This window comes from Arenicella xantha (assembly GCF_003315245.1).
GTDB lineage: Bacteria > Pseudomonadota > Gammaproteobacteria > Arenicellales > Arenicellaceae > Arenicella > Arenicella xantha.
In genome coordinates, this window is the sequence record NZ_QNRT01000003.1 from 55,704 (window position 1) to 113,374 (window position 57,671).

The 57,671-nt window shown below is 48.6% G+C and carries 53 protein-coding genes (1 of these 53 only partly in view); 24 read left to right on the plus strand and 29 right to left on the minus strand.

The window, feature by feature from the left end:
- The 4 genes in view from DFR28_RS12180 to lnt are tightly spaced (at most 27 nt apart) and all read left to right on the plus strand, a layout consistent with a single transcriptional unit that may run on beyond the window.
- Positions 1-332, plus strand: partial view of a carbohydrate kinase family protein gene (locus tag DFR28_RS12180; RefSeq protein ID WP_113954646.1) — the 3' portion only. It extends 601 nt beyond the left edge of the window; the window shows 332 of its 933 coding nt (coding positions 602-933); its start codon lies beyond the left edge, outside the window; its stop codon occupies positions 330-332.
- An 18-nt stretch (positions 333-350) separates the two neighbouring features.
- The gene (lgt, locus tag DFR28_RS12185) at positions 351-1,136 is read left to right on the plus strand and encodes a prolipoprotein diacylglyceryl transferase (protein ID WP_113954647.1); all 786 of its coding nucleotides are present in this window, start codon (positions 351-353) and stop codon (positions 1,134-1,136) included.
- Positions 1,137-1,156: 20 nt separating this feature from the next.
- The gene (locus DFR28_RS12190; RefSeq protein WP_113954648.1) at positions 1,157-1,807 is read left to right on the plus strand and encodes a DUF4124 domain-containing protein; all 651 of its coding nucleotides are present in this window, start codon (positions 1,157-1,159) and stop codon (positions 1,805-1,807) included.
- A gap of 27 nt (positions 1,808-1,834) precedes the next feature.
- The gene (gene lnt, locus DFR28_RS12195; protein ID WP_113954649.1) at positions 1,835-3,358 is read left to right on the plus strand and encodes an apolipoprotein N-acyltransferase; all 1,524 of its coding nucleotides are present in this window, start codon (positions 1,835-1,837) and stop codon (positions 3,356-3,358) included.
- 19 nt (positions 3,359-3,377) lie between these two features.
- Here lnt and DFR28_RS12200 read toward each other — a convergent pair whose 3' ends face one another.
- Positions 3,378-4,076 carry a type II secretion system protein N gene (locus DFR28_RS12200; protein WP_113954650.1) on the minus strand — a complete coding sequence of 233 codons (699 nt, stop codon included), beginning with the start codon at positions 4,074-4,076 and terminating at the stop codon, positions 3,378-3,380.
- A 104-nt stretch (positions 4,077-4,180) separates the two neighbouring features.
- Here DFR28_RS12200 and DFR28_RS12205 point away from each other — a divergent pair, with 104 nt between their 5' ends.
- Positions 4,181-4,603: a lasso peptide biosynthesis B2 protein gene (locus DFR28_RS12205; RefSeq protein WP_113954651.1), complete on the plus strand. Its 423-nt coding sequence runs from the start codon at positions 4,181-4,183 to the stop codon at positions 4,601-4,603.
- 36 nt (positions 4,604-4,639) lie between these two features.
- Here the strand turns inward: DFR28_RS12205 and mgtE are convergent, their stop codons facing one another.
- From mgtE to DFR28_RS12270, 13 genes are all read right to left on the minus strand, one after another.
- The gene (gene mgtE / locus DFR28_RS12210) at positions 4,640-5,998 is read right to left on the minus strand and encodes a magnesium transporter (RefSeq protein ID WP_113954652.1); all 1,359 of its coding nucleotides are present in this window, start codon (positions 5,996-5,998) and stop codon (positions 4,640-4,642) included.
- A 106-nt stretch (positions 5,999-6,104) separates the two neighbouring features.
- Complete coding sequence (gene ptsP, locus DFR28_RS12215; RefSeq protein WP_113954653.1) at positions 6,105-7,838, minus strand: phosphoenolpyruvate--protein phosphotransferase; 1,734 nt, start codon at positions 7,836-7,838, stop codon at positions 6,105-6,107.
- Between the two features lie 3 nt (positions 7,839-7,841).
- A complete protein-coding gene (locus DFR28_RS12220) occupies positions 7,842-8,111 on the minus strand; it encodes an HPr family phosphocarrier protein (protein WP_113954654.1) in 270 nt (89 codons plus the stop codon).
- A 5-nt stretch (positions 8,112-8,116) separates the two neighbouring features.
- Positions 8,117-8,983: an RNase adapter RapZ gene (rapZ, locus tag DFR28_RS12225; RefSeq protein ID WP_113954655.1), complete on the minus strand. Its 867-nt coding sequence runs from the start codon at positions 8,981-8,983 to the stop codon at positions 8,117-8,119.
- A gap of 5 nt (positions 8,984-8,988) precedes the next feature.
- Positions 8,989-9,483: a PTS sugar transporter subunit IIA gene (locus DFR28_RS12230; RefSeq protein ID WP_113954656.1), complete on the minus strand. Its 495-nt coding sequence runs from the start codon at positions 9,481-9,483 to the stop codon at positions 8,989-8,991.
- 190 nt (positions 9,484-9,673) lie between these two features.
- Entirely contained in the window at positions 9,674-10,015 is a 342-nt protein-coding gene (gene hpf, locus DFR28_RS12235) for a ribosome hibernation-promoting factor, HPF/YfiA family (RefSeq protein WP_113954657.1), read from the minus strand.
- Positions 10,016-10,153: 138 nt separating this feature from the next.
- Positions 10,154-11,632 carry an RNA polymerase factor sigma-54 gene (locus DFR28_RS12240; RefSeq protein ID WP_113954658.1) on the minus strand — a complete coding sequence of 493 codons (1,479 nt, stop codon included), beginning with the start codon at positions 11,630-11,632 and terminating at the stop codon, positions 10,154-10,156.
- Between the two features lie 263 nt (positions 11,633-11,895).
- Entirely contained in the window at positions 11,896-12,621 is a 726-nt protein-coding gene (gene lptB / locus DFR28_RS12245; protein WP_113954659.1) for an LPS export ABC transporter ATP-binding protein, read from the minus strand.
- Between the two features lie 3 nt (positions 12,622-12,624).
- A complete protein-coding gene (gene lptA, locus DFR28_RS12250) occupies positions 12,625-13,323 on the minus strand; it encodes a lipopolysaccharide transport periplasmic protein LptA (RefSeq protein ID WP_113954660.1) in 699 nt (232 codons plus the stop codon).
- 165 nt (positions 13,324-13,488) lie between these two features.
- Positions 13,489-13,947 (minus strand): LPS export ABC transporter periplasmic protein LptC, encoded by a 459-nt coding sequence (gene lptC / locus DFR28_RS12255; protein WP_113954661.1) that lies wholly within the window; start codon positions 13,945-13,947, stop codon positions 13,489-13,491.
- A 27-nt stretch (positions 13,948-13,974) separates the two neighbouring features.
- On the minus strand, positions 13,975-14,529 hold the full coding sequence (locus DFR28_RS12260; protein ID WP_113954662.1) for a KdsC family phosphatase: 555 nt from the start codon (positions 14,527-14,529) through the stop codon (positions 13,975-13,977).
- Positions 14,526-15,491 (minus strand): KpsF/GutQ family sugar-phosphate isomerase, encoded by a 966-nt coding sequence (locus DFR28_RS12265; protein WP_113954663.1) that lies wholly within the window; start codon positions 15,489-15,491, stop codon positions 14,526-14,528. The genes DFR28_RS12260 and DFR28_RS12265 overlap by 4 nt, the downstream gene beginning before the upstream one ends.
- Positions 15,492-15,522: 31 nt before the next feature.
- Positions 15,523-16,509, minus strand: a complete 987-nt coding sequence (locus DFR28_RS12270) for a calcium/sodium antiporter (RefSeq protein ID WP_113954664.1) — start codon at positions 16,507-16,509, stop codon at positions 15,523-15,525.
- A gap of 203 nt (positions 16,510-16,712) precedes the next feature.
- Between DFR28_RS12270 and DFR28_RS12275 the strand changes: the two genes are divergently transcribed.
- The 9 genes from DFR28_RS12275 to hisD all read left to right on the plus strand — a co-directional run bounded on the left by DFR28_RS12275 (position 16,713) and on the right by hisD (position 23,734).
- The gene (locus DFR28_RS12275; protein ID WP_170132083.1) at positions 16,713-17,087 is read left to right on the plus strand and encodes a DUF4282 domain-containing protein; all 375 of its coding nucleotides are present in this window, start codon (positions 16,713-16,715) and stop codon (positions 17,085-17,087) included.
- Positions 17,088-17,332: 245 nt separating this feature from the next.
- Positions 17,333-17,953: an MlaC/ttg2D family ABC transporter substrate-binding protein gene (locus DFR28_RS12280; protein ID WP_113954666.1), complete on the plus strand. Its 621-nt coding sequence runs from the start codon at positions 17,333-17,335 to the stop codon at positions 17,951-17,953.
- A gap of 91 nt (positions 17,954-18,044) precedes the next feature.
- Positions 18,045-18,968, plus strand: a complete 924-nt coding sequence (locus DFR28_RS12285; RefSeq protein WP_113954667.1) for an ABC transporter ATP-binding protein — start codon at positions 18,045-18,047, stop codon at positions 18,966-18,968.
- A 1-nt stretch (position 18,969) separates the two neighbouring features.
- On the plus strand, positions 18,970-19,734 hold the full coding sequence (locus DFR28_RS12290) for an ABC transporter permease (RefSeq protein WP_113954668.1): 765 nt from the start codon (positions 18,970-18,972) through the stop codon (positions 19,732-19,734).
- A gap of 87 nt (positions 19,735-19,821) precedes the next feature.
- On the plus strand, positions 19,822-20,049 hold the full coding sequence (locus tag DFR28_RS12295; RefSeq protein ID WP_113954669.1) for a BolA family protein: 228 nt from the start codon (positions 19,822-19,824) through the stop codon (positions 20,047-20,049).
- 16 nt (positions 20,050-20,065) lie between these two features.
- Entirely contained in the window at positions 20,066-20,383 is a 318-nt protein-coding gene (grxD, locus tag DFR28_RS12300; protein WP_113954670.1) for a Grx4 family monothiol glutaredoxin, read from the plus strand.
- 18 nt (positions 20,384-20,401) lie between these two features.
- Positions 20,402-21,703, plus strand: a complete 1,302-nt coding sequence (gene murA, locus DFR28_RS12305; protein WP_113954671.1) for a UDP-N-acetylglucosamine 1-carboxyvinyltransferase — start codon at positions 20,402-20,404, stop codon at positions 21,701-21,703.
- A gap of 44 nt (positions 21,704-21,747) precedes the next feature.
- Positions 21,748-22,374 carry an ATP phosphoribosyltransferase gene (gene hisG / locus DFR28_RS12310; RefSeq protein WP_113954672.1) on the plus strand — a complete coding sequence of 209 codons (627 nt, stop codon included), beginning with the start codon at positions 21,748-21,750 and terminating at the stop codon, positions 22,372-22,374.
- Positions 22,375-22,393: 19 nt separating this feature from the next.
- A complete protein-coding gene (hisD, locus tag DFR28_RS12315) occupies positions 22,394-23,734 on the plus strand; it encodes a histidinol dehydrogenase (RefSeq protein WP_113954673.1) in 1,341 nt (446 codons plus the stop codon).
- Positions 23,735-23,813: 79 nt separating this feature from the next.
- On the opposite strand, the gene DFR28_RS12320 is transcribed toward hisD, so the two are convergent.
- Complete coding sequence (locus DFR28_RS12320; RefSeq protein WP_113954674.1) at positions 23,814-24,779, minus strand: aspartyl/asparaginyl beta-hydroxylase domain-containing protein; 966 nt, start codon at positions 24,777-24,779, stop codon at positions 23,814-23,816.
- Between the two features lie 170 nt (positions 24,780-24,949).
- On the opposite strand from DFR28_RS12320, the gene DFR28_RS12325 reads away from it, so the two are divergent.
- A complete protein-coding gene (locus tag DFR28_RS12325; protein WP_113954675.1) occupies positions 24,950-26,005 on the plus strand; it encodes a TauD/TfdA family dioxygenase in 1,056 nt (351 codons plus the stop codon).
- 58 nt (positions 26,006-26,063) lie between these two features.
- Positions 26,064-26,717, plus strand: a complete 654-nt coding sequence (locus tag DFR28_RS12330) for a nitroreductase family protein (RefSeq protein ID WP_113954676.1) — start codon at positions 26,064-26,066, stop codon at positions 26,715-26,717.
- On the opposite strand, the gene DFR28_RS12335 is transcribed toward DFR28_RS12330, so the two are convergent.
- The 6 genes from DFR28_RS12335 to DFR28_RS12360 form a co-directional block, all read right to left on the minus strand.
- Positions 26,714-28,480: a carboxyl transferase domain-containing protein gene (locus DFR28_RS12335; protein WP_113954677.1), complete on the minus strand. Its 1,767-nt coding sequence runs from the start codon at positions 28,478-28,480 to the stop codon at positions 26,714-26,716. The genes DFR28_RS12330 and DFR28_RS12335 overlap by 4 nt on opposite strands.
- 7 nt (positions 28,481-28,487) lie before the next feature.
- Positions 28,488-29,606 (minus strand): PQQ-dependent sugar dehydrogenase, encoded by a 1,119-nt coding sequence (locus tag DFR28_RS12340; RefSeq protein ID WP_113954678.1) that lies wholly within the window; start codon positions 29,604-29,606, stop codon positions 28,488-28,490.
- A 7-nt stretch (positions 29,607-29,613) separates the two neighbouring features.
- Entirely contained in the window at positions 29,614-30,057 is a 444-nt protein-coding gene (locus DFR28_RS12345; protein WP_113954679.1) for a hypothetical protein, read from the minus strand.
- Between the two features lie 3 nt (positions 30,058-30,060).
- On the minus strand, positions 30,061-30,915 hold the full coding sequence (locus DFR28_RS12350) for a class I SAM-dependent methyltransferase (RefSeq protein ID WP_113954680.1): 855 nt from the start codon (positions 30,913-30,915) through the stop codon (positions 30,061-30,063).
- A gap of 189 nt (positions 30,916-31,104) precedes the next feature.
- Entirely contained in the window at positions 31,105-32,088 is a 984-nt protein-coding gene (locus tag DFR28_RS12355) for a hypothetical protein (RefSeq protein WP_113954681.1), read from the minus strand.
- The gene (locus DFR28_RS12360; protein ID WP_113954682.1) at positions 32,085-33,137 is read right to left on the minus strand and encodes a hypothetical protein; all 1,053 of its coding nucleotides are present in this window, start codon (positions 33,135-33,137) and stop codon (positions 32,085-32,087) included. Before DFR28_RS12360 ends, DFR28_RS12355 begins: the two co-directional genes overlap by 4 nt.
- Before the next feature lie 298 nt (positions 33,138-33,435).
- On the opposite strand from DFR28_RS12360, the gene DFR28_RS12365 reads away from it, so the two are divergent.
- The 3 genes from DFR28_RS12365 to DFR28_RS12375 are packed head-to-tail and all read left to right on the plus strand — an operon-like array spanning position 33,436 to position 36,286.
- Complete coding sequence (locus DFR28_RS12365; protein ID WP_113954683.1) at positions 33,436-34,698, plus strand: spinster family MFS transporter; 1,263 nt, start codon at positions 33,436-33,438, stop codon at positions 34,696-34,698.
- Between the two features lie 49 nt (positions 34,699-34,747).
- Positions 34,748-35,368 carry a glutathione S-transferase family protein gene (locus tag DFR28_RS12370; RefSeq protein WP_113954684.1) on the plus strand — a complete coding sequence of 207 codons (621 nt, stop codon included), beginning with the start codon at positions 34,748-34,750 and terminating at the stop codon, positions 35,366-35,368.
- A gap of 51 nt (positions 35,369-35,419) precedes the next feature.
- Complete coding sequence (locus DFR28_RS12375) at positions 35,420-36,286, plus strand: dienelactone hydrolase family protein (protein ID WP_113954685.1); 867 nt, start codon at positions 35,420-35,422, stop codon at positions 36,284-36,286.
- Here DFR28_RS12375 and DFR28_RS12380 read toward each other — a convergent pair whose 3' ends face one another.
- The 4 genes from DFR28_RS12380 to DFR28_RS12395 are packed head-to-tail and all read right to left on the minus strand — an operon-like array spanning position 36,287 to position 41,121.
- Positions 36,287-36,784 (minus strand): MOSC domain-containing protein, encoded by a 498-nt coding sequence (locus tag DFR28_RS12380; protein WP_113954686.1) that lies wholly within the window; start codon positions 36,782-36,784, stop codon positions 36,287-36,289.
- Positions 36,781-37,704: an alpha/beta fold hydrolase gene (locus DFR28_RS12385; protein WP_113954687.1), complete on the minus strand. Its 924-nt coding sequence runs from the start codon at positions 37,702-37,704 to the stop codon at positions 36,781-36,783. The genes DFR28_RS12380 and DFR28_RS12385 overlap by 4 nt, the downstream gene beginning before the upstream one ends.
- Before the next feature lie 19 nt (positions 37,705-37,723).
- Positions 37,724-39,505, minus strand: coding sequence for a M28 family metallopeptidase (locus DFR28_RS12390; protein WP_211316986.1), 1,782 nt, complete (start codon positions 39,503-39,505; stop codon positions 37,724-37,726).
- A 17-nt stretch (positions 39,506-39,522) separates the two neighbouring features.
- Positions 39,523-41,121, minus strand: a complete 1,599-nt coding sequence (locus DFR28_RS12395; RefSeq protein WP_113954689.1) for a WS/DGAT/MGAT family O-acyltransferase — start codon at positions 41,119-41,121, stop codon at positions 39,523-39,525.
- A gap of 192 nt (positions 41,122-41,313) precedes the next feature.
- On the opposite strand from DFR28_RS12395, the gene DFR28_RS12400 reads away from it, so the two are divergent.
- The 5 genes from DFR28_RS12400 to DFR28_RS12420 all read left to right on the plus strand — a co-directional run bounded on the left by DFR28_RS12400 (position 41,314) and on the right by DFR28_RS12420 (position 47,776).
- Positions 41,314-43,152 carry an HAD-IB family hydrolase gene (locus tag DFR28_RS12400; protein ID WP_113954690.1) on the plus strand — a complete coding sequence of 613 codons (1,839 nt, stop codon included), beginning with the start codon at positions 41,314-41,316 and terminating at the stop codon, positions 43,150-43,152.
- A 10-nt stretch (positions 43,153-43,162) separates the two neighbouring features.
- Positions 43,163-45,469: a glycerol-3-phosphate 1-O-acyltransferase gene (locus tag DFR28_RS12405; protein ID WP_113954691.1), complete on the plus strand. Its 2,307-nt coding sequence runs from the start codon at positions 43,163-43,165 to the stop codon at positions 45,467-45,469.
- 11 nt (positions 45,470-45,480) lie between these two features.
- Positions 45,481-46,485 (plus strand): NAD(P)H-dependent glycerol-3-phosphate dehydrogenase, encoded by a 1,005-nt coding sequence (locus DFR28_RS12410; RefSeq protein ID WP_113954692.1) that lies wholly within the window; start codon positions 45,481-45,483, stop codon positions 46,483-46,485.
- 194 nt (positions 46,486-46,679) lie between these two features.
- On the plus strand, positions 46,680-47,207 hold the full coding sequence (locus DFR28_RS12415) for a hypothetical protein (protein WP_113954693.1): 528 nt from the start codon (positions 46,680-46,682) through the stop codon (positions 47,205-47,207).
- A gap of 119 nt (positions 47,208-47,326) precedes the next feature.
- The gene (locus tag DFR28_RS12420) at positions 47,327-47,776 is read left to right on the plus strand and encodes an ABA4-like family protein (RefSeq protein WP_113954694.1); all 450 of its coding nucleotides are present in this window, start codon (positions 47,327-47,329) and stop codon (positions 47,774-47,776) included.
- Positions 47,777-47,862: 86 nt separating this feature from the next.
- Here DFR28_RS12420 and DFR28_RS12425 read toward each other — a convergent pair whose 3' ends face one another.
- From DFR28_RS12425 to DFR28_RS12440, 4 genes are all read right to left on the minus strand, one after another.
- Positions 47,863-51,009 (minus strand): efflux RND transporter permease subunit, encoded by a 3,147-nt coding sequence (locus DFR28_RS12425; RefSeq protein WP_113954695.1) that lies wholly within the window; start codon positions 51,007-51,009, stop codon positions 47,863-47,865.
- A complete protein-coding gene (locus DFR28_RS12430) occupies positions 51,006-54,182 on the minus strand; it encodes an efflux RND transporter permease subunit (protein ID WP_113954696.1) in 3,177 nt (1,058 codons plus the stop codon). Before DFR28_RS12430 ends, DFR28_RS12425 begins: the two co-directional genes overlap by 4 nt.
- 50 nt (positions 54,183-54,232) lie before the next feature.
- On the minus strand, positions 54,233-55,792 hold the full coding sequence (locus tag DFR28_RS12435) for an efflux RND transporter periplasmic adaptor subunit (protein WP_113954697.1): 1,560 nt from the start codon (positions 55,790-55,792) through the stop codon (positions 54,233-54,235).
- Between the two features lie 64 nt (positions 55,793-55,856).
- Positions 55,857-57,458 (minus strand): TolC family protein, encoded by a 1,602-nt coding sequence (locus tag DFR28_RS12440; RefSeq protein WP_170132084.1) that lies wholly within the window; start codon positions 57,456-57,458, stop codon positions 55,857-55,859.
- Between the last annotated feature and the right edge of the window lie 213 nt (positions 57,459-57,671).

A 57,671-nucleotide genomic window follows, 5' to 3' on the forward strand; every position in this document is an offset into this window, starting at 1 on the left:
AGACCGGACTTACGCTCGAACAATTAGCCGAAAAAGTCGACGCATTGATAGTTACGCGCGGGGGCTCAGGCTCTGAAATATACGCCAATGGCGAAAAAATAGTGATTCCGTCGGCGCCGATTAGCTCGGTAGTTGATCCAACTGGTTGTGGTGATGCGTATCGCGCCGGTGTGTTGTTCGGTCTCGCCAAAGGTTACTCTTGGCAAGTTTGTGGTCAAATTGGCGCGCTGTGTGGCGCGATAAAAATCGAACATTCAGGTACTCAAAACCATGCGTTTACGATGTCGGAATTCGCTGAGCGATACCGCTCGGCCTTCGGTCAAGACTTGTAGTAACTTTCAGGGTCGATAATGTTAACTCATCCCAATTTTGATCCGGTAGCATTTCAGCTCGGACCTCTGGCTGTGCATTGGTATGGCTTGATGTATGTTTGCGGATTTGTCAGTGCTTATTTGCTTTGGCTTTATCGTATTCGGACCTACCCGCGCTATGCAGATGCAAATTGGAATGCCGATCGTATTTCTGATCTGATTTTCTATGGTGCGCTTGGTGCGGTGATCGGCGGTCGATTAGGGTATGTGTTGTTTTACAAGCCAGCGTATTATCTGAATAATTTAACCGAAGTTGTGTTTATTCAGGAAGGCGGGATGTCATTTCACGGCGGCCTTCTCGGTGTTATTTGCGCACTCTATTTGTTTAGTCGAAAAATCAATTTGCCGTTCTTGCAGGTGGCTGATTTTGTCGCACCAGTTGCTCCAATCGGCTTGTTCTTTGGCCGGATGGGTAACTTTATAAACCAGGAGCTGTGGGGTAAAACTACCGATTTGCCGTGGGGCATGATATTTTCTAACGGCGGACCGCTGCCGAGACATCCTTCTATGGTCTACGAGGCTATCCTTGAAGGGTTGTTGTTGCTAGCGATTATTTGGTTGGTCGCTCGTAAAGAAAGAGCCTTTGGCACACTTTCGGGTTTGTTTCTGATCGGCTACTCTTTGTCCAGAATGCTGGTAGAGCTTGTTCGTGTGCCAGATCAACACTTAAATTATCTATTATTTGACTGGGTAACCATGGGGCAGGTGTTAAGCTTGCCTATGTTACTGTTAGGTTTGTTTTTAGTTTTCAAGACAAATCGTTAATTACTGTCTAGGAATATTGTATGAACTTTTCGTTTCTGTATCTAAATATGCCATTTTCGAAGCTTGTCGGCATTGTCCGTGGTTCCATGTTATTGGCGTTCTTGTTGGCCTCACCGTCGGCCTTCGCTATTAAAAAATGTCAGGATGAAGAGGGCCAATGGCATTATGGAGATACTGCGGTGCATGAATGCGAAAAGTCGAAGGTCACAACCCTCGATAATCGTGGTTTTATTCGAGATCAAAACGAAGCCCCAAAAACTGAAGAAGAGTTGGCTGCCGAGCAATCAACCAGAGCCAAAATCGAAGCTGAGGAAAAAAAGCTGTCAGATGAAAAGGAGGAGCGCAACCGTTTACTCAGTATTTATCAAACGGAGGCGGATATTGACCGACAGTTGGACAACCAGATTTACTCAGTTGAAAGTAGTATCGCGGTACACAATGTTTACCTAAAGGGGATGGCGCGAAAAATAGAACGCCTGGAGGCTAAAAAGCCTGAGCAAAACGCTAAGCGTGCTGAGCGAACTCAAGCGGAAATTGATGCCTCATTGGCTAAAATAAAGGAGTCGGAGGAAGAGCTCAAAAACCTTGAGATGCAAAAAACTCAGATTCAAGAGCGGTTCGCTCGCGAGAAAGAGCTTTTTAAGGCATTCAACGAGGAAGGTAATCGTTAGTCCTGTTGCTTGGCTGCTAGACTTTTGATGAAAAACAGCGGTTGGAGAGGCTTAGGTGCGAGCTTTGTTAGTGGCGCGCTGTTAGTGCTCGCCTTTGCGCCATTTGGATTTTGGTTGCTTGCGCCCTTATGCATGGTTGCATTTTTTTCGCAGTTAATTAATTCATCGCCTAAAGTTGCCATGCTGCGAGGTTTGGCTTTTGGTCTGGGGCTATACGGATTTGGTGTGTCTTGGGTTTATGTTTCCTTATCGACATATGGAGGCATGCCATTCTGGATGGGTAGTATTGCTGTGCTTGGGTTCGCGGGAATATTGGCATCTTTAATCGCAATTATGGCTTGGTTGGTTGCGCGTTCGACTCCAGCTGGTAGTACGCTCCGCTTGTTTATGCTGCCGTTCGCATGGTGTGTGTTCGAGTGGCTTAAAAGTTGGGTGTTAACTGGGTTCCCTTGGCTAGATCTAGGCTATACACAAACCGATACTTGGCTTTCAGGTTGGGCACCAATCGGCGGAGTCTATTTAGTTAGCTTTATGGTCTGTTTGATTTCGGTCCTGACCAGTGCGATCTTCAAGACGCGTGAATACCGCATGATTCCGTTGATTGCCGCATTGATTGGACTCTCCTGGTCTGCTAACTATATTAATTGGACCAAGGACGACGGCACTGCGTTACGGGTGGCTATAGTTCAGGCCGATGTTCCAATTAACCAAAAATGGCAGTCAGATAGCCGGGCTAGAGTAATTGAGAACTACCGTACGCAGAGTCGAGCTCTAGCCGCTGGCTCTCAATTGGATTTAGTTGTTTGGCCTGAAACGGCGCTGCCTATACATTTGCAGCATTTGACTCCTGAATTTTGGCAGACCAGCGTACCTGTCGGAACAGCTTTGTTGACGGGGCTCATAGACACACCGAGTTTGCTAGACCACGCTCCGTCGTATGATCGTAGTTACAATGCCGCGGCGTTAGTCTGTAATGTGGAGGATGGTGTTCCTCAGGTGTACCGAAAACGGCATTTAGTGCCATTTGGCGAGTACTTGCCCTTAAGATTCTTATTTCAGTGGGTTTTAGATTATCTAGAGCTTCCAATGTCTGACTTTTATGCCGGGTCAGGCATGCAACCATTGAGCTGTGGGAGCAGAATCAAGATTGGTTTATCAATTTGTTATGAGGATGCGTTTGCTGATGAATATCGTCGGTATTTAGGGGATGCGGGTATATTGGTAAATATTGGAGAAGACGCTTGGTTTGGCGACTCATTTGCACCTCACCAAAGATTGCAGATGGCGCAAATGCGGGCGCGCGAATTGTCGCGGCCTATGGTTCGCAGCGCTAACTCAGGGCCGTCAGCCTTTATTGATCATCGTGGGGTTATCACCGCTCAAAGCCTTCAATTTACCCAAGCTAACCTGGTAGAGCGTGTTTACCCACAAATAGGAACAACTTGGTACTACCGATTCGGAAGCTGGATTGTGCTTTTCTCAGGAATTATCTGGTTATTAGCCGGTTTGTTGTCGATAGTGACCGCCAGCCGAAGCAACACGGGCCGATAAGGTAGACGATTAGTCGCTCTTAGATTTCGCCCATTTTACGCAGTGCTTTGTCGAGTCCAGAGAAGTTGGGTCGTCTTACCTTGCTAGGCTCTCCGTTTGCGGATCTTGGCCTAGCGCGTTGTTTCTGAGTTCGCTGGTTTGTTGGTGATTGGAATTGGCCTGCTTGTTGGGCGGTTCCGGCTGGCTCATAGTTAGCAAGGCTGCCAACAAAGGGCGCCAACTCCTCGGCTGTTTTGATATTTAGAGGTAGGCTTTCGGTCGCACCGTTGCGATTCAATAAAACTTCAGTGCCGCGAATCTCCTTAATTGATGCGCCGGCGCCTTTGATTTCTTGGCCAACAGCGTACAGTTCAGCTGGTTTTTTTCCGGACGTTATAATTGCGCGGGCCATTCCTTCTCGACTATCCCAAAGGATACCCTGCAACTTAAGATTTAGCGTTGTTTTCACAACAGGGCGCTCTACTTTTTTGGGAGGAATCTTGCCGAACAAATTAGCTTTAACGATGTTGTTGACCTGATACCCCGCGTCCCGCTTAGTTTGGATCGGTGGAATGTTTTGTGGAGCATAATTAAGGGCTCGCACTTGTTGCTGGCGATAAACATCCCATGTGACACTCGCGAGTATTAAGCACAGAAATAACGCCGCCGCCACTTTTAGTATCAGCGGTCCGTGGCGTACCCATATGCGGTTGTTAGAAATAGTATTAAGTAGCTCCATGCTCTATAGTTTACCTTATTCTATTTGAAACCTATATCTCTTCGATTGTGGGCTAGTTTGTATAGGTGGCCTGGATATACCAAATTTTGTCTTGTTGATAAACTATGAAAGTTAAATCATTTCAAATGCTTACGCTCGATCAATGGGGTTGGATGATGGTTGCCTATTGGCGTCTTTGGATGGTTTGGCTTAGGATTAAATTCAAGCAAGGTAACTGGTTGAGGCAAAAAGTGTTGGCTCCCCAGCCATCATCTTCAGCTGAAACCTCTGCGTTTGATCCTAGGTGGCTTGCTATGCATGAGTCGGTGCGCTTAGCTGCTCGACTTCACATTGTGTCGATGGCCTGTTTGCCGCGGTCAATCGTGCTGGCGGATATGCTACGCCGTCAAGGTGATAGAGCGATTGTAAGAATTGGCGTGAACAAGGCTGGCGTGCAGTTTGTTAGCCATGCGTGGGTCGAAGTAGATGGTTGCATGGTCGGTGAGCCGGAACACGTGAGTGAGCAGTTTGCTTTATTGAAACTGTAGCGGTGCTGTTCTTTGTTGTGGCGATTTGAAGGTTTATTAAAGCAAAATAACGGTGGCAAGTCCGAGCACTGAAAAGTATCCCACCACGTCGGTTACCGTAGTCAGAGCCACGCCGCCAGCTAAGGCTGGGTCGATGTTTACTTTTTCTAGTAATATTGGAATGAATACGCCGGCTACAGCGCCCATAAATAGATTGGCCGTCATGGCTGCGGCGATCACTAAACCCAGTTGCAGATCTTGGTACCAAAGCGATGCAATAAGGGCGATCACGGTTGCCCAAATAACGCCGTTTAACATGCCGACTAAGGTTTCTTTTTGTAATACGTTATAAAAGTTTTCACTCGAAATTGTGCCAACACTCATGCCGCGTATGACGACGGTAAGAGTTTGTGTGCCGGCATTTCCGCCCATACTGGCGACAATCGGCATCAGGACGGCGAGCGCTACTAGTTGTTGAATCGATCCTTCAAATAAGCCGATTACCCATGAGCCAAGCAGCGCTGTTACTAGGTTAACGGCTAGCCAGATAGTGCGGCGCCGCGAGGTGCGAGCCACTGGTGCAAAGATGTCTTCTTCTTCACGTAGGCCAGCCGCGGCCATGATGTCGTGTTCAGCTTGCTCGCGGATTACATCGACAACGTCGTCAATGGTTATTCGACCTAGTAAGCGGCCAGATTCGTCCACTACCGGCGCTGTAATTAGGTTGTAATCGGCAAACGCCTTGGCAACATCTTGTTCGCTGTCTAAGCATCGAAAACTCACCGGTGATTCTATCGCGTGATCAATCGCTAAGTGATGACCAGGTTGCGTTAGTAGGGTATTGATCGGCAAAATTCCCTTGAGGCGCTTTTCGCGATCAACCAAATAGATTGTGTCGGTATTGTCTGGTAGTTCAGTTTTAAGCCTGAGGTAGTGGAGTACAACATCTAATGACACATTATCTCGCACCACGGTGGCGTCAAAGTTCATCAGGCCGCCTGCACTATCTTCAGGATAAGAGAGTACCTCACCAAGATTGTTACGCGTTTCAACATCAACGGCAAACAACACGTCCGCTAGTAATGCCTCTGGCATATCCGGTATTAAGTCGGCGATGTCATCTATGTCCAGAACCTTGATGGCATCGATTAGCTCTTGCTTATCTAGTTCATGCGCTAGATTCTTAAACACGCCTTCGGTGAGTTCTGCTAGAACTTCACCTTTAACTGTTTCCGGTATGTAGTTCCAAGCTAAGGGCCGTTTTGCAAGGGTTAGCCGTTCCAGTATGTCTGCTATGTCCGCCGGATGAGCATCAGCGAATTGTGCACGCACAGCACTGGTGTCTCCAGCCGTTAAGAGCTCGTCAATAGTTGGGGATGTTGGCGTTGCTTGTTGCACGATAGTAGTGTCCCGCATAACGTAAATTTCGTTAGCGGCGTAGTCTCCAAAGTCGGGTGGTTGAGTCTATTATAACGAGCCATGTGTATCTGCGCATTACACATCGACTAAGTTGCAGCAGAGTCTAAACAGCGTTTAGCTTACTAAGAAACTCGCGGGCTTCAGTCGTGTTATCGGCATTGATTACTTTGCCAACAAGATACCTTAATTTACTGGTGTCCGCCGACAAGACTTGTTCTTTGACGTTCAATAGATAGGTTGCATCCATACTAAAATTCTTTAGGCCAAGCCCCAATAACAGCCGCGTATATCGATCATTACCGGCCATTTCTCCGCATAATGAGACTGGAATATTGGCTTTCTCGCCAGCTCTTATCACGGTTCTAATTAGTTGTAGCACGGCTGGATGGGTTGGGTCATACAAATAGTTGACTGCGTCATCAACCCGATCGATAGCTAGCGTGTATTGAATCAAATCGTTGGTGCCAATGGATAAAAAATCGAGCTTTTGAGCGAAGATATCCGCCATAATCGCGGCCGCTGGAACTTCTATCATGCCGCCGATTTTCACGCGTGGATCAAACGCTATATTGGCACTCTTCAATTCCCGCTTGGTTTGTTTGATTATAGTAAGTACTTGATTTATCTCATCAAAATTACTCACCATGGGGATGAGAATTGACAGCTTTCCAAACGCCGACGCACGTAAAATCGCCCTCAGCTGTGGCCGAAATAATTCCACGTGATTTAAGCATAATCGCACCGCTCGCAGACCTAGTGGAGATTCACTAGATCGTTTGTTTGGGTAATTAAATGCGAGTTGTTTGTCGCCACCGATATCGAGTGTGCGAATGACGACTGGACGATCGATCTGAGTCACGATCTTTTTATAATCGCGAAATTGCTCGTTTTCGGTTGGCGCCGTAGCTCGATTCATAAACAGGTATTCGGTTCTATACAAACCGACGCCTTCGGCATTGACACGTTTAACTTCACGTAGCTCCTTGGCTGATTCAATATTGGCTAGTAGGTGAATGCGCTCCCCGTCTAGCGTTTTGGTTTTTCGTCGAATGAGATTGCCGAGTTCTTTTTCTCGCGCACGCAGGCGGCGAGCCTTAGCGCGGTATTCTTTTAATACTTGTTCGCTCGGATTGACCAGAATAATGCCGCGCAATCCGTCGACAATGAGCAAATCGTCTTCGTTTATGTATTTAGTGCTGCCATGCAAGCCGACCACTGCTGGGAGCTTTAGTCCGCGCGCGACAATGGCGGTGTGTGATATTTGGCTACCCAAATCGGTGACGAAGGCGACAATACGTCGGTCGCGAATATACATTGTCTCGGCTGGCGTTAGATCTTTGCCAACAATGATTTTGCCGCGTAAGTCTTCTTCGTTATATTCGTCTAGTGTGTGAGAAACGATACCCATTAGATGTCGCAGCAATCGGTCGGTAATATGCTTTACGTCTGATTTTTTTTCACGCAGATAGGGGTCTTCCATCTGTTTGAAAACGTTAATCAGGTTGTCCGACTGCTGTTGCAAGGCGTATTCCGCATTGACTAAGTCTTGGCGAATAATTTTGATAGACTCGTTGATCAGTAGAGGGTCCCGCAGCATCAACATGTGGGCATTGATAAACGCGGCACTTTCCTTTGGCGCATCTTTGTCTAAGCCCTTTAATAGGTCTTTGTATTGTTGTTCAGCCGCGGCTACTGAGGCACGAAATCGGCGTACTTCCTGAGTGACCTTGTTGGGCTCGATATTGATTTGCGTGGGTTCAATATCAGCTGTCTTTAACACATAGGCTTGGCCTATCGCTATCCCGCGCCCAATACCCGATCCAAACAGGCTCAACATATATTATTCATCCTCGTCGAAATAATTATTAATTAGCCCGGTCATGGCCTCCATAGCGGCATCTTCGTCCTTGCCGGTGGTACGCAATAAAATGTGACTGCCTTTTGACGCAGCCAACATCATTACCGCCATTATGCTTTTTGCATCCGCGGTTTGGCCACCGAATACAATCTCGATTCGACTCGAAAATTGTCCAGCTGTGCTCACTAGTTTTGCAGAAGCGCGAGCGTGCAGTCCAAGTTTATTAATGATGTCGATCTGTTGTTCACGCATACGGTTTAATGTCTCAGTTCTCGGTGTCGAGCCAGTGTGTGGATGTTTTTGTTTTGGTAGAAGTGTGCGTGTAATTGGCTAACAAGATATACCGAACGGTGCTGACCGCCGGTACAACCAATTCCTACGGTAATGTAGTTGCGATTGTCTTTTATAAAGTGCGGCAGCCAATGTTCGACAAAGTTTTGAATGTGCGTAAGCATCTCTTGGGTTAAGGCTTGGGATTGCAAAAACTGGATGACCGGGTCGTCGAGGCCGGTTAGTGGGCGTAATTCGGGCTGCCAGTGGGGATTGGGCAGGCAACGCACGTCAAACATAAAGTCGACATCGGTTGGGTTGCCGTATTTAAATCCGAAAGACTCGAACAATAGTGTGACGGCTCGGCCATTGTCCTGCACGCTTTCATCGCGAATGATGGTGCGTAACTCGTGTGGTGTGGTGGTCGATGTATTGATCCGTCTATCGGCAATGCTGTCTAGATACTTGAGTAACTCGCGCTCTTTATGAATTGCTTCAATCAGCGACGTATCTTCGTCTGACAATGGATGCTTTCGGCGTGTCTCGCTGTACCGCTTTAACAAGGTCGTGTCATTGGCATCTAGGAAGATGACGCGGGTTTCGACATTGAATGCGTCCAGGCTGTCGAAGTTGCTCTTTAAATCGCCAATAAAGTCTTGGTTTCGTGAATCGATACTGATGGCGCAGTTGTGATGAGTTGTATCGTTGCCTAAAACACGCGCGGCCATTTCCGGAACTAAAGATGCCGGCAGATTGTCGATGCAGTAAAACCCTAGGTCTTCGAGAACTTGTAAAGCAATGGATTTCCCTGATCCAGATGTACCGCTAATAATGAAAAATTTTGGTGCGCCCATGCTTCTTATTTAGACCATTTTTCTATTAGTTGAATAATTTTTTCAGCAGAAGTGGCTTTGGCGATGGCAGACTTATTGGCATCGTTGGACATCATGCGTGCAATGTCGGCGAGTAAATTAAGGTGATCCTGTGTGGCTTCCATAGGGACCAGTAAGCCAAATGCAACATCCACAGGTTGCCGGTCTAAGCTATCGTAATCAATCGGTTGCTCTAGCGTGATGATCGCAATGATAGCTTTGTGGGCTTGCTGAGATCGTGAGTGGGGCAGTGCAACGCCATTGCCGATTCCCGTGTTACCAAGTTTTTCGCGTTCCCAAAGCTGATGGTAAATGTCTTTTTCTTTTACGTCGTCTAGCTCGTCTTCAAGCGCTTTTTGTATAAGCGGAATAGCTAGTAAGCGAGCCATTTCTTCTAGTAACCGTTTACGACTGCTCACATCGGCATGTACCGAAATGAGTTCGGCGTTTAGATTCTCGAACAGAAAATTAGATGTGGTCATGATTTACCGGTTCACGCATGGTGTTAAGCAACAGTTGTCATTCATTAGGAGGTCGTGTGGTTCACCTCGAGAGCGCAAGTGTAAAAGGTTTCTTGCACGGATGGAATGGTTAAAAAAACCGCCGGCGTTGGTTTCTGACCTGAGTCAGGTTGCCGTGCCGACGGTCTTGAGTCGCTATATGCGGATTTTGTTACTCAGGCGTCGAAGGGACGAATTCCTGGTCTTTCAACGCGCCACCGCTGCGATGGTGGTTGGTTATTTTTTCTTTGTGTTTACGAACTTGTGAATCGAGTTTGTCAGTCAGGTCATCGATGGTGGCGTACATGTTCTCAGAGTCGGCATGTGCGTGTAAGGTGACGCCTTTGGCATTTACCGTCGCTTCGGCTTTGTGACGAATCTTCTCAACATGGAGCACTACGTCAATACTGCTTACGTGGTCAAAGTGTCGTTCTATGCGCTCCATTTTTTCCCCAATGTAATTCTTCATTGAATCGGTCAGGTCGATTTGGTGCCCAGAGATGGTTAACTGCATATGATTCTCCTGTTCTGTGGCGAACTTGCCTAATATTCTAGCTCGCCGATTTTATGATGCGCATCGCCTCTTAGCTGTAACTTCGTGAAAAGCTGTTTGCGATGCAATACGCGCCCTTATTTGATGCGAATACATCGACTACACCAGTGATTTGCGCTGGCTGGAAGGCGCTATTTGCATGCTTTCACGATATTTAGCCACAGTTCGTCGCGCGACGATGTGCCCCTGATGTTCTAGCTCTTTCGCTATTTTGTTGTCACTCAATGGTTTGGCTTTTGATTCAGCGTCCACCATTTTTTTGATTAACGAGCGGATAGCGGTTGAGCTAGAAGCAGTGCCATCAGTAGAGTTGAGGGCACTTGAAAAAAAGTACTTTAGTTCGAAGACTCCACGTGGAGACAGTAAGTATTTACCCGCTGTTGCGCGTGAAATTGTTGATTCATGCATCTCGAGTTGTTCTGCGATGTCCTGCAATACCATTGGTTGCATTGCTTCCACGCCGTGTTCGAAAAAGCCTTGTTGTCGTTCGACTATTGCTTCGGATACCAGCAAAAGAGTGTCGTAGCGACTCATTAATCCTTTGATAAACATTTTGGCTTCAAGCATGTTTTGTTGAATGAAATCACTCCCTTCTTTATCTATATCGCTTTTAAGCATATCTGAATAAGTCTTATTCAAGCGTAACTTAACTTGATTGTCAGGATTGATTTGTGCCATCCATGTATCGTTTACCTTTTTGACGTGCACGTCAGGAATAATGTAATTTTGATTGTCACTTTTGAACTCTGCACCAACTCTGGGGTTGAGTTGTGTGATTAGACTTAGACTGGTGCTGAGCGTGGTGTCGCTGACGTTTAGACTCTTTTTCAATTTGGCTAAATTGCGTGTGCCAACTAATGCTAAATGCTGATCGGCAATAGTCTTTGCGAGGCTCAAGCCCGGAGTGTCCAGTGGGTATTGGTCAAGCAAAATTGTGAGCCGCTCGCTGAGGTCACGCGCTCCAACGCCAATTGGCTCTAAGGTCTTAATGAGGCTTAACACCGCATTGATTTCGTCTTCTTCTACCTCGAGGTCATCGCTGAACATGTCGCAAATTTCAGATAGTTCTGCATTTAGGTAGCCTTCTTCATCCATGCAACGCAGTAAGGTGCTGGCGATCAGCTTGTCTTTATCGCTCAGCGTAGTCATTTGAATCTGCCAGTCTAAATGCTCAAACAAGGATTCTTGCTTGGAAACAAATTGAGTAAATTCCGTATCAGTCTGACCGCTACTGCTTGAGGTATTGTTCACTCGGCGTGATTCAAAAGCTTCTTGCCAGTTGTCGTCGCGCTCGGCGCTTGAGTCGACTAATTCAGGATTGGGTATCTCGAAACTTTTGTCAGTGGGAGTTGGGTCTTTGGTGTCGGTATGCGTCTCTACCGGTATGTCTTCGGAAGGTGGTGATGCATTATCCAAGCCGTCGCTATCGGTGCGCTCAAGTAGCGGGTTCGCATCCAATGCTTGTTGAATTTCTTGTTCAAGCTCTAATGAGGGAAGTTGCAGTAAACGAAGGCTTTGCTTTAACTGAGGTGTAAGCGTTAGCTGTTGTGAAAGCTTTAAATTAAGAGACTGTTTCATCTACTACCGATTCGTCAATGGCATTGACCGGAAGGTATCGCGATTCGACTTAGCTGACTGTAAGAAGGTTTGCTACTTCCGATCACTTATACATTCATTCTAGACTTAACGTGGTGACTAATCCATGAAATTCTAGGCAAAGGTTCGAAGATATATGGATTTGCTTGGTCGGTGTGCTCGGAGTTAGTTGGCCGCGATTGTTGGCAACTAGTCGGCGTTGTGCGTGCGGGCCTTACCGAGGCGGTAAGGCGCAAAATTGGCTACTAAATTTTAAATTTCGAACCAAGGTAAACGTCACGAACGCCCTGATGGCTGAGGATCTGTTTAGCGGTGCCTTGGGTTAGCACTCGACCTTCAGTCAAAATATAAGAATGATCGCAAATATCCAGCGTTTCTCTGACGTTATGGTCGGTGATAATAATGCCGATGCCGGTGTTGCGTAAATAATCAATGATTTGCTGAATATCGCCGACCGAAATAGGGTCGATGCCGGCAAAGGGTTCATCTAGCAAGATAAAGTAAGGGCGCAACGCGATAGCGCGAGCTATTTCGGCCCGTCGTCGCTCTCCGCCAGACAATGAAATGCCTAAGGTGTCGCGTTTATGGCCTATGTTGAATTCTTCGAGTAGTTGCTCTACTCGGCGACTGCGTTCCTGCGACGATAAAGATTTGTCGGTTTCGAGCACCGCCATCAAGTTTTCCTGAACCGTCAATTTGCGAAATATTGAGGCTTCCTGTGGCAAGTAACCGATACCGAGGCGAGCGCGTGAATGCATCGGAAGGTGACTTATGTCTTGGCCATTTAATAATATCTTGCCGCTGTCGCTACGGACTAGGCCAACCACCATATAAAAACTGGTAGTTTTACCCGCGCCATTTGGACCTAACAAGCCAACTACTTGGCCGCTCTCAACTGAGATGTTGATCTTCTTAACAACCTCTAGGCCTTTGTAGCTTTTACAAAGGTCCTTAGTTTCCAAAATGCTCATGATCTACTGCGGTTCTATGATCAGTCGCGAGCGACCAGATCGGACAGGTTTTTCTGTCTCAGTTTGCTCTTCAACTTCGTCGTTAGCGGAATCATTCTCCGTTTCGTCGTTGCTGTCGCTGTCTTGTTTTGACGTGTCTGATTTAGCTATTTTTCGCTTTTTAGGTGGTTCTGGGCCGTCGGGGTTGTCGGCAAATGGATCCTTGATGGCGCGTTTAGGCTTGGTTCCATCTTTTCCACCGGCACCAACTTTGGCGGCGCCTTGTACTTTTAGCGTATCGTTCGCCATGTTGTAGACGATGGTATCGCCGCGAGCTGTTTGCGGCCCTTGTTTGAGTGAAGCCTTGCCAATTAGCGTCAACGTATTGGCTTGCTGATCGACAATAATTTTTTTTGCCCAACCTTCAACATCATGCTCTTTGCCGTCAGGTCGCTGCTTAAAGCGCGCTAATGAGCCCCATACGGTGGCCGATTTTAATTCGCTGCCATTGTATTCAGCGAACAATTTGTCGGCTTTTAGGGTTAAGGTGCCTTGTACCGCCAGCACGTTGTTAATATAGGTTCGAGTGCCTTTCTTGAAATCAAACTCTATGTCATCAGCTTCGATGTCAGCAGGTTGGTCGCGGTCGGACTTTAAGGCAAGCGCTTGGCAAGAGATAGTCGCACTCAGGACTAGCACCGCTAGTGATCGAATTAGTTTCATTAAATACAATCGTCAAATGTTTTGGTTGTCATGCCCCGTCTGTTTTCAATTATGTTGGCAGGTAGCCACGCAGCGGGTTCAATGTTGTCTTAAAATATATCACACTAGCTGACTGTCAGCTGAACAGGCAATCAGAATATTCAGCTATTGGTTTAGCTGAGTCGGTTAAAACAGGTTGTCTTTGGTGGCTTTGTCGAGAATGATACGCATTCGCTTGGCTTTCATCGTGCCTCCGGGTCCTCGTGAATCGGCTTCAACCACTACTCGCACGTTACCGGTCATTAAGATTTCGTCTCCGCTAGAGTTCATCCATCCAGAGTCGGCGAACGTGTGTCTAGGCGCAAAGCCAACTTCATATTCGATTACGTGTGGGTTGTCGAGTAGCGCGGTGTCGTCGTCTGGAAAGTGCGCCATACGGTCAGCTTTCAGTTCAAACCGGCGTTGCCCATTTTTGTCGAGACCAGTCGCAATAAAGTTTTCGATGTAATAGTCAGGATCGTGCCGGTCCTTAAAGTTGTTTAATTCAGGCTCGTCTTCCATCATTGCTGTTTGCAAATATATGCCAAACAGGCCAATGACGCCCAAAATGGCAATATAAAGAAGGGACTCGGCTTGTTTCACCATAGTAAATTATCTGCTCAACGCGTGTGGCTATTGCTGATTTGAGCCGCCCAATGGGTAGCTGGCTTGACTATACAGTAGCACATCGCAAATGGCGCGAACCGCGCCTTCACCGCCGGTAAGTGGGGCAATCCAATCGGCGCGATCTTGTACAATAAAATGCCCGTTTTTGACTGATAGCTTTAAGCCGCATCGCTCCATTACTGGCAAATCAATGACGTCGTCACCAGTAAACGCGCAGTCGTCACCGGATAACTTAAGGTCGTTTATTAGCGTTTCAAATACCGCAAGCTTGTCGTTAACGCCCAAGTAACAATGCTTAATGCCTAGATCTTGCAGGCGTCGTTGTAACGCTTTAGAGCTGCGCGCTGATATCACGCCTACGTCGATACCGGCCATTTGTAGCATCTTTAAGCCATGCCCGTCTAATGCGTGGAACACTTTGACGCGTTCACCGTCGCAGCTGTAATGAAGTTTGCCATCGGTCAGCACGCCGTCTACATCGAACAGTGCTAGCTTAACCGCGGAGGCTTTGTGCATCACCGAGTCGGAAACTTGGTATGGTAGTGGTGGTAGCTGCTTCATAGAATTCCCGCACGTAATAGGTCTTGCATATTGATGGCGCCGACAACGCGGTCATCGTCAGTTACCAATACACCGCTTATCCGATTTTTTTGCATGATGGCGATTAACTCAGCCGCTAAAGTGCCGGATTCGGTGGTGGTTGGGTTGTTGGTCATGACTTGTTCGATTGGTGTATCGAGACTCAGGCGGCTGGCCAGAGTGCGGCGTAAGTCGCCATCCGTATAAATGCCGAGTAATCGCTTGTCCGAATCAACAATGCCTGTCATGCCAAGGCCTTTGCTGGTCATTTCGACCAATGCGTCGGAGAGTAGCGCACCGCCCTCGATCAGAGGAATTTCGTCGTCTTTGTGCATTATGTCTTCTACGTATAGAAGTAGTCGGCGGCCCAGTGAACCACCTGGATGAGAGCGTGCAAAGTCGCGTTCATCAAAATCTCGTGCATTTAGTACCGCGATCGCCAAGGCGTCGCCCATCGCTAATGATGCGGTGGTGCTGGCGGTTGGGGCGAGGTTCATCGGGCAGGCTTCTTGTTGGATGGGGACATTTAAGTACACATCAGACAGTCGCGCTAACGTCGAGCTGGGCACGCTGGCTAGGCCGATCAATGGCACGCCCATTCGCTTGATAATTGGTAAAATGGCTAACACTTCACCGGTTTCGCCTGAATTTGATATTGCTAACACGCAGTCTTTAGGTGTGATCATGCCGAGATCGCCGTGACTGGCTTCGCCAGGATGAACAAAAAATGCTGGTGTGCCAGTGCTGGCTAGGGTTGCTGCGATTTTGCTCGCAATGTGACCTGATTTGCCCATGCCGGTGACTACCACGCGGCCTTCACACGCTAGAATCAGCTCGCAAGCACGCTCAAATGTCGCATCCAGCTGATCAATTTGTTGTTTGATTGCGGCGGATTCGATCTCTAGCACTTGGCGGGCAGAGTCTAAAAAAGCAAGTTTTTTCATCGTTCAACTGTATCCGTGAGGTATCAATAGATCAAACCGTGACACTAATTAGGTATCCGAGGTAGGCGATATAGGCTGCGACGAGCACGCTGCCCTCTAATCGGCTAATGGTGTACTTGGTTAATGCAAAAACTAACATTAAGCCTGTGAATAGCAGCATTATTGGGAAGTCGCGCCACAGGGCGCCGGTATCAATTTCAGTTGCTCTTAGTGCTCCCGTGAGTCCTAATACCCCGAGCGTATTGAAAACGTTGGAGCCAATAATGTTGCCAATAATCATATCGTGCACGCCCTTTCTGGCGGCGGCAATAGCGGCTGCTAACTCTGGTAGGCTGGTGCCGATAGCCACAATTGTTAGGCCGATTATAAGCTCGCCGACATGGAAGAATTCAGCGACTGTTACCGCACCTTTGACCAAGATTCGAGATGCCAGGATCAGTAATGCGATACTAATGATGGCGTAAATAGAAGCCGTCATTACTGATTTTCCTTTTGGATGTGTGACGGCGAGAACATCATGTTCATGCACGCTGGCTACTAGTTCGCTGGCTGAGAGTGCTTCGTTGCCGCTGGAGCTGCGCGCGGTCCACAGTAAATAACCCAGCAAAATTGCCAGCAAAATAACACCGTCTATGTGCGATAGCACGCCATCGAATAGCAATGCGATGGCGACGAGGCCGGTGGCGATAACGATCGGCATGTCGATTTTTGCTGTTGCTTTGCCTACTGGCAGCGCGCGAATAATTGCGGCGCTTCCAAGTACTAAGCCAATATTGGTGATGTTGGAGCCAAGCGCATTGCCGAGTGCCAAATTGCCTTTATTGTCTAGAGCTGCCATGGCGGAGACAAATAGTTCTGGAGCTGAGGTGCCGAAGCCGACGATGATAATGCCAACCAATAAGGGCGAAATACCCAATCTACCAGCGAGCTCCGAGGCATTGTCTACCAATAGGTCGGCACTCCACATAAGCAGAAAAAAGCCTATAAGAATAAAGACTAGGGCTAGTGCGATTGACATTGTGGATAAATCTCAGAAGTAGGGTTGGGAGCGCTTAAATAGAAGGTCGTAGTGTGTTGTTTTCGACTGTAAATTGCAACATACGCGACCCGCTTTCATGGTCTGTTAATAACTCGATCGACATTCGTGTGGATGATGATTCTATTGTCATGCGAGCAAGTTATAATAACTGATATTTTTGCACTTATATGAGGCCTACGATTATGTTCGATAAATTAGATGATGTTGCTGCCGAGCCAACTGTTCGCAAGGTGTTGTTTTTTGACAATATGCTAACCCCCAAACTTATTCAAGTTGCCTATTGGTTGGGGTTAGTGGCAATAATTTGGAATGGTCTTGGGCGTTTATTTAGCGGCGGTTTTTTTGGGATTTTCGAGACGGCTGTATTTGTGTTGATTTCGGTGATTGTTTTGCGTGTCTCGGCCGAACTTGTGATGTTGCTATTCAAGCTCTACGATACAATGCAAGCTATTGAGAATAATACCCAAGCGCCGGTCTCTGAGCCAGATGCTCCAGTAAAAACAGTGCGCAAGACTAAGAAAAAAATGTCTAAGAAAGTAAGCAAAAAGCCCAGCTAGTAATTTGCTGCACGGTAGGTGCTTGCAATTGGATTATCTGCCCCTAACTATTGGTTAATTTTCGGTTCAGGCTTTTTGTGTATTCTATATATAGATATTGCAAGAACAACGTTAATGAGACCGGCTTAGCATTGACGATTGTCCAGTATATTGTGATGGGCTGGATCGTCATCACATTAAGAACACGTAGAACACACAAACACTAAGTAACCTATTACCACTTCCTAATTATTGGAGAACTATTCATGAAATCAATTCTTTCTTTCAGTCGCAATGCGCTGATTATTGGCGGCTTAATGCTGTTTGCGGTTCAGGCGCACGCCATGAAGGCTCCTGATCAGGTCGTGAAAGAGACGGTCGACAGTATGGTCTCAAAGTTGCAAAGCAATCGAGCTGCGTATACCGCTGATAATAAAGCTTTATACGGGATGTTAGAGGAGACGCTAATTCCGGCGCTAAATGTGACGCGTATGGCGGACCTGATTTTAGGTCGAGAAGTCGCCACGTCAGCGACACCTGCACAAAAGAAAGCCTTTATTAAAGAATTCAAAGCGTTTTTGCTACAAAGCTATGCGACAGGATTGTTGAATGCGACGGGCGAAGAAAAGGTGATCTATGAGCCGGTGAACATGAAGCCAGGTGCTGATCGAGTCAAGGTTAAAGCTACGTTGATCTCATCTGATGGAGCGTCGTACCCTATTGTTTTGTCGATGAGCAATAAAGATGATACGCAATGGCGCGCCTATAATATGGAAGTTGTTGGTATCAATGTGATTCGCACTTATAAAGCGAGTTTCGCCGCCACCTTGCAACAAGAGGGTATTGATGGCTTGATTGCGAATTTGCGTGCTAAAAACAATACCTAATTCATTATTTAGTTAGTTTTTCGCGGCGCGAGTGAGCTCACGAGTTCCCTCGCGCCGTTTTAATTGATAGTCAGTCAAACACGGTGAGTTTGTGAATACTCCAACAGCAATTTCGATCCAAGGTGTCAGTAAGCGTTACGACGACCTGCAAGCCTTGAATAATGTTAGTTTTGATATTTATCAAGGCGAATTTTTTGGCTTACTCGGGCCTAATGGTGCGGGTAAATCGACGCTGATTAGCGCCATTGCCGGCCTGTTGGAAGTTAATAGCGGCCACATCAGTATTTTGGGGTCAGACGTTCGTGCAGACTATCGCCAAGCGCGCCAAAAGTTAGGGGTCGTGCCGCAAGAAATTGTGATGGACCCTTTTTTTACGGTACGCGAGACGCTTGAGTTTCAATCCGGTTACTACGGCGTGCGCAATAATACGGCATGGATTGATGAACTATTAGAGCAGCTTAATTTGAGTGACAAAGCGGACACCAATATGCGCAAGCTGTCTGGTGGAATGAAGCGTCGAGTGCTTATTGCTCAGGCCTTAGTACATAAACCCCAAGTTCTAGTGCTGGATGAACCTACCGCCGGAGTTGATGTTGAATTGCGGCAATCTATGTGGCGCTTTGTTAGACGGTTGCATTCTGAAGGGCACACGATTGTGCTGACGACACACTACTTGGAGGAAGCTGAAGAGCTGTGTGACCGAATCGCCATTATCAATAAAGGTGAGGTGATTGCACTTGAATCGAAGCAAGATCTGCTTGCGCGTGGCTTGGGCAGCAAGCTTCATGTGCGTGCTACACACGCTATTGAAACCGTGCCTGAAGAGTATCAATCTCGAGTGACTCGTCTGGCCGGTAATGAGCTCGACCTGACAATTCATCGAGATTCAGATTCAGTTATGGAAATTCTAGATCGCTTGCGAGCTGCGTCTATTGATATTGATCATGTATCGGTGGTCAATGACAGTCTCGAAGATGTATTTGTCCGACTCACCGGCAACCAAGAGGGTAAATAGTATGAATTGGATAGCCTGTTATACCCTTTTCAAGAAGGAAGTATTGCGTTGGGTCAAAGTGTGGCTGCAGACCGTGTTGGCTCCGGTGGTGACTGCTTTGTTGTATTTGTTGGTATTTGGTCATGTATTAGAGGGTCGGGTAGAGGTGTTTGAAGGGGTTAGCTACACGCAATTTTTAATTCCCGGCTTGCTTATGATGACGGTGATTCAGAATGCGTTTGCAAACACCTCTTCGAGCCTTATTCAATCGAAGGTGATGGGCAGCATAATTTTTATACTGCTACCGCCTTTCTCGGCCTTGGAGATGTTTTTGGCATATATCGGTGCCGCAGTGATGCGCGGCTTGGCGGTTGGAACCGGTGTGTTTGCGCTGGCATTTTTCTATGCGCATGTGCCGATTTATAATTTTTTCATTATTCTGGTGTTCGCCATATTGGGTAGCTATACACTCGGCGCGCTTGGGTTGATAGCTGGAATGTGGGCTGAGAAATTCGACCAAATTGCTGCGTTTCAAAGCTTTCTAATTGTGCCGCTGACCTTCTTGAGTGGTGTTTTCTATTCAATAAATTCGTTGCCGCCTCTCTGGGCCTCGTTGTCTCATTGGAACCCATTTTTCTACATGATTGATGGCTTCCGTTATGGCTTTTTTGGCCAGTCGGATCAGCCGGTTTTGGTAAGTTTGTCAGCAATGCTGTTGGCTGCTGCTGTGCTCACTGTTATTTGTGTTTCGATGTTGTCGAAGGGGTATAAATTACGTGATGCATGATGTCCGTAATTGCCTGTGTTCACTGGCTGTAGGCCGCGGATTCGGGTATCCTTGCGCCCTATCATTTTCTGCTATTTTTTGAATGACATGGTTACACCAGAACAACTGAAGACTTGGATTGAAACGGGCTTCACTGATGCGCAAGTATCGGTTGAGGGCGATGGGCATCATTTTGAGGCGGTCATCGTTGCCAGTGAATTCGAGGGCAAGTCGCGAATTCAGCGACACCAGCTAGTGTACGCCGCACTAGGCGATAAAATGAAAGCGGAAGTGCACGCTTTGTCAATGAAAACTCTGACACCGTCAGAGTCATAAAGTAAGTGAGATAGTTATGACTGAACAAGTTTCGATGCAAGATCAAATTAAAGAAACCGTTACGAATAATGGCGTAGTGCTGTTTATGAAGGGTAACGCAAACTTTCCGCAATGCGGGTTTTCTGGGCGAGCGGTACAAATATTGAACTCCCTTGGCGCTGAGTTCGTCACGGTTGATGTCTTAAGCAACGATGAAGTGCGCCAAGGCATTAAAGAATATTCTAATTGGCCAACTATTCCTCAGCTCTATATCAAAGGTGAATTTGTTGGCGGTTCTGACATCATGACTGAAATGTACGAGTCAGGTGAATTAAAGACCGCCTTAGACACCTAGCCTAGAGCTGAGCGAAACATGGATAAATTGATTGTTACTGGCGCCGGTCCATTGGATGGCGACGTTATTATTTCGGGCGCCAAGAACGCAGCCTTACCTATTCTGATTTCATCGCTGTTAGTGGATGGCAAACTTACTCTGAGTAATGTGCCGCACTTGCAAGACATCACCACCACCATGAGCCTGCTTGGGTACCTAGGTGTGGAGATGGAAATTGATGAACGCATGAATATTTGTGCGGATGCGAGTCACGTGAACCAGTCGCGTGCGCCATATGATTTGGTGCGAACAATGCGAGCATCAATCTTGGTCCTCGGACCATTGGTGGCTCGGATGGGGCATGCCGAAGTATCTTTGCCCGGTGGTTGCGCGATCGGTTCTCGACCAGTCAATTTGCACATTAAGGGCCTCGAGGCGATGGGCGCGAAGGTCGTTATCGAAGACGGTTACATCAAAGCCACTTGTGATCGTTTGCGTGGGGCTCGTATCTTTATGGATATGGTGTCTGTTACTGGCACTGAGAATTTGATGATGGCCGCGGCCTTGGCGAAGGGCACAACCGTTATTGAAAACGCGGCGCGTGAGCCAGAGATTGTTGATTTGGCAAATTGCTTGAATGCTATGGGGGCTAAAGTGTCCGGCGCTGGCACGTCCGAGTTAGTGATCGAAGGTGTCGATTCCCTGCATGATGCAAGTCATACCGTTATTTCTGACCGAATCGAGACTGGCACTTACTTGGTTGCTGGTGCGGTAACGCGTGGACGTGTGCGTGCTCGAGCTACAGAGGCGACGTATATGGACGCGGTACTCGACAAGCTTTCCGAGGCTGGTGCAGACATCACAATTGATGGAACGTCGATCGAGTTGAATATGCACGGCCGTCAGCCGAAAGCTGTTGATATTTACACGGCGCCACATCCTGCGTTTCCAACCGATATGCAGGCTCAATTTGTGACCATGAACGCCCTGGCCAATGGCAATAGTAAAGTAGTCGAGAATATATTTGAAAATCGATTTATGCATGTTCAGGAGCTTCAGCGAATGGGCGCTTATATCGATTTGGAAGGTAATACGGCCTTCATTAAGGGTCGCAATAAGTTGCGTGGCGCACCGGTGATGGCCACCGATCTGCGTGCGTCGGCAAGTCTTGTGTTAGCGGGCTTGATGTCCGATAAGCCGACTGTAATAGATCGCATTTATCATATTGATCGCGGCTACGAGAGCATTGAAGAAAAATTATCTCGATTGGGCGCTAATATTCGTCGGATCCCAGGCCATGTATGGGACAAAGATCCCTCTTTGCAGGCCTTGGTTCAATAAGTAAAGACCCACAGTAAGACTCAGTTCAATAGGTAAGACTTAGCATGATCACTATCGCGCTTTCTAAAGGCCGCATCTTAAAGCAAACTCTGCCGCTGTTGGAAAAAGTGGGTATTTCGCTGTTGGATGATCCGTTTACCAGCCGCAAGTTAATTTTTGCGACTAATCATGACGATCTGCAATGTGTGGTCATTCGAGCCACTGATGTACCCACTTATGTTCAGTTTGGTGCGGCCGATCTAGGTATTGTTGGTAAAGACGGTTTATTGGAGCATGGCGGTGAAGGGTTGGCCGAGCTGTTAGACTTAAAAATTGCACAGTGTCGGCTTATGACCGCTGTGCCTGCCGCCGCCGTTGGGCAGTTGCGGCATGATAAGCGTATTCGTGTCGCGACTAAGTACGTTAAATCAGCGCAACGTTATTACCAAGCTCAAGGCATTCAAGCCGAGATTATTAAATTGTATGGCGCAATGGAGTTGGCGCCGCTAGTTGGCTTGGCTGATGAAATCGTCGATTTGGTCGAAACTGGCAGTACTTTGAAAGCAAATAATTTGGTTGCGCAGGATTTAGTAGCCGATATTTCATGCCGACTTATTGCTAACGCTGCGTCTATGCGCGTTCAGCATAAAATGATTGCCAAGTTAGTCGACCAACTAGCCGAGCATATTTAACCTATTAGCGAATATTTGGATGCACGTAGCCGTTAAAAAACTGAATTCTGAGCAAGAGAACTTTGCTGCCGCGTTAATGACGCTACTCAATCGTGATCAAACGACAGAGTTTGGTATTGATGAGACAGTAGCTGAGGTTATTGCCACTGTGCGTCATCGTGGTGATGCCGCTTTGTATTTATACACACGCAAATTTGACGGTTTTGATGCCGAGGCTCGGGGTCTTGAAGTACCGCGGTTTAGGTTGATGCAAGCTTTGGATGCGATTCCGCCTAAACAACGAGATGCCTTGCAGTATGCGGTTGATCGAGTGACTGCGTATCATCAAAAACAAAATCAGCAATCTTGGTCATATACCGAGGCAGACGGTACTCAATTAGGGCAAAAAATAACGCCGATGCAACGCGTTGGTTTATATGTGCCTGGTGGCAAGGCGACCTACCCTTCATCGGTAATAATGAATGCGGTTCCGGCTAAGGTAGCGGGCGTAAAAGAATTGATAATGGTATCGCCGACGCCTGGCGGTGAATTTAACGACATGGTGCTGGCTGCTGCAGTGCTGGCTGGCGTGGATCGTGTTTTTCGTGTCGGTGGTGCGCAAGCGATTGCGGCACTCGCATACGGAACTGAAACCATACCCGCAGTCGATAAAATTACTGGTCCTGGCAATATCTATGTTGCGACTGCTAAGAAGCAAGTGTTTGGTAAGGTTGGCATCGATATGATTGCCGGGCCGTCGGAAGTGCTGGTGATCGCAGATGAGTCAGTGGATCCGGACTGGGTTGCTATGGACTTGTTTGCACAAGCGGAGCATGACGAAATTGCCCAATCCATATTACTGACCCAAAGTGAGTTGGTCGCCGAGCGCGTTCAACAGTCAATAAATCGCTTGTTACCAACTATGGAGCGTGCTGAGATTATTCAGCAGTCTCTAAAGGGAAACGGGGCGCTTATTGTGGCTGAGTCACGAGATAAGTTAATTGCTATCGCGGATGAGATAGCGGCCGAGCATCTAGAGGTTTTTACCGAAGATGCCGACCAGTTGGCGCAAGAGATTACCAACGCAGGTGCAATCTTTATTGGGCCGTACAGTGCTGAGTCGTTAGGCGATTATTGTGCTGGCCCGAATCATGTCTTGCCAACTTCGGGCACTGCACGGTTTAGTTCGCCACTCGGTGTCTACGATTTTCAAAAGCGCACCAGCATGATTAAAGTGTCTCGCCAAGGAGCTCAAAGCATTGGTGAAAACGCCTCTATCTTGGCGCGTGGTGAGTCGTTGACCGCACATGCTCGATCGGCTGAGTACCGACTCGACGACGCTGGAGCGAATGATCGAGTTGAACTTAGTAAGGGTAAATAGCCAAGCGCTTAAACTTCTATATGAGTAGCATCAGCATCCGCTAGAGTTTGCGGACGCCGATTATATTGGAATAAATGGCTTAGATTAGCCAGATCAAGAATTCCAAGCCCAGCCAGACGATACCGGCGAGTATCAACATTAATGTGCCGTTTACCGTGTATTTTAATGCCTTGTAGGCGGCTAAGTTGGTCTCTTTTAGTCGTTTACTTTTTTCCAGTAATGGCACCAGTGTGCTAAATGTGCGATTAGCAAATCCGCGTTTGTCTTCGTCGGTATTGGGCACCACCGTTGCTTTCATCAGCATTTTGTACGGCCAGTTCAATACATGCCCAATCCATGACATTGGTCGGTCAATATCGCACATCAAGATCAGGCGTGGTTTGTCAGCATCGTTGTGTGCAAAATGCAAAAAGGTTACATCAAACAATAAGGGCTCACCGTCGCGCCATGAATATCTTTTATCGTCAATGCTAATGTAGCACCGGTCATCGTTTGGCGTGTCCAAGCCTAAATGATAGCGCAGCGAGCATGCTACTGGGTCTAAGTGGCGAGTTAACTGGCCTCCCGGGGGTAATACGGAAAACATTGCACCATTCACTTGCGGAATCTTACTTAAGATTTCCAGTGTTTTAGGGCAGGTGCGTTGTGCCGATGTATGCGTATAGCCATACCAATTCAAATAGAATTTAGTCCAACCGTATTTGTAGAAGGTGCGAAAGCCAATGTCGTAATACGAAGCTGAGTCTTTGTTGCTAATTTGATCAAAACCACCAACGGCCATTAATTCGACAGCTTCTTGGCGAATCGTCTCCCAGTTTTCATGCAGCGACTTCAGCTCGGGAAATTGCTGAATATCCATAATGGCCGGGCGAGCACGTGGTTTGGTGAATAAATAGAGCAAGCAGTTGAATGGGGTAAATAATGGCCATCCTTTGCGCACATATTCACCAAATCCAGCCCATCGGGCATCGCCGCGATATGCATAGGCGTAAATCATTGAGCCAACGATAAACGCGGCAATGACAATCATTATAGCTGTACTCATAGTTTGAACCGGGTACTGTTTCGAGGAGTCGGTATGCCCGAGAATATAGCGCAATTCAGCTAATGACCCCAGTCAAGTTTTCTAATTCACCGCGTATTTGTGTTATTGCGGCGATTGCTAAAGGCTGCTACTCTATTTGACATAACGTCTAGAAAAATAGGAGGAGTAGCATGCTCGCATTGCAAACCCGCGGTCTTACTGACCAGGAAATCGCGTCCGATAGTCCGAACCGCTCGAGTTTTGTTTCTGTGGTACAAGCGTCGGCGGATTGCGGAACGTTGGCCGAACTGATGAACGATTCAGCATTTATGCAGAAGATTCAGAATAGCTACGCTGTCAGTGGTGCGGTATTGCTCCGAGGCTTCCCGATTCAAGACACCGCTGAAGCCGAAATGCTGCTTTCAGCGTGGGGCACAACCTTTGATGATGAGTACCTTGGGGGCGCGAGCCCGCGCAGTCGCTTGAGTGATCATTTCTTTACTTCCACTGAAGCGCCGCCGTCATACGTTATTTCGTTTCACACTGAAATGTGTTACTTAAAGCAGCGCCCAGGCAAAATCTTTTTCTACTGTTTAACTCAGCCCAGCAAGTATGGTGAAACGCCGATATTTGATTGCGCCGCTATTTACTCCAAACTGAGCCCGGCTGTACGTCAGAAAATTGATGAGCATGGAATGATATACGAGCGGTATTTCGGTACTCGTAAAGCACGTTTTTTCAACGTCTATAAAACTTGGCGAGACGCATTTCATGCTGACACAGTGGAGCAAGCCGAACTCGCGTGTCAGCAACAAGGCCTTGAGTATGAGTGGCAATCCAATGGCGGTTTAATTACCCGCGCGCGCATGCCTGGCTATATGACTGATCCCACTTCGGGTAAGCGATGCATTAGCTTGACTCTGTATAACGGTGAGGCTGCGCCCTACGATTTAAGTACTTTTGCGCACAGATTGAACCCGATTAAACGTTTGGCGCTGAGTACGTTTATCCGCTCGCAGTATGCTAAGAAGCATGTTTTTATGCGGACTTTATGGGGCGACGGGTCAGCAATTTCGCGTGCTGAAACTCGTGAGTTGATTGATGCTGCATGGAGTTCCTCGAATCTTTTTAAGTGGCAAAGTGGCGACTTATTAATCTTGGACAATATTCGTTGCGGTCATGGTCGTCTAAATGTGGTAAAACCGCGTAAGATAGCGGCGGCACTGGGCGATCCATATCAGATCTAAACCAGTGCTTATTTTGTGTTTCAGGTGAGTCCTGATTCTATTTACCACGAGTACTAAAATGTCGATCCCTTTAGATTTTAAAGAATTGTCACCTGCGGAGATGTTGACAGCATCACGTGAATTTTCAGCCACCTTGCAGCGTCGCCGTAGCGTCCGTGATTTTTCGGATCGCCCAGTTGATCGAGAAATTATCGACAATGCCGTACGGGCGGCCGCGTCGGCACCTAGTGGCGCCAATAAACAACCTTGGCATTTTGTGGTAATTGAAGCGACCGAGACTAAGCAGCTTATTCGTAAAGCAGCTGAAGCCGAAGAGCAAGAATTTTACAACGGGCGAGCGCCGCAATCATGGTTGGACGATCTAAAGGTATTTGAAACCGACGAGCACAAACCGTTTTTAGAGACAGCGCCATATTTGATTGCGGTATTTTTACAGCGGAACACGATCGACGAAGAAGGAGTAAAGCACAAAAATTATTATATGCCTGAGTCGGTTGGCATTGCTACTGGAATGTTGATTTCGGCGCTGCATTTTTCCGGCTTGGCGACGTTAACGCACACTCCCAGTCCGATGAAGTTTCTGAATGAGATATTACAACGGCCGAGTAATGAGAAGCCATATATGTTGATCGTGGCGGGTTACCCGGCTGATGACGTGACGGTGCCAGATATCGAGCGTAAACAGTTCAATGAGGTGGTGAGTACCTTTTAAAGACTGCGGTTGGCCAGCTGTGACGCAAGATGTTGGCGTGTTTCAGTTGGGTCGATGACCGCATCAATCTCTAGTACGCTGGCGACTTCAATGGCCTGACCGCGTTGATACTGTTCATCGAGCAATGATTGATACAACGCTTCCCGCTTAGCGGTGTCTGGCTCGGCTGCCAGCTGTTTACTGAAGCCGAGTTTTACCGCGCCTTCGAGCCCCATAGGGCCAAACTCGCCGGTCGGCCACGCTAATGTGTAGTTGGGGCGGTGAGTACTGCCGCCTAACATCGCTTGCGCGCCTAGGCCATAGCATTTTCTTAGCACTACTGCCCAAAGTGGCACTGTTAATTGTGCTCCAACACGAAATAACTCGGCTAAGCGTCTTACTGCACCGAGCCCCTCATGATCTGGGCCAACCATAAAGCCTGGGGTATCACACAGGGTCAGCACGGGGATTGAAAATTGGTCGCAAAGTTGCATAAAGCCAGCCGCTTTCTCTCCGGCTGCGACGTCAATGGCGCCACCGAGAACCGTGCAGTCATTGGCCATGATGCCGATCGACTGACCTTCAATGCGAGCGAAGCCGGTAATGATACCGCTGCCATAGCCGCGTTTTAATTCGCACCATGAGTTAGTGTCCGACAAGGTGTTAATAATGTTGCGCACTTCATAAGTCTGGCGTCGATTAATCGGCATGATTGACGCGAGTGGTGTTTGCTCCGGCGCTTGCCAATCGAGACGTTCAGCTTGGAAGTACGAAAGCACCTGGGTCGCGAGCTCTGCCGCATGCGCCTCGTCGCGCGCAACAATGTCAACTACCCCGTTAGTTTGCTGGATTGAAATAGGGCCAATGTCTTTAGGTGCAAAACTCCCTAGACCACCGCCTTCTATCATCGCGGGGCCAGCCATGCCAATCCAAGATTGTTCAGTGGCTATGGTGATATCTGCTGCGCCAAATAGTGCTGCATTACCGGCAAAGTTATAACCATTGGCGACGGCTATGCGTGGTACTTGGCCGCTTAAGCCAGCCCATGTGCCAAATGAGGTGCAATGCAGGCCCGAGTTAACTGTGGTGATATCGGTGTCACCAGGCCGACCGCCGCCGCCTTCAGTGAACATAATTATCGGCAGATTTTGTTTAGACGCAACATGCAACATTCGGTCTAGTTTCTGATGGTGGAAGAAGCCTTGGGTTCCTGCCAATACCGAGTAGTCATTAATGATTAGTGCGGTGGAGTGTCCGTTTACTTGTGCAACCCCTGTAATGATGCCATCTGCCGCGGTGCTGGTTTTGAGTGTCTCGTAATCGGTTCGGTTGCGCTGCGCCGCGACCGCAAGCTGACCGTATTCCTGAAAATTATCGAGGTCATCACATAGCGCCGATAGGTTTTCCCGAGCGGTTCGGTAACCTTTAGCGTGGCGCTTAGTGGTTGCGTCGGCTCTGGCGTCGTCTAAGCTGAGGGCTTGGCGTGCCGCTAAGGCCGCAATACTTGGGTGTGGGGTTTTATCGCTTTGCTTGATATCGGCTTTGTGTGTGGTCGATTGGTCAGCCATTATGCTAAGCAGTGAAGCGCCACGTTGCACATTTTGACCGTTTGCGACGAATACCCATTGAACTTGGCCAGAGTGTTCAGCTTCAATCCGCACATGAACCTTCATCGACTCCAGTAACACTAATAATTCACCGGCTTTAACGGTTTGGCCGACACCGATATGGACTTCAAGCACGGTGCCGGTTAGTGGTGCGGGTACCTCGGTTACATTCGACATATCAATACTATTTAGCGGTTTGGATTTTTATTAAGCGCGCGTCCTGGCCGTCGGTGAGTACATATAGATTGCCATCTGGCCCAACTTCAATGTCGCGCAAACGTCCGCGCAATTCTTTGACAACAATGCCTTCGTCGACCAGTGTGTCATTTTCTACGCGAGTTTGACGTATTGAGCCTTCTGCAAGTGAGGTCGAATACAAATAGCCTTTGAGGTAGGTCATGCTAGACGGTGCAATAGACGGGGTCCAATCTACCAGTGGTTGCTGCATATCTGGGTAGTCGGTAAAAGGTGAAATACGCGCACCGGTATAATCGACGCCGCGAGTGATAATCGGCCAGCCATAGTTCAAGCCGGGCTTTATCCGGTTGATTTCATCCCCACCTTTGGGGCCATGTTCATTGGCGAATACCCGATCAGCAACCACCACCATGCCTTGATGGTTTCGATGACCTAGGGACCAGATTTCTGGTTTGGCGCCTGTGGTATCAATGAAGGGATTATCTGCTGGCGGTTTGCCTTGTTGGTCGACTCGAATAATCTTACCCAGGTGCGAGTCAAGCCGTTGCGCGTGTTCGCGATAGTTAAAGCCGTCGCCAACGGTAAGCAGTAAAGTGCCATCACTCAATTGTGCAATACGCCCAGCAAAATGATGCGCTGTGGAGCGCATTGGCGAGCCGGTAAAGAGAACATTCTGGTTAATCAGTTCGCCATCATGGAGTTCAGCCGAGATAAGACGTGTAGCATTTTGCTTGGCGGTGCCGACCGCGTAACTCAAATAGAGTTTGTTGTTCTCGCTAAAATTCCTATCCAACAGGATATCGAGTAAGCCGCCTTGCCCAGCAAAGTAGACTGCTGGGATGCCGCTGATGGCTTGTGGTAGAAGCGTGTTATTGCGGACCACACGAATCTTGCCAGCTCGCTCCGTAATGAGAATGTCGCCGTTGGGTAAAAACGCCATGGCCCACGGCGAGTCTAATCCGGTTACCAGAGTACTTATCGTGGAGTTTGGCTCAATCGGCGACGCGGATGCGGCGTGTAATCCAACTGGTGTTGACAGCATCAACGTTGTCGCAAGCAAGGCCGTGAGCGATGCTCGGCGTACTAATTCCTTGGTATATATCATGGGGCGGTTATTCAGGTCTTGTGGGGCGTGTTAATTGAGCAAATAAGTAGCCGCCTAAGCCACCAGCAAGCGCTTGAAATGCGATTCCTAGGTTGCTTCTAGCACCAGCTATTGGCATAAGTTGTAATTGCCAACTCATTACTATTAGCAGCGTGATTACCGCAGATGACCCGGCAAACACATACCAAAATAGGCGATTGCCTCCGATGAACTTAGCGCAGGCTGCAGCCGCCACAAAGGCAATCAGTAATGCGGCGCCAAACGCTAGCACTAGAGTTTGCAGAATAGCTAGATCAGCAATAGTCATCGATAGGCGAGTCTTTAATGATATATCCGCACCAATTGCCTGTAGCTCATGCAGTACAAATTGGCTCGAAAAAAACGATCCGAGTAGACTGGTAAGCACGGTGGCGGCGACTAAGGCCGCCAGATAGTTCAAGGCTGTTTTCATTGACTACTCGGGCTTTTTAAACAGCAGCGTCATGCGATTAGACTCGCCGATCGCCTCCATGCTGGCGCGTTTTTCTGCGTCATCACGTGCGCCGCTCAAGCTCGGCGGTAAGCGCCATACGATATCGCCTTCAGTTGCTTGGTCATTCGGATTCTCGTTAATTGCGGACTCACCAATAAACTCAAACCCAGCGTTAGTCATAGCCTCTTTTACATGGCTTTTCTTTAAGTAGCCGTTGCTGCCGTCGGCCCAAGAGTCGGGTCGGTCTTCGCGCGCTTGATGCTGAACGATGCCGACAATGCCACCCGGTTTTAATACGGCGAGAGTATCCTCAAGCGCACTTGTGAGAAACCCGCCTTTGGTTTCAAACCTTGCAAGATTATGTAGGGCGCGAATAAACAGTACGGCATCGGCTGAGCCTTTCATTGTGTCGGGTAGTTCAGCAAACTGAAATGCAGTGATTTTAGCGCTGTCGGCATCCCGCCAAGCTTCGGCGTCGGCAGTCCAAGTGGCAACCCACGATTTCTTGGCTTCGATGGCGTCTGGCTTCATCCACTCGAAATTTGGCCACAAAGCTTGTTGATAATCGACTCCAACTAAGGTGCCATCAGCCCCGAGCACCGGTAGTAGTATTTTACTGTACCAACCGCCGCCAGGCAGTGCTTCAACTACTGTCATTCCGGGTTTGATACCGAAAAAATCAAGTGTCTGTTGTGGATGACGGTATTGATAACGGGCTTTAACGTCATCCGATTGAGTCGCCAAAACGGTAGCTAAGGTGTTTTCTTCGGCAAAGGCAGATGCTTGAATAACTAACAGGCATGCACTGAGCAACGTCGTTAAGGTAATTTTCTTCATGTAATTTCCTCCGTTTAGTAGTTATATGATTGTTTGTTTAATATGAGGATGCGGAAACACTAATGATGGTCGCAACGCTTCGCTAATTCTCGGGTAGAACTCCGTGATCACAAAAGCATTATCGGTTGATACTACACCAAATGCTTGGTCTTGTAAGTGAAGCGGCGCTAACTCGGCTGACTGCCCGCATTAGCGGAGAACCCAGTAAGCTAACTGCAAGCTAACCGACAACACTATATCGTTCTCGTCGCCATGTGCCACGCTTACTGACCACTTCGGGTTATGGTGATACGTTAATCCGTAAGCGGTGTCGTCGCCATCCCAAACTAAGCTTGCTGCAATGCCTCGTCCGGGGCTCGCGGCGTCATTGCCGGATTCGCTATATTTCCACCAATAGATTCCCAGTAGATCCACATTGATCGTTGGTTGAATTCGATGAGGTTGATCGGATAGATAACTTAAGCCTAATGTCGGACGAAGTGCCAGTAACTTGTAGTTGGGCGGGCCGGATAAGCCAGTTTTTTGCGGTTGATATATTAGAGAATTAACGAGTACCTCATGCGGCCAGAGTTTAATAGTGTCGTCTTTATAACTTTGCCATTGTTGTTCGAGGGTCTGATTGAACTGCAAGCTCGCTAGTTTGTCGGGCCGGTTAAGCGAGTCAGATAAGGCGCGATAGTAGCCAGCTATCAGCCATAATTGTTGTGCTAATTGAGTTGCTCGGGCGCAATCGGTTGTTGCGTGTGCTTGACAAAAAGGAGTCACCAGGTCGTCATACAGATTGATGGTTGTGGTGCCGCCGTTAGCCACTGGGAACTGTATAAACCCGGTTCCTGCGTCTCGAGTGATGCTTCGGTTAATCTCATTGATTACGCTAGTGCGAGCATGACCGACGCCTATTTCAGCGGCAGTACTCAAGCGAGTTAAAGCGGGGCGGATCGTTGCTAATGGCGTATAAAACTCACTTTGTTGGGCTAACCAACAATCGATAGATTGAGTGGTTTGCTGAGGTAATGTGTCGGATGATTGCGTTGCCAATAACACATTGGTGAGTTGTTGCTCGGCGTCGGGTAAATTCATTGCCAATTCGCCAGACAGTGTTGGGTCGAGCGCGGGGCAGGCCGCACTTGAGTAACAAGTCATCAGCATTAATAACGCCACTAACCATTTCATGCGATTGACTCTTCATGATGGTGGGACACCTCGCCAAACTTCAAGATCAAGTTCACATAGGTTTGCCAAGAATCTGTTTCATGTTCATGCGAATGTTGGATTAGTTGACTTAGTGCATCGCGCAACTCAAGGGATACTTTGGGGCCCAAGGCTGGAAAGTCGCTACAACGCGTGTCGGACTCGGTCAATAACCGTTTGAACCCGCTTAAGTCAAAAATCTCATCGGTAATTTTAGGGTGCAACATGTAATGCGTGAGCCCGTGTACATTGGTCTCATGAACATGATCCAGCACGATGTCTTTATACACTGGTCGGCCTAAGTGGTTAGCTTGTTTAAGTCCTTCTGGCCAATGCTGTAGGCGAGTTGGTACCATGCGTGCGATTGGGTCAAAGCAGTTTGTTATCGTTCGTAAGTAGTCATAAGTGTAATGCGGATACACATCGCAAGGAGGAAATTGGTCGTGGTTGAGCGGTAGGCTAAATAAATCGGTCACATCCGAGATCTGCATTAGAAATTTGATGCGATAGCCTTGTTGATAGAAATTGCTTTTGTCGGTTGCGGCGGTACGGATATTTTGCAGTGTGTCGTTGATAACACGAGTGCCGAGTGAGTGGGCCACGATGCCAAATTGATCGCTGGTGCTATGCCGACTGATATGCTGGTAGAGTTGCTTGGCCACCAGAGCATTAACTTGCTCTTTGACGATCGACATTTTATACAGCACCACATCGACCAAATATGACCACAGAAAATGCTTATGCGTCACGGCATTGGTAACTAGGGTCGCGGCTAATTGTTCGCGCTCTCGATCTGGTAGCGTCAGTGCGTCGCTGAAAACGGCTTTGCCTAAGTCGGCGAAATCATCAAGGTAGTCTTCAAATGCAGAGTCGTAGCAGATTGGCACTACTTCAATATGCTCTTGCATCGGCGTGTTGAGCTTAATGCTACGCTGCCAAGCCTCGCTTAATCGTTCAATCGCTTGGTCCGCCCAGCTAGGGTCACGGTGAATGCCTATCCCGTGAATCAAAAATAGAGTGAACTTTGCCATTCGGTTACTTATAACTCGTTTTTAATACAGTGTACTGCGGATTACGGGTTGGCGTCATCTAGTAAGCGTACCTCCTTTAATCCACGGTGTTACGATTCTAGCCGCACTAATATGCACAAACATTAGCTAGTCATGTTGGTAGTGCGATACCGCGCATTCGGCTCCGCTAGATTCTTTTGCCTCAGGCCAGAATATTAAGTGATAGGCTTATACCAATAATAATAAGCAACTTACTCGATAAGTTGCGTATGTCGATGGCAATAGCGCTACTCGATTAAAACCTGAGGAGGCTCTCGTAATGACAAAGTACGAAAGTGCCGGCTATCGTCGGTATGTATTGATAATTCTAACCCTAGTGTACGCCGTCAATTTCATCGACCGTCAATTACTGACGATCCTACAAGAGTCGATCAAAGTTGAATTAGACCTTTCTGACCTGCAGCTCGGACTTTTAACTGGCCTAGCATTTGCGATATTTTATGTACTGGCGGGCATCCCGATTGCTCGCCTTGCGGAACGTTCAAGTCGTCGTAATATTATTGCGGCGTCGATTGGTATTTGGAGCCTAATGACCGCCCTGAGTGGGTTTGTTGCTAATTATGCACAGCTGGTTCTGGCGCGCATTGGGGTTGGCATCGGCGAGGCTGGTTGCAGTCCGCCGGCGCATTCTATGATCTCTGACATGTACCCGCCGGAGCAGCGTGCCTCTGCACTGTCTTTTTACTCGACCGGCATCAATATCGGCATTATGTTCGGTATTTTGTTTGGCGGTATTATTAATGAGTATTTCGGATGGCGTACTGCATTCTTGGTTGTAGGTTTGCCGGGTTTAGTGGTTGCCGTTATTGTTTGGATAACGGTTCAAGAGCCGATTCGTGGCTGGTCAGAAAAAAGTACTGTCGAGCAAGAGCCGGCGAGCTTTATGCGTGTGTTGAATTTTATCTTGGCGCGCGGTTACTTGGTTCACGTTAGCATCGCTGCCGGATTGAGTGGTTTTGTTGGTTATAGTCTTACTAGCTGGACGCCACCATTTTTTATTCGTAGCTTTTCAATGGGTACTGCTGAATTAGCTTGGTGGCTGGCTGCCAGCGTTGGTTTTTTAGGGGCGTTGGGCACCTTTGGTTGGGGCTATTTGTGTGATCGTTACGGACAAAAAGATAAGCGCTGGTATTTATGGTTACCTGGTTTAGCCATTTTGCTCGCAATTATTCCGGTTTGTATCGTATTTACCGCGACCGATAAAATGACCGCCTTGATTGCCAATATGTTTATGGCATTTTTTATGACCGGATACCTTGGTGCCACGCTAGCCGTGTTGCATGGCACAGTGGAGCCGCGTATGCGGGCGACGGCGTCGGCGCTCTATTTTTTGGTGTTGAATATTATCGGCCTAGGATGCGGTCCGACCTTCGTTGGTTGGATTAGTGATTTATTGCGACCGGAATTCGGCGATGAGTCATTGCGCTATGCGGTGCTCTATGTGATACCCATTGTTTGTGTATGGTCGTTTGTGCATTTTATACTTGCGGCGAGGGGTATGTTGAAGGCCAACGAGTCATAAGGCTCCCTACTATTTCGTATCTTTATTTGTTTGTCTACTGGAGAAAAGAATGTCGGACTTAATTTTTTATACAAACCCTATGTCACGTGGGCAAATTGTGCGTTGGGCGCTGCACGAAGTTGGTGCGGAGTATCAGCAGGTTTTGGTCGACTATGGCTCGAACATGAAGGGCGATGACTACCGCGCTATCAACCCAATGGGCAAGGTGCCGGCGATCAAGCATGATGGGCATGTGGTGACAGAATGCGCCGCCATCTGTGCTTACCTCGCTGATGCTTTTCCAGGCGCGGAATTGGCGCCCGAACTCGATCGGCGTAGTGATTATTATCGATGGTTGTTCTTTGCTGCTGGCCCATTAGAGAGTGCTGTTATCAATAATAGCTTGGGGTTTCATGTTGATGATAGTCAGCAAAAAATGGCGGGCTACGGTAACTATCAGTTGGTTGTTGATGTGTTAGATCAAATGTTAGGCGAGCGATATTACGTGTGTGGTGATCATTTCAGCATGGCTGATGTCTATGTTGGCAGCCAAGTCGATTGGGGCGTGCAGTTTAAGACGTTGCCAGACACTGATAATTTTAATGCGTACGCGGAGCGCCTGCGTGCACGGTCCGCATACCAAAAAGCCAAGCAAATAGATGCAGATCTAATTGCTAAAACCGCTGGCTAAAGGGGCTAATATGCAGTCAGAAAAAATCCACACTAAAGCAACAGATCCAATATGTTGAAAGGTAAATGGTTCAAACGGCTCACTTTGTTTGTTGGGTCGGCCTTGATCGCGGCAGCACTTAGTTATCAGGCGATTCTTAAAGGTTGGTTGGTACCCAAGTTAACGCCGGATGCTGTGTCGCAGATAGTGGTTCCGCATTTAACCGTGTTTCGTCCCGATGGTGATGGACCGTTTAAAACGGTGTTGATGTTTCATGGCTGTGGCGGCGACCAGCAACAGCAACAGTACTGGGGCGAAACACTTAAGCAATGGGGCTTCGCGGCGGTCTATGTTGATAGTTATGCCGGTCGTGGCATTGACTCGAGCCGTGCCAGCACGAAAGTTTGTCGTGGCCGTGAGTTGCTCGGTGGTCAGCGTGCTGGTGACGTGTTGGCAGCGATCACATGGGCCAATCGCCAAGCATGGACAGCCAAACAAGATATTGTGTTGATGGGTTGGTCGCATGGTGCATGGAGTATTATGGATGCGTTTGCTCAAGATGCCGCTAAACAATTGCCGTTTGGAGTGTCAGCTCCGTTTGCTTCGGGCTTAGATTCAATCCATGAAGTGGTATTGTTTTATCCGTACTGCGGCGTGGCCTCGGCTACCAATGAACAGGGTTGGCGCTTGCAACCGAAACTGTTGACGATCGATGTGGCGGCCGACTCCGTGGTCGGCGAACAAGCCTGTTTGTCAGCTTACGATTCAATTATAAAATCAGGCAGCTCGGTGCAACAGCACGTATTCGACGGTGTTGATCATGCATTCGATGTGGATGCGGTGTCGGTCAGGGAGGGGCGAACTGTGCGTTCGGCTAAGCAGGCTGCGGTCGCTTCGTTGGATAAAGCCAAACTGATTGTGGAGATGTTTCTGCAGTAGTTAGTCCGTGCGGTTTTGTAGCGCTCGAATCGCGCTGCCGATGGCTATTTCGCCACCACCTAATACTTGTGCGGTGATGCCACCGTGTCCACGCAGCGCGTTGTAGCCGCCAGCGCCGAAAATGGCCTCCATCCGAGAGCATGGATGACACAAGCCAGTGTAACGGAGATGAGCATCGCCGATTAAAAACTCTTTGTCTTTTAACGCCAGTAAATTGAGGCCGCTTACGGCGATGTTACGCCTGAGTTGCTCTGGGCGACACTCGGGTATATTTAGTAGACTTGCCAGCACCGGCAAGTGCTCAGCTTGAATCAAAGTGACGTGGCGCTTGCCGGTTCGTCCGGCATATCGGTCTCCCACCAGACCTTGATTGGAGCAAGCCAGCACTGAATCAACGGCGGTTATGGTGGCGTTTCTTTGTGGTCGCAAGCCGATCCATGTAACGCGTCCGACTTGAGGTATGGTTGCCATCAAGTCGGCTAACGTCGTTTGGGTCATGGATAGATGCCATCTAGAAAACTTTGCAGTTGCTGGCCGACTTCCAGCGGCGCCTCGAACTGAGGTAGATGGCCGACATTGGGAAAGACCACTAACGTCGAGTTTGGTAAGGCGGAGTTAAGTGCTTCTGCGTAGGCGACCGGCAGCAGCGAGTCGCCTTGTCCCCATAAGATAAGACTGGCAGCGGTAACCAGCGGTAATTTGTCATTGAGTCGAGAATGTTTGCCCTGTTGGGCTTGCTCAACTAGATCATTCATTACCGGTATCTTGGCATTCAACTCATTCGCTAAGTGCTGCAAGACTGGGCGCGGATACTGTGGTTGCGTTACGAACAGCTGCGCAAACAGCTCCTCAAAAAACGTTACACTGACACTCTCCGGGTAGCGCCGGTAGGCTGACTCTTCAGCGAGTTGAAAGCCGCTTGCGTTTAGCAACACCAGGCCATCCACTCGATGCGGATGTTCCATCGCATAAGCCGCGGCTATGTGCCCGCCCATTGAGTTGCCGCCAATTACAAAACGATTGGCGTTAACCGTGCGCAGCAGGCTATCTACAAAGTCGACCTGACCTTGAATGCTGTGGTCACGGCCGAGCAGTGCGGCGTTAGCACCGTGTGCTTGTAGATCAGGTAGGATAATCCGGTAGCGCGAGCTTAAGCTCTGTGCGGCGGTAACGAAGGTGTTCTTGTCGTCTCCTAAACCGTGTAATAGCACCAAAGTTTGGCTGTTGTTTTGGCCACCTTCATAATAATGCGCTAAGTAACCATTGATATCGACAGAGCGGTGCGTTAACCCCGCCGCATTGGCCGCTGCGGCTTGCAAGCCTTGCAACATGATTCCGGGATATACAAAGTAGATACTGGCTCCCGCCAGCCCAATCAAAATTGCTAGGCTGGCGAGTGCTTTCAATAAGCCTTTCATTGATGCGACTCAGATTAAGTTATTGAATTAGGCTGGCTTCACGGATAGCCTTGAATTCATTGCCTTCGCTCCATTGCGGTTGGTCGTTGCTATTGCTAATTGCTACGCCAATACGAAAGTGGGCATTCAAGTCCTGGAGGATTCCGCCGTTGTCCCATTCTGGGTGTATTTCATCGGCCGCCTTGTGGTAGCGTTCCGCTAGGTATTTGTCGGATTCTTGTTGACCATAGCCAGCTGGTTTACCGCGTACCTTTAAGCCTGCTTCGGCATACAGCATTGGCACTCCTTTCTTAGCTAAGTTGAAGTGGTCAGATCGATAAAAGTAACCTTTCTCGGGAGTTGGTTCGGGCACTAGCACACGATTTTGTTTCTCGGCTTCGTGACGCAGGTATTCATCCATTTGTGAATTGCCATAGCCAACCACCACGATGTCGTCGGTGGCGCCGATAGTCGACATGCCGTCGACGTTGATACCGGCGATCGTTTTATGCATAGGGAACGCAGGGTTTTCCGCGTAGTACTTCGAGCCAAGTAGGCCAGACTCTTCGGCGGTGACGGCCAGAAACATAACCGAACGCTCAGGCGCCGTCGGTAAGGCTTTAAATGCTTGGGCCAGCTCGATTAGCGCCGCTGTGCCAGTTGCGTTATCTTGCGCGCCATTAAAGATCGCGTCTTCGCCATCTGCCACCGATTTTACGCCAAGATGATCCCAGTGAGCGGTGTAGATAAACAATTCATCAGGGCGGGTACTGCCCTCAATCAGCGCGCCAACATTATACGATTTTGATTGGCGGCTGGTGATCTCCAGTGATGCCGAGGCCGTTGAACTCATGCTAATTGGAGTGAAACCTGGTTGGGTAGCCTTAGCTACCATCTCGGTATAATCAAGCTTATTGCTTGCAAACAAAGACTGCGCGGCATCTTGCGTCATCCACGCTTCGACCGCCAAATTGTTTTGGTTGCCGTCTGCGGTGTACAGATTGTATTGGGGACCTGACCAACTGCCGCTTACCACTTCCCAAGGGTAGCCAGCTGCGCCATCTTCATGAACGATGATGGCACCAGCCGCGCCTTGCCGAGCGGCTTCCTCGTACTTATACGTCCAGCGACCGTAGTAAGTCATCGCGCGGCCTTTGAACAGCTCGTCATTCTCAGCTCGATATCCTGGGTCGTTGACTAAAATGACGGCCGTTTTACCTGTCATGTCGATTCCGGCGTAGTCATTCCAGCCGTACTCCGGTGCAACTACACCATAGCCAACAAATACTAATTCAGATGCTTCGAGTTGTGCAGCGTCACCAGTACGTGAGGTGAACGACACCGATGACTCTTTGTAAGGTAGAACTTGCGATGTGCCATCTTTATGAGTCAACGTCAACGCTGGGTTGTTGGTAATGGTCAACTCCATTAGCTCTACACCTTGTCGGTAGCTGGTGTCGCCATCGCCCCCAAATGCTGGTTTGAGTCCCAACTTATTGAACTCATTTTCAAGGTAAGAAACCGTTTTTTCGCCACCCGGTGTTGATGGCGCACGGCCTTCAAATTCGTCTGATGCAAGCGTTCTCACATGCTGCATAAACCCGGCATCATCTATTTGGCTGGCGGCCGTTTCAATAGAAGCGGCATCAATTACCGGCATTGATTGGGCGGCTTGGTCGGTGTTGGTTGCGCCGGCTTCAAGCTTAGTTTGCTGCGGTTGGTCGCATGCTGTCAACGTTAGGCTAAAAGCAGCAATTAGCATCGAAAACATCGTTGTCGACTGAATATGGCTGCCAAATCTAGATTTGGAAATAGTGGGCATCTTGAGTGTTCCTCTTGCTACGATTTAGTGGTGGCGTTTTGTGTCGCCTTTTTCTTTGTGGTGCGCTTTTTGGCAACCTTTTTCTTTGCATTGACCTTTTTTGAAGCACGCTTCTTACTGACTTTTTTGCTGGCCTTTTTAGCGTCGAGTTGTTTTATGTTGGTTTCCGCCTTTGACTTTTTAGCGAGATTTTCTGCTGCAGCAACTTTGAGTTCTTCAAAGCTGTCGCGAATACATTGCATAAAAAAGTCGACGTCGGGCATGGTGCGTCGACACGATGTGGCGCTAAAGGTCATCATGCCGTTATAACTGGTGACTGCGATAAACAAGCCCATACGATCAGATAGTGGTCCCAAGCCCATTTGATTAACTAGTGTGGCACCGTTCATATACACCGGTACTTGAGGTCCTGGCACATTGGAAATACAAACGTTGGTCATGCGGCCGGCCATTTCTGATCGCATCATTAGCCGCGCGGCTAATAGTTGCGTGCTGGCAGGAATATGACGAGTGACATCGGTCATAAGTCGAGCGGACATACCTTTGCGAGCGGCTTTTTGTTCTCTAGTTTCGGCATGAATCGCTTTGAGTCGCTCAACCGGATCGGCTACGTTGGTATGCAGTAATGGTGACATTGTACTGATGTTATTGCCTGGTTGTTCAGCCTCTTGCAAGCTGCCGCGTGGTCCGCGCACATTGACTGGCACGAAGGCACGCAGTGATTCGCCGGGGAGCTCTTTATGGTGGCCTAGATATTTACGTAAGGCTCCGGAACAAACCGCTAGTACCATGTCATTAATCGTGCTGCCGCTGGCTAAGCCACGTATTGGTTTGAAATCGCTCAGTGGGAATGTGGTGCAATCAAACACTCGGTGCGGTGACGTTTCGAGGTTAAAGCGCGTCATTGGTACGCTAACTTTGGCGTCACGTTGTTTTTCTGCGATCTTGTTTTTAACTTGTTGCACAATTCCCGGCGCGTAACGCATGAAGGTATTGGCAACTTGCATTGGCGAGCGCGCGTAATTTAGTAGCCCGCGAGCGGACATTTGAAACGGGGTTGGTCGCTCGTAGCGGTTGGAATTAATGCGTTGCTTGGTTGGCATCACTGGCGTGCCTTTTAAGTCGATGTCCATTAGGCCACCGAAAAAATTCACAATGGCCATTCCGTCTGCGGCGGCATGGTGAATCTTGGTCGCCACCGCATAAGCGCCTTCGGGTATGCCAGGAACATTATCGATTCCTTCAATGACATACATTTCCCACGGTGCGCGTTGCATATCCAGAGGGCGTGAATGAAAGCGTGCAAGGTGGATGCACAATTGTCGCCAATCAGCCGGATGCGGCAAGCGGCCGTGGCGGATATGGTATTCAATGTCAAAGTGCTCATCTTCAATCCAATATGGATAATCAAGTTCAAGTGGCACATGATAGATTCGACGTTTATAGATCGGCGAGGTGTGCAGACGACTACGTACATGCTCGATGATCTCTTTGAATCGAACGGTGCCGCCCGGTGCTGTTGATGGGTCGAAAATAGCGACCGATGTCACTTGAGACAAACTTTTGTTGGTCTCCATATAAAGAAACTGAGCGTCTTGAGCCGATAGCTGTTGCATAGTCTTGGATGAGTTAAATAACGCGTGGGGTTAATATTACTCCAAAAAGCAAGTTGCTTCCTTACTGGAATTGTTAAGGCATCACTAAAATATGTTCAGCATAACTCGGACTTTCTTGTAAATACCCCGCGTTGAGGTAGTATTGAACGCTCATCATAATGATTCGCAAACAAACGTGCCTTGAGTGCATGCATGGACTTATACAGCAAAGTTATTAAAGAAGTAGAAGCATCTCCCGAGGGGCCTCAAATCGGGGCTTTCTTCGATTTTGATGGTACGGTAATTTATGGGTACTCTGCGACCACATATTTGCGCGAGCAAATAAAACGCGGAGACCTAGCGCCGCGACAGCTAGTAGAGTTGGTCAAGGTTATGACCGAGTTCGGTTTAGGGAATATGGGGTTCTCGGCGATGATGACGGCTGCTTCGCAATATCTTGCTGGAATCAATGAAGACGACTACCTCGATTTTGCTGAGCGGTTATATACCAAGCACATCGCTAAGTTAATCTATCCTGAGTCTCGGGCGCTGATCGAAGCTCATCTGCGCAAAGGCCACACGGTGGCACTGATATCAGCGGCAACGCCGTATCAAGTAATGCCCGCTGCGCGTGAGCTCGGCATTGAAAATGTCCACTGTACCCACTTGGAGGTGGTTGGTGGTAAGTTCACTGGCGCGGTGCTTAAGCCCACTTGTTATGGCATGGGTAAAGTCGATGCGGCGGAAAAGATGGTCGAAGAGCGTGGTATTGATATTCACCAAAGCTACTTCTACAGCGACAGCGATGAAGACATCCAACTGCTTGAGTTTGTCGGTAAACCTAGACCACTAAACCCGAATAAACGACTGCGTAGAATTGCCAAGGGCCGCGGTTGGCCAGTCCAGGACTTTAACAGTCGAGGCAAAGCATCAGTATTCGACTATGCTAAAACTTTCGCTACGCAGATGAGCATGGTGACATCGTTTGCGGCAGGGCTACCGATTTATGCGCTGACTGGTTCTATGAACAAGACGCGTAATTTCTCAACTTCTTTGTTCGCCGATACCGCGTGTGCGCTGACCGGCATTGAGCTTGATGTGGAAGGTGAAGAGAATGCGTGGGCGCATCGACCTTGCGTCTTTGTGTTTAATCACCAGAGCCAAGCCGACGTAATTATATTACCAACGCTGTTGCGACGAGATTTAGCGGGCGTAGGCAAGAAAGAGATCGGTAACGTGCCGGTCTTGGGGAAGTTGATGCAATTGGGCGGTACAGTGCTTATTGATCGAGAGAATTCCCGTTCCGCAATGGAAGCCATGAAACCATTGGTTGATGTGCTGCAAAAGGAAGGGCGTTCAGTGTGTATTGCTCCTGAAGGAACTCGGTCGACGTCTACTAATCTTGGGCGTTTTAAGAAAGGTGCATTTCATTTAGCAATGCAAGCTGGCGTGCCGATTGTGCCGATTGTGATTCACAATGCCATCGACGTTGCGCCGCGCGGTCAATATGTGTTTCGGCCTGCTACGGTCAAAGTCAGCGTGTTGCCAGCGGTAGATACTAGTCAGTGGAAAACCGAAACGATGAATCAACACGTCGAGCAAGTTCGCGATATGTTCTTGATTGAATTGGATCAGATGCGTTTTCAGCCAAGTCGTGAAGAGTCACTAAAAGCCGCTGAGAGTGCTTCGAGAATTCGCTCAAAAGCTCGTCAACATGCCTTAGAGATAAGTGAAGCGCAGGCTTTGACAGACAAAGCTGATGCCGCTGCCGAGGCGGCAAACGTTGCTCAAGCTAAAGTGTCGGCGCGCAACAAGTCTGAAGCCGCGAAGAAACAAGCTGCTGCGGTTAAGCGTTCGGCAAGGTCCGTCGTCAAACAGCAGAAGCGCAAACTCAACTCACAAGCGCAAGCTAAGCTAACAGCAGAACGCAAGCCAGTCGTTGCAGCGAGTAAAGAGGTGAGTCGAGCCGAGTCAGCACCTCGACGTGGGCGTCGACGGTCGAGTAAAAAGGCGACTGTTCCGAAAGTGTCTGCGCGCACCTTAGCCGAATAGAGTAAAGCAAATGACGACCAACCCATGGCAAGCTATCGATACCGAACAAGTTCTGTTCATTATAGATGCTGCGCACCAGGTTGAAGAGCAACTGTTACTCGAGTGGCTCAATAATACAAAAGCGCAGTCCGGGTTCAGTGGTACGGTTAGCCACTGCGTGGTTCCTATTGTTCGTAATCCTGAAGACATTCCAACCGAAGGCTTGCAAATTGCTCTGCAAGTCAGTGAAGAAACGCTAGTGGTGCCGATTCGCGTGGTATGGAAGACCATGCTTGATGATGTTAATAGTGGGCCGAAGTGGCGCGACTTAGTGCGTGGTAATCCACGACGCCCGGGTTTGCGTCGAGCGCAGTGCATTCTAGATGCTGACCCTTCGCGGGCGTTCTGTATTATGGGGAACCCTGCGACCGTTCAGAATCTTACCGAGCGCTATGATGCGCGTCGCAGTATCTCCCCAGTTAATGTCAACCTTGCTGATTATGTCGCAGAGCAAGCAAGTCTTGCATTGGAGGTGGCTGAGCGTCGCTTACGCGGTAGTCGCTATAAAGTGCCAAGGCAAGTTTCTAAGCAAGTCAGGGCTAGTGATCGATACAAAGCCGGAATTCAGCAAATTGCGAAGACCACCGGAGAGTCTGAACAAGAGCTGCGTCATAAGGCGCTTACTTACTTTAAAGAACTCGTCGCGTTGCCACACAACTTTTGGCAGGACGTTGCCGGTTCTTTTAATCGGTGGGTAATATCCTTGGGCTACGAAGACAAGTTGGTGGTCGATCTCGAAAAGCTGGAGAGTTATCGCTCGATAGTGAGAGAGCATCCGACTGCATTGCTTTGGACCCACAAAACACATATGGATGGTATTACCATTCAGTCGGTTTTGTTTGAAAATGATTTTCCGCCGCCGCACATAATGGGCGGCATCAATATGGCTTTCGCTGGCGTTGGTTTTTTGGCGCGTCGGTCTGGCGCTATATTTATTCGCCGTTCATTTCAAGACAACCCGCTGTACAAATTGGTGTTACGAAATTATTTGGCTTACCTGTTGGAAAAACGCTTTCCGTTGACCTGGTCATTTGAAGGCACACGTTCGAGAGTCGGCAAGCTAATGCCGCCGCGTTACGGCATGCTCAAATATGTGATGGACGCGATCGAAGATTCGGACGCGGATGATCTGCATATCATTCCAGTAGCGATTAATTACGACATGAACAACGATGTCAAAGATTACGCTGCGGAACAGGCTGGCGGCATTAAGCGGCCGGAGTCATTAAGTTGGTTTATCTCCTATCTGAGGAGAATGCGACAACCATTGGGGCGAATCTATATTGATTTTGGTAATCCCGTGGTGGTGAATAAGGAAGCGTATAAGGCTGATCCGTTAGCTTTGCAGCGTACCGCATTCCAGGTTGGCGTTGAGGCAAACCGAGTCACTCCGATTACCTTGACGTCGTTAATGTCAATGTCGCTGCTGGGCGCCGCACCGCGAGCGCAAACAATTGATGAGCTTAGCGAGAATATGGATGCTCTACGCGATTGGTCGCGTACCCGAGACATACAATTCACTAGCGATTTTGATGATGTAAATCAGCAGCGCATGCTCGATTTGATCGATAATATGGTCAACTCTGGGCTCATTAATCGCTACGATGAAGGCCCTGAGACGGTGTATGCGGTGGCCGATGACCAACAGGTGATGGCGAGCTATTATCGTAATACAATTGTGCATCACTTTGTGTCAAAGGCGATTGCTGAAATGAGCTTGTTAGAGGCTCTAAGCGAACCTGGTGATAAGCTCGCCGCATTTTGGCGCGAAGCAAATTACTTGAAGGATGTATTTAAATTCGAATTCTTCTATGCTCCGACTGAACAGTTTCAAGCGGGCATTCGAGCTGAACTGGCGCATTTCGATGCGGACTGGGAGAGTCATATTCAGCAACGTGACTTTGTCGCTAACTTACTTCGGAGTATGAAGCCGCTAGTCGCTCACTGCTGTCTTAAACCTTATATTGAGTCTTATCGAATCGTGGCCGATGTATTCGGCCGGCTCGGTGAAGGCGAGACAATGGACGAAAAGGCGCTGGTTTCGGCGGCATTTAAGTATGGCCGACAAGCTTATTTGCAACGTCGTATATCCAGTAAAGCATCAATTGGCGAAATCTTATTTAAGAACGGTTATAAACTATTGGATAGCTATGGACTGGTCGCGGCTGGTGGCAGCGATTTGGTTGAAAAGCGTAAAAAAATTAGTAAGGAGTTCAGGGTTAGAGCGCATCGTATCGAGCGAATCAGAGCCTTGGCGATGCCTAACGATCTTGATTAGGGAGGTATAAATTGAACAAATTAAAAGTTGGGTTGATTGGTGGAGGCTCATGGGGTACCGCGGTAGCCTCATTGATTGCTAAGAACACTGATGTGTCATTGTGGGCAAGAAGTCCCGATACAGTCAAAGAGATCAATAAAAAACACACCAACAAAAAGTATTTACCTGACGCGGTATTACCGAAGAATTTAGTCGCCTATTCAGATTTGGAAGCGGTGGTGGCTAATGCCGATGTATTGGTTATGGGTGTACCGTCCAACTCATTTAGAGATGTGTTGAAACAGGTACGTCCGTTTATTCGACCTTGGATTCCGATTATTAGTCTGACTAAGGGTTTGGAGAATGGCACTGACTTGCGAATGACTGAAGTGATTCAGCGTGAGTTGCCGGGGCATCCGGTTGGTGTGCTGACTGGACCTAACTTGGCACGTGAGGTGATGGCAGGGCAAGCTGCGGCGAGTGTCATTGCGATGGTCGATGATGTGATTGTTCAAGAGTTGCAGAAGATATTCAACAGCGGGTTGTTTCGGGTGTATACCAATGATGACGTGATTGGCTGTGAGTTAGGCGGCGTTTTGAAAAATATTATTGCGATTGCCGTTGGTATGGGAATCGGCTTAGGCGCAGGTGATAATACCCGTTCGGCATTGATTACCCGCGGGCTTGCCGAGATAACTCGTTTAGGCGTGGCGCTTGGCGGACGAGCAGAAACTTTTTCTGGTTTAACTGGAATGGGCGATATGTTGGCAACTTGTATTAGCTCACAAAGTCGCAATCATCATGTTGGCGTAGAGTTAGGAAAAGGGCGCCATATCGATGACATAATCGCCGATATGGTAATGGTCGCTGAAGGCGTCAAGAGCGCTCCGACGGTTGTTAAGCTGGCCGCTCGCCATGGGGTGGAAATGCCAATAGCGCACGATGTCAACGAGGTCATTGCCGGTCGCCGAACCGCAGAGCAAGCATTTTACGGTTTGTTGAAGCGACGTGTCGGGGCTGAAATCGAATCTGACTGACAGCCGACTCTGGTTTTCACATCGAGCTCCACATAGCTTTCCATTAGATTGAGCCGACATGAAACTAGTATGAAACAAAGGACATCATGGTTGATGTCTGCTAGCAATCTCGTTAGACTGCCGATCCGCTTGATTGGGTGTCACCAAAACACCTCGAAATACGCGCGGTTAATCACTTTAGTTGTAACGAGGCCATGTTTAAACACGTATATTTTTTGCTGATCACCCTATTAGTTGTTGGTGGCTTGCAAGCTTGTGCAGATCGCTCTAGCCGAGTAGCTTCGGCTACCAATTTTGATGGTGTGTACACTGGGAATTGGGATGCGGTTACGCAACTTGCCGGTGATGCTGAGAAGTCGTCACAATTTGAAAGCAATGTGATTATTCATGGTAACAAGGTGACGGTAACTGATGGTCAGTTCGTAGCAACTGGAAAACTGCATCCGAATAATCAATTCGAAGCGACCACGGGTCCACATTTTTCGCTAGCCGATGATGACACGAGTTGCATCGGTGAGTTGGTGTTCTCGGGTCAAATCGACGAGCCTGACGTGGAGTCGGCGGTAGTTTCAGGCAGCTCAGTTGGTATGCTGAAATGTACGGATCATGGCGTCTCAATCGCGGCTAAGCTTTCGGGGCAATTTGAAACCGTAAAGCGCCAAACTATTAGTAAGATATTTGTTCCTTCCTCAAGCCTGCTGGATTTGTTCAAGCGCGTTTAACGGTCCGTTGCGCCCGAGTTAATGGGCGTGTTGCTGCGGACACATTATTAGTCTAGCCTGTATTCTATTGATGGGGACTGTTTGAGTTCTCAAAACTGAGTTTGTATGAGGTTTAGGTTATGGATGCAGCGCTCTTATTTACCCTATGCAATTGGCTGGTTCTACCGGCGTGGCTATTATTGATTTTATTGCCAAGCTGGCGATGGACGCAACGTTTGGTGTCGGCGGTATGGATTCCGGTGTTGTTAGGTATCGCTTATGCATATGCATTCTATCAAGCGCAGCCCACGCCAGAGAACGGTGGCTTTGGATCATTGGCGGCCGTCATGATCCTATTTTCAGAGCCTTGGGTAATGGTGGCAGGCTGGATACACTATTTAGTGTTTGATTTATTTGTTGGGGCTTGGCAGCTACGCGATTCTAAGCGCCACGGCATTCCCCATTTTTGGATTGTGCCTTGTTTGTTGCTGACCTTCATGCTTGGCCCGGTCGGGCTGTTAAGCTACCTAATACTTCGATTAATCATCAATCGCATGACGAGCTTAGATGAAAACTTTGCTAAGCCGTAAAATACACCATTGAACTAGCACGAGTGAATTTCCAAGATCGCTTGTGCTAGTCCAATATGAACATGCTTAGTCGATTGTGTCGTAGATTACTTCGCGATCGCTAGGTCGGCCGAAGTTCGAGGTTGGTCATTCCACCACAAGCCAAGGTAGTGGAAAATCAAATAGTTGACCGGGATAATGATCAAGGTGATTAAGGTCGCGAACAGAATGCCAAAACCTAGTGATACAGCCATTGGCACGAGTGCTTGCGATTGTGTATCGCTGGTCACCATCAACGGCAGCAAGCCGACAAACGTGGTCATCGACGTGAGCATGACGGGGCGAAAGCGAATTTCCCCGGCGGTTAACACCGCTTCCATTACAGGTACGCCTTTAAGGCGTTGCTGATTGATATAATCGACCAGCACTAAGCTATCGTTAACCACGATGCCGGTTAGCGCCAAAATACCCATGATGCTGAGCATCGAAAACGGCAACCCTAGAATTAAGTGGCCGAGTATGGCGCCGACGATCGCCAATGGAATAATCGACATAACAATAAACGGCTGAGAAAATGACTTAAACGGAATTGCTAGTAGCGCGTAGATCATGATGATCACCAGTAAAAAGCCTAAGGCAAAACTGGCATTGGTCTCTCTTTGGTTCTCAGCTTCGCCGTCCATGGTGTAAGTTAATAGGGGTTCTTGCGCGAACATTTCATCTAGGTAGTTGGTTAAATCGCGGCGAATCACCTCAACATCATTGGTGGTTTTATCTAGATTGGCGCTGACTGTTACCGTGCGTCGTTGACGATCACGATAAATTGCAGACGGGCTGGTGTTTGGCACCAAATCAGCTAGTTGTGACAGCGGAATGGTTCGGCTGCTGTTGCCGACGCTAATCGGCATATTCTCGACATCGGTCATGGAGGAGCGATATTCCAATGGGTACCGTACCATCACTTTGAGCTCGTCTTGACCGCGTTGGATGCGTTGCGCTTCAAAGCCAAAAACGGCTTGGCGAACTTGAGAGGAAATGTTCGACAATGATAAACCGAGCGAATCGGCTAACGGGGTAATCTCTAGCTGGACCTCTTCTTTGCCAGATGAATAGTTGTCTTGAATATCATAGACGCCCGGATATTGTTTTAGATACTCGCGGATATCATCTACGCGAGCGGCCAGCTGGGTTTCATCGTTACCGTAAATAGCCACCGAGATAGGGCGGCCGAAATCGCCAAAAGTTGAGGTTAAGCTCATTTTCTCGGCGCCAGGAATATCCCCTATGCGGGCACGTAGTTGTTCTTGTACTTTACTGATGGAAAAGTCTTCGGGGCGATTTTCACTGGGCTCGACCTCGATAATGACAATGCCTTTGTTGGTACCAAACGAGGGCGCGCCGGTGCCGCCATCCAAGGTTAAGCCGGATACAGAAATAATGTATTTGAATATCGGCTCGCCGGTTTCTGGTTGCACGTATTCTTTAGATAGCTCGTTCGCTTGTTTAACGATGTGGTGTACGTATTTTTTGGTTGTTTGGTAGCCAGTGGTGCTTGGCATGGTTAGCCGCACATACACCGCGTCATCGACAAAATCCGGTGCAAATGACGAGCGAACCCAGCCAGTACTCAGCAGGGTAATAACCACGATAAACACGCACAACGCACTGACCACGGTGATCGTTTTGTTTTTGACGCAGCGGGCTAAAAATGGCCGATAGATCCGAATAATCGTTGATTCAAAACCACGTGAGAAATTTTGCTGGGTACGCCCGAACCATGAAATATCGTTCTCGTCACGGGCTTTTATGGTGCTCATGTGTGCCGGTAGAATGAGTTTTGATTCAATCAAGGAGAACGCCAAAACCGGAATAACCACTAACGGAATTTGTTTGGCGAAGGTTGATAGTGTGCCTTCTACCGCGAGCAACGGTGCAAACGCGATCATGGTTGTGACTACGCCAAAGGTTACCGGTATGGCTACTTCTTCAGTGCCAAATACGGCAGCCTGTTGCGGTGGCATGCCGTTGCGCATATGTCGGTAAATGTTTTCACCGGTGACGATGGCATCGTCTACAACGATGCCCAACACGATCAAAAATGCGAACATGGTTAACATATTGAGTGACAACCCGAGAGCTGGCATCAGTGCAAACGCGCCGAGAAAACATACTGGAATGCCGATGCCAACCCACACTGCAACCGCGGGCCGCAGAAATAAGGCGAGCAGGATCATAACCAGCAGGCCGCCTTGCCAGGCGCTTGTGACCAAGGTCGATAGGCGGCTTTCAACGACTTTAGCAGTTTCACCGTAGGTGCCTAACTTGGCGCCGGCAGGAAGCTTATCTTGATAGTCGACGATGAATTTCTTAACTTTGTCGGAGATGTCGATGGTGCTTTGTTTACCAACCCGGAACGCTTCGAAGGTTAGCGCATCTTCGCCATTGTATTGTGTTTCAACTTGTACCAATTGGTAGCCGTCGGTCACCGTGGCAATGTCACCAAGGTAGACAACTTGGTCGCCAGAGTTGGTAATCGGTATACGTCTAAACTCCGGGGCACGGTAGGCTTGTCCATTGGTGCGCACCAAAATATCGCCGTCTCGGGTTTTCAAATTTCCCGCTGAAATATCAACTGAGTTACGTTGTATAGCTAAACCAATATCAGCCAGAGTTAAGTTGTATTGTTCCAGGGTTTGCGGGGCGACTTCTATGTGTAGCTCGCGGCCAGGGCCTTGGATTGGTCCAACCTGAGAAACCCCGTCGACTCGCAATAGAGCCTCCCGAGTATCCGATGCGGTTTGGTAAAGATCATCGTAGTTGAGTTCTGCGCCATACACGGCTAAGCCAATAACTTGAATCGGCACATCGGCAATTTGAATCACCGGGCGTTCAGCATCTTGCGGCAGGGTAGAAAGCGCATCGACGCGTATCTTTACGTCACTCAGGATTTCTTGATCATCATAGCCAGACTCAATTTGAGCGAAGACTAACGATATATCTTCGGCTGAGCGCGACGTTACTTTCTCAAGGCCTTCGATGTCAGCGATAGCCTCTTCGATACGCGTGGTGATGGTTTCTTCAATCGACCTAGGGTTGCCACCAGGTAGCACCGTGGTAATGGTGATGGTGTCGAGTTGAAAGTCTGGCAACAGTTCGAGCGCGATGTCTCGAGTGAGCGCCAGCGTGCCCATTATGATAATACCAAACATTAAAAGATTGGCGGCAACATGATTCTTGGCAAACCACTTGATCATGCTTTGCTCTCCGTTATTTGATTAGCGATGATGACTCGCTTGGGATGATCCTTGCCATGCCAAAAATTTAGCAGGACATGCTTTAACTGATAGGCCAGCATATAATTGATGGGCACAATAATTAACGTGATGGCGGTAGCAAATAAGATACCAAAGCCGAGTGAAATCGCCATCTGTTTCAAAAACTCAGCTTGTGTGCTGAAGTCTAAGAGTAGTGGGGTCAAGCCGGCGAAGGTGGTCAGCGAGGTCAACAGTACTGGCCGAAAGCGAATTGCTCCTGACGTAACCACCGCTTGATAAACCGTCATGCCGGCTTTGCGGCGTTGGTTTATGGTGTCAACTAATACCAAGCTATCGTTAACCACCACGCCAGCCAATGCCAGCATTCCGACGATGCTGAGAAAGGATAAGTCGCGTTGTAATAAAATATGTCCCAAGATAGCGCCAACAATGCCAAATGGAATAACCGACATAACAATGAATGGCTGACCATATGACTTGAACGGAATAGCGAGCAACGCGTAGATTGCGATTAGCACGATGAAGCTTCCAGAGGCGATATTTGAGTTTGATTCGGCTTGTTCCTCGGCCTCACCTTTAAACGCGTAACCGACGTCAGGGTAGCTTTGTTTGACGTCCTGCATAAATAGTTCTAGGTCGCGCATAATCGCTGACATATCGGCAATATCTTTATCAATATCCGCAGTCACATTTAAGATGCCTTTGCGATCTAAGCGAAATAAGGTGGTGGGGCTCGAGCCCGTACTAAATTCGGCGATGTCGGCTAGCGGTACTTCGGTATCGCTATTGCGTACCCGAATTGGCAGTTGAGTTAAATCTTCGATAGCGGAACGGTATTCGAGCGGGTAACGTACCATTACTCGGATCTCGTTGCGGCCCTTTTGTATGCGTTGAGCCTGAAACCCAAAGACTCCATTGCGCACTTGTTCGGCGACGTCCGCTAAGCTGAGGCCTAATGCATATGCAGCTGGTTTTAATTCGATGTTGAGTTCTTCTTTGCCGCCGAAGTAATTGTCTTGAATGTCGTAAACGGATGGAAACTCTTTTAGCTTTTCTCGAACTAATTCAACCACTGCGCCCATGCGTTTGAAGTCCGGGCCGGATAATTCTACGTCGATCGGGCTTACCCCGCCGCCAGTTTCGGCTCGCACGCTAAATTTTTGCATGCCCGGAATCTCGCCAACCATGTTGCGCACTTCGCGGCCGAGCTCGGTGGCGGTTATCTCTACGTGGCGTTCTGGGGGCGGAATGATTTCCACACTGACTCGGCCCACCGAGGCTTTATTGACGCGCCCGGAACTGCCGCTGGTCGAGAAAACATGGCGAATGATGGATACCCCAGTTTCAGGATTACGGTACTTTTCCTGCAATAGCTGTACGCTTTTGGTAATGCTTTGGATGTGCTTGTGTGTGGTGGCAAATCCAGTGGTGTCCGGCATTTCTAACGAAAAGCGAATTTCTTCTGACTGTACTCGTGGCCACAATGTGAAGCGTACATGTCCAAGTTGTGCGGACGCGACCACCACAGCAGAGACCCCTAACAGTAGGCAAACCGTCACCAGTTTATTGTCTAAGCAGCGTGCTAGAAAGGGCTGATAATAGCGATCAATGGCTTCTTCGAATCCGCGAGAAATACGCATTTGAATGCGGCTGAGAAAATTTGCACGTTGCTGGTCATTGCGGGGCTTTAGATGACTTAAATGCGCCGGTAGCACGAACTTTGACTCGATTAACGACATCAATAGCACGGGAATGACCACCATGGGAATTTGCGCGGCCAAGAAGCCTTGGCGGTTGTTCCCCATGTCGGCCAGCGGTGAAAATGCCACTACGGTGGTGAAAATGCCGAAGGTGACGGGTAACGCAATTTGCTTGGTGCCAACGATTGCCGCCGTTAGCGAATCTTCGCCGTCGCGCATCCTGCGATAGATATTCTCGCCGGTGACAATTGCGTCATCGACCACAATTCCGAGTACGGTGATAAACGCGAACAGGCTCACCATGTTAAATGTACCACCGACAAATGGCATGAATATTAAGGCTCCCATAAAGCTCACTGGAACGCCTAAGAAGACCCAGAATGCCACGGCTGGACGAAGAAATAGCGAGAGCAGTATTAGTACCAAGACGCCGCCTTGGATGCCGCTGGAGAGCAAGGTAGATAGTCTTGCCTTAACCAATACCGCATCATCGTCCCAGAACTGTAGGGCAATGCCTTGTGGTAGTGTTCCTTGCGATTTGTCGAAATAGCGATGGACGGCGTCGGCCACTTCAATTGCGCTTTGATCGCCGACCCGCAACACTTCAAGCATCACCACCGGCTTGCCGTCGAACTGGGTGATTAATGGTGTTTCTTCGAAGCCATCACTAATGGTGGCAATTTCGCCTAAGCGAATTGGCTGCCCAGTGCCAGAGGTCAATATTGGAATGCGAGCGTAAGCTTGTGCATCGTAAGCTTGACCCGCCGCGCGAACCAAAATGTCTCCGGCAAGCGATTGAATGTTGCCAGCTGAGATATCGGCCGAACCTTCTCGTATTCGTTGACCTACCTCGGCCAGCGTTAAGTTATAGCTGTCTAATACTTCGGGGGCTATCGAGATGCTGATTTCGTAATTGGCGGTACCATCGAATTCAACTGTGGTGATGGCTGGATCGGTGAGTAAATCGGCACGCACTTTGTCGGCTGCTTGGCGTAAGCTTTTGGCGTTAACGTTGTAAGCTGGGTCGGCCACCACCGCCACGAAAATAACGCCTGAATTGCGTTGATTGATCGACACCACAGGCTTTTCAGCGGCCGTGGGTAGCGTATTTAACGCGTCGACGCGCAATTTAATGTCATTTAGAATTTCCCTACGGTCGAAGCCTGAATCAATTTCAGCAACCACCGTTGAGGTTCCTTCTGAGGATTGGCCGTATATCTTGGAAATGCCTTCTAAATCATAAATAGCCTGTTCGACACGTGTGGTGATACCATCTTCAACGGATTTCGGCGTGGCTCCACGAAACTGTGTGCTAACTGAAATACGGTCGGAAATAAACGACGGGAACACCTCCATCGGAATGGATGTTTTAGCCGACACGACACCGGCGATAACAATGCCGATCATCAGCAAATTCGCGGCGACTGGGTTTCTTGCAAACCATTCAATCATAATAGTGACTCGCGAGGTTTGGGCTTGTGCGCCAACATCACGCCCAGTGCCTAATTATTAGCCGATGCATTGCCGCCCTCAGTAGCGGCGGCACTATTCTCAATCGGCTCGATGGCATCCGCTGTGGGACTTTCAGTAGACTCGACCGGCGTATTGCGAAGTTCAGCTGGTTGCGAGTCAGCTTGGTTGTCAGCAGGCGTGATGCTGGTAGGTGCTAATTCGGCTGGCGCGGAGATTTCACTTTCCGTGCTTGGCAGCTTGTTATCCGGTATTTCATCGGATACCTCGGCTTGTAGTATTTGGGTATCTTCGAGTGTAAGTGATGGGCTGCCAGTGCCGTTGGCGACTGATTCCGAGAGCTTGACTTTAGCACCGGCCAGAGTGCTATTGAGTGACGTGGTGACGACTAAGTCGCCGCTTTCAATACCAGACTCGATCAGTGCATTTTGATCATCTTGCCAAATTACTTTGACCGGCTTGCGCTGTAAGCGTAGGTCTTGAGAAACGAATACATAGCTGCCTTCACGGAGTGCTTTATTGGGTATGACGATGGCATTGTTCACGGTGCGGCCTTGAATTCGAGCCGTGACAAATTGGCCGATTTTCAACGGAGGCTTTTGATTTTCAGTGTCGAAGGGCGCGATTACACTGGCGATCACATCGATTTGTCGTGTGCTTAGGTCGAAGGTGCTGTCGGTTCGAGTGACTCGGGCATCCCATGTATAACGATGGCCCCCGACTTCGGTGCTAATGACCACAGCGAATTGCTTTCCTTGCTCGGTGCCGAGCAGGCTATCTAAACCCAGTTGCGCAAACTCGTCTTGGCTGAGTGGTAGTCTGACTTCAACTTCATCGGTTGCGAAGACCTCAGCGAGGACGGTGCCAACGCTGACATATTGCCCGAGCACGGCGTCGCGGCGAATGACTCGACCTTGGTACGGCGCTTTGATCTTAGTGCGCTCTAAATTAAGTTTGGCTGTTTCGAGGTTGGCGAGTGCTGAATCGAGTTGCGCGCGTGCGGCCTCAAGCTGAGGTTTGCGTGCGACCAGATCCGGTGGCGTGCCACTGTTGCCCAGACGCTGCCAATCACGAATTGCTTGCTTTGAGTTGGCTTGTTCTTGGCGGTAAGCGGCTTCCGCTTGTGAGACGGTAGCGGCGGCCTGGCTTTGTGCGGCCAAGTAGTCGCGCTGGTCAACTTCGATCAATACGTCATTTTTCTTAAACGCACCGCCGGTTTTGAAGGTATCTGAGACGCGTACAATTTCACCGCGAATTTGCGAGACCAAGTTGCCACGTGTGTCGGCTTGGATGGTGCCGCTAGTGTTGACCACAATCGGGTAGTCAGAAGGCGTGGCAGTCACCACTTCAACCTTGACTACCGTTTCAGGAATAGCACGTTTTTGCGCCTCAGGACGCAGCGCAACCAACACATAGATGAAGGCGAAGGTAATGGCGAAAATAGTGAGAACAATTCGCACTTTGCGATTGATCTTCATGATTACGCTGCCAATGCTCCTTAGAATTTTCCTGAATGTATCTAAAGTTTTGTTGGGCTGAACTTCTTTTTGCTCGAGTTCTTGCTTTGATTGCTGCTCTATATCACTGCTCATTTCTTATTCTTGTGTGCGTGCTACCAACCTCAAGTAAGCGTATGAACTCGTGATTGAGTGAGGCTTACTCGGTGTCGGTAGCGGGTTCAGATTCCTCAACCGACTCCATGCTAGCCTGGGCTTGCGTAGGACTGGGTAATGTTTGATTGTCCGCTCTCTGTTCTTGGGTAGCAAAATCGCCGCCCAATGCGAGGTGAATGCTAATGCGATTCTGTAGCAAGGCGTTGCGAATATTTATTTCCGACAGCATAGAGTCGAATAAACTACGCTGTGATTGTAGAACGGTTGTGTAATTCTCGATACCCGTTTGATAGCGATCTAAGGCTAAATCCAGACCACCTTGTGCTAGGCGCACGGCTTCTAAGATGGCTTTGTGCTGCTCACGTAGTGTTTGCTCGCGGGTTAGAGAGTTCTCTACTTCTTGAAAAGCATTCAGGGTTGTCTTAACCAGCGAGGCATAGGCCGATTCAGCTTGATAATAGGCTTGATCTTCGCGTGACTTTAAGGCGCCCGCTTGAAAAATAGGTTGAGCGATGCCGCCGATTAATGTCATCACCATATTGTTGTTGTCGAACAATTGGTTGAATTCATCACGGCTATCGCCGATTGAGCCGGTAAAGCTAATGGTCGGAAAGCGATCGCGATTAGCGGCCTTAGCGTTGGCGATTTCTGACTTATAAAGTAGCTGACTGGCTTTGACGTCGGGGCGGCGCGTTAATAATTCAGCGGGTAATCCAGCTGGAATTGGTCCAGTGAGAGTCGGCAGTTTGGCTTCAAAGTCCATGCTTAGTGACGGGTATTCACCAAGCAGAGTCTTAAACGCGCGTAGTGAGCTAATGTAACTGAACTTTGAATCTGACAGATTGGCAATTTGACGCTGCACATCGGTTCGACTCAAGTACACGTCCAATGCTGAGCGTAGGCCGCGCTCATAATTTTCTTCAATGAGCTTGGCAGTATTTTGAAAACTCTCGAGTCGTTGTTGTGCTAAGTCCAGTTGTAGTTTGTTGGTCATCAAATTGAACCAGGCGCGACTGACATTAGCGACTAATGACAGCTCCGCAGCGTTATACAGCTCAGCCTGCGCTTGTGCTGAGTAGGCAGCGGCGCGTCGACGTTGAGTCAGCTTGCCCCATACATCAGCTTCCCAGTTTATTTCCAAGGTGCCGCTGACGGTGCGAATTTCAGTCGTAATACCGTCGGTCTCTCGGTCGGTACGATTACTGCTCACGCCAGCGCGCAGATTTGGCCATAAGTTTGCGCCAGTCACCGTGACTTGCTCGATGGCGGTTTTCAACTGTGCTGACGACGCCCACAAGTCAGGATTGTTGCGCAAAGCAATATCGACGTAATTATTTAGGTCTTCGTCTGCAAAGCGATTTAGCCAACCATTTTCTACGGCTGCGCTCGTGTCTTTCGGCGAAACTTGGTCGGTGCTGATGCTGGCGGCGGATTCTTCAGTGGTAACCACAATCGGTGTAGTCTGCCATGCCTCTGGCACCGTTAGTTGGGCTTCATCGGGCAATTTGTCGATTTTGCTAGCACAACCGGCTAATACGAGTAACGCAATAACGGGCACCGCTCGAGTGACCATGCGAGAGCCTGATTTCAATGGGTTAGATTGGCTAAAGGAACTAGGCGGGTTATCGATTGATCTATTTCTCATCAGTGTGTCAGGCCTGGCTATAACCGGCATCATTTTGTGTTTATCGTCTAGATAAGATGGTAATACTCAGGATTTGGATTCAAAAATTTACCCAAAACTTTGCACTATTATTTATTTGGTACTACTTTTAGCGGTCATAGGTTGTCAAATCAAGTAAAAATCTTGTCATTCGTCGTAGCCAGTAACTATTTTGCGGCATAGCATGTCGAGTGC

Bases quoted from the DNA above. Each gene is read 5' to 3' on its own strand.
- lptC (WP_113954661.1), bottom strand. From the start codon at position 13,947: ATGGTGAAACAAGCCGAGTCCCTTCTTTATATTGCCATTTTGGGCGTC.
- DFR28_RS12345 (WP_113954679.1), bottom strand. From the start codon at position 30,057: ATGAAAACAGCCTTGAACTATCTGGCGGCCTTAGTCGCCGCCACCGTG.
- DFR28_RS12220 (WP_113954654.1), bottom strand. From the start codon at position 8,111: ATGCGTGAACAACAGATCGACATCATTAATAAACTTGGACTGCACGCT.
- DFR28_RS12205 (WP_113954651.1), top strand. From the start codon at position 4,181: ATGAAAGTTAAATCATTTCAAATGCTTACGCTCGATCAATGGGGTTGG.
- DFR28_RS12425 (WP_113954695.1), bottom strand. From the start codon at position 51,009: ATGATCAAGTGGTTTGCCAAGAATCATGTTGCCGCCAATCTTTTAATG.
- DFR28_RS12400 (WP_113954690.1), top strand. From the start codon at position 41,314: ATGGACTTATACAGCAAAGTTATTAAAGAAGTAGAAGCATCTCCCGAG.
- hisD (WP_113954673.1), top strand. From the start codon at position 22,394: ATGCACGTAGCCGTTAAAAAACTGAATTCTGAGCAAGAGAACTTTGCT.
- DFR28_RS12270 (WP_113954664.1), bottom strand. From the start codon at position 16,509: ATGTCAATCGCACTAGCCCTAGTCTTTATTCTTATAGGCTTTTTTCTG.
- DFR28_RS12380 (WP_113954686.1), bottom strand. From the start codon at position 36,784: ATGACCCAAACGACGTTAGCCGACTTGATGGCAACCATACCTCAAGTC.
- DFR28_RS12355 (WP_113954681.1), bottom strand. From the start codon at position 32,088: ATGAAATGGTTAGTGGCGTTATTAATGCTGATGACTTGTTACTCAAGT.
- DFR28_RS12395 (WP_113954689.1), bottom strand. From the start codon at position 41,121: ATGCAACAGCTATCGGCTCAAGACGCTCAGTTTCTTTATATGGAGACC.
- lptA (WP_113954660.1), bottom strand. From the start codon at position 13,323: ATGAAACTAATTCGATCACTAGCGGTGCTAGTCCTGAGTGCGACTATC.
- DFR28_RS12325 (WP_113954675.1), top strand. From the start codon at position 24,950: ATGCTCGCATTGCAAACCCGCGGTCTTACTGACCAGGAAATCGCGTCC.
- hisG (WP_113954672.1), top strand. From the start codon at position 21,748: ATGATCACTATCGCGCTTTCTAAAGGCCGCATCTTAAAGCAAACTCTG.
- DFR28_RS12385 (WP_113954687.1), bottom strand. From the start codon at position 37,704: ATGAAAGGCTTATTGAAAGCACTCGCCAGCCTAGCAATTTTGATTGGG.
- DFR28_RS12240 (WP_113954658.1), bottom strand. From the start codon at position 11,632: ATGAAACAGTCTCTTAATTTAAAGCTTTCACAACAGCTAACGCTTACA.
- lgt (WP_113954647.1), top strand. From the start codon at position 351: ATGTTAACTCATCCCAATTTTGATCCGGTAGCATTTCAGCTCGGACCT.
- DFR28_RS12265 (WP_113954663.1), bottom strand. From the start codon at position 15,491: ATGAAAAAACTTGCTTTTTTAGACTCTGCCCGCCAAGTGCTAGAGATC.
- DFR28_RS12275 (WP_170132083.1), top strand. From the start codon at position 16,713: ATGTTCGATAAATTAGATGATGTTGCTGCCGAGCCAACTGTTCGCAAG.
- DFR28_RS12375 (WP_113954685.1), top strand. From the start codon at position 35,420: ATGTTGAAAGGTAAATGGTTCAAACGGCTCACTTTGTTTGTTGGGTCG.
- DFR28_RS12230 (WP_113954656.1), bottom strand. From the start codon at position 9,483: ATGACCACATCTAATTTTCTGTTCGAGAATCTAAACGCCGAACTCATT.
- murA (WP_113954671.1), top strand. From the start codon at position 20,402: ATGGATAAATTGATTGTTACTGGCGCCGGTCCATTGGATGGCGACGTT.
- rapZ (WP_113954655.1), bottom strand. From the start codon at position 8,983: ATGGGCGCACCAAAATTTTTCATTATTAGCGGTACATCTGGATCAGGG.
- DFR28_RS12390 (WP_211316986.1), bottom strand. From the start codon at position 39,505: ATGCCCACTATTTCCAAATCTAGATTTGGCAGCCATATTCAGTCGACA.
- DFR28_RS12340 (WP_113954678.1), bottom strand. From the start codon at position 29,606: ATGATATATACCAAGGAATTAGTACGCCGAGCATCGCTCACGGCCTTG.
- DFR28_RS12420 (WP_113954694.1), top strand. From the start codon at position 47,327: ATGGATGCAGCGCTCTTATTTACCCTATGCAATTGGCTGGTTCTACCG.
- DFR28_RS12370 (WP_113954684.1), top strand. From the start codon at position 34,748: ATGTCGGACTTAATTTTTTATACAAACCCTATGTCACGTGGGCAAATT.
- DFR28_RS12190 (WP_113954648.1), top strand. From the start codon at position 1,157: ATGAACTTTTCGTTTCTGTATCTAAATATGCCATTTTCGAAGCTTGTC.
- DFR28_RS12320 (WP_113954674.1), bottom strand. From the start codon at position 24,779: ATGAGTACAGCTATAATGATTGTCATTGCCGCGTTTATCGTTGGCTCA.
- DFR28_RS12260 (WP_113954662.1), bottom strand. From the start codon at position 14,529: ATGAAGCAGCTACCACCACTACCATACCAAGTTTCCGACTCGGTGATG.
- DFR28_RS12415 (WP_113954693.1), top strand. From the start codon at position 46,680: ATGTTTAAACACGTATATTTTTTGCTGATCACCCTATTAGTTGTTGGT.
- ptsP (WP_113954653.1), bottom strand. From the start codon at position 7,838: ATGTTGAGCCTGTTTGGATCGGGTATTGGGCGCGGGATAGCGATAGGC.
- DFR28_RS12405 (WP_113954691.1), top strand. From the start codon at position 43,163: ATGACGACCAACCCATGGCAAGCTATCGATACCGAACAAGTTCTGTTC.
- lnt (WP_113954649.1), top strand. From the start codon at position 1,835: ATGAAAAACAGCGGTTGGAGAGGCTTAGGTGCGAGCTTTGTTAGTGGC.
- DFR28_RS12365 (WP_113954683.1), top strand. From the start codon at position 33,436: ATGACAAAGTACGAAAGTGCCGGCTATCGTCGGTATGTATTGATAATT.
- mgtE (WP_113954652.1), bottom strand. From the start codon at position 5,998: ATGCGGGACACTACTATCGTGCAACAAGCAACGCCAACATCCCCAACT.
- DFR28_RS12295 (WP_113954669.1), top strand. From the start codon at position 19,822: ATGGTTACACCAGAACAACTGAAGACTTGGATTGAAACGGGCTTCACT.
- DFR28_RS12290 (WP_113954668.1), top strand. From the start codon at position 18,970: ATGAATTGGATAGCCTGTTATACCCTTTTCAAGAAGGAAGTATTGCGT.
- DFR28_RS12360 (WP_113954682.1), bottom strand. From the start codon at position 33,137: ATGGCAAAGTTCACTCTATTTTTGATTCACGGGATAGGCATTCACCGT.
- DFR28_RS12280 (WP_113954666.1), top strand. From the start codon at position 17,333: ATGAAATCAATTCTTTCTTTCAGTCGCAATGCGCTGATTATTGGCGGC.
- lptB (WP_113954659.1), bottom strand. From the start codon at position 12,621: ATGAGCATTTTGGAAACTAAGGACCTTTGTAAAAGCTACAAAGGCCTA.
- grxD (WP_113954670.1), top strand. From the start codon at position 20,066: ATGACTGAACAAGTTTCGATGCAAGATCAAATTAAAGAAACCGTTACG.
- DFR28_RS12440 (WP_170132084.1), bottom strand. From the start codon at position 57,458: ATGAGAAATAGATCAATCGATAACCCGCCTAGTTCCTTTAGCCAATCT.
- DFR28_RS12335 (WP_113954677.1), bottom strand. From the start codon at position 28,480: ATGTCGAATGTAACCGAGGTACCCGCACCACTAACCGGCACCGTGCTT.
- DFR28_RS12430 (WP_113954696.1), bottom strand. From the start codon at position 54,182: ATGATTGAATGGTTTGCAAGAAACCCAGTCGCCGCGAATTTGCTGATG.
- hpf (WP_113954657.1), bottom strand. From the start codon at position 10,015: ATGCAGTTAACCATCTCTGGGCACCAAATCGACCTGACCGATTCAATG.
- DFR28_RS12350 (WP_113954680.1), bottom strand. From the start codon at position 30,915: ATGAAGAAAATTACCTTAACGACGTTGCTCAGTGCATGCCTGTTAGTT.
- DFR28_RS12200 (WP_113954650.1), bottom strand. From the start codon at position 4,076: ATGGAGCTACTTAATACTATTTCTAACAACCGCATATGGGTACGCCAC.
- DFR28_RS12435 (WP_113954697.1), bottom strand. From the start codon at position 55,792: ATGAGCAGTGATATAGAGCAGCAATCAAAGCAAGAACTCGAGCAAAAA.
- DFR28_RS12330 (WP_113954676.1), top strand. From the start codon at position 26,064: ATGTCGATCCCTTTAGATTTTAAAGAATTGTCACCTGCGGAGATGTTG.